We start from the raw sequence: 56,435 nt of genomic DNA on the forward strand, positions 1-56,435 counted from the left end.
GCCATCTGCATCGCGGCAACCGTCATCTTCTGGCTCTGATCAATGAGTCCTGAGCCTAGGTCGGCACGTTCGATTTCGGGAGGTGGCGTGGTGCAGGACCAGCGTTTCGATGAGCCGGTGAGGATTGCGCTCGGCCGGTGGCGAAACTCGATCTTCAACGTGGAGCGTGTCGCTCAGGCCGCCGACATTCTAATGAACCGCTGGCCGGTTGCGACAGGGCAAAGGCACATGGCAGCCCGTAAGGTCTGCCTGGCCGTGCTTGAGGGAAGGAAGGAAGCCTCGGCGGCACGAGCGGCGTTCATTAGCGCCGCAATCGAAGCGGATATCCTCGTTGAACCCCGTGAAGTGTCGATGCCGTCCGGCCAAAATTGAATCAAGACTTGGCTCTATCCTCTTGATTGATTGCGGTGTTTTCGGCGATCGCGATCAGCTTTTCGGGTTCATGCTGCCCGGCCTGCCGACGCTTTGCAGGCACCTCCGCAACATTCGCTGGCCGTTTGGCTTGTCTTCGGCATCCCGTTGACACGGTACCCACGTCCATATATTGAACAGGACTATACAGGTTCACTAGACAGGTACGCATATGAAGCGGCGCGCGGTTCAACTGTCTCCCGGCACAGGCAAGCCTGAGCAGATCGCCACCGTTCTGGAGCATGAAATCCGATCCGGCGTGCTCGGCTTCGGCGACCGCCTGCAAAGCGAGAACGAGCTGGTCCAGCGCTTCTCCGTCAGCCGCAACACGGTTCGTAAGGGCCTCGAGGAACTGTCCAGCCGCGGGCTGATCACCACTAAGGTCGGTATCGGCTCGTTCGTCACCTTTGACGGCATGCCAGTCGACGACGCGGTCGGCTGGTCGCGGGCGCTGGCCAATGCCGGCGCCAATGCCGAGACGCGGACGCTGCGACTGGAGGTGATCGAGGACGCCGACCTGGCTGCCTGGCTTGGCATTGAGAGCCCGTTTTTCATCGCCGTCGACCGGGTTCGCACCAACGCCAGCGACGGCCATGCCATTTCCATCGAACGCAGCCGGCTGCCGCTGTCGCCGGAACTGGAGGACGTGCCGCTGCGCGGCCTGCGCGAGGGTTCGCTTCACAAGACGCTGCGCGACGCCGGGCTCATTCCCGACCATGGTGAGGAATGGGTCGAAATCGAGATGCTCAATGCCGAGGATGCCGCCATCCTCGGCTGCCCGCAAGGCACGCCGTTCCTGCGCGGTCGCCGGTTGACCCGCGCCGCCGACGATCGGCCGATCGAGTATGTCACCAGCCTGCTCAACCCGGCGCATTTCGCGCTGCATATGAGGTTCTGAGCGATGTCGGATGCAACCAGCAAGGCGATCGACCGCGCCATGGGCGCACTTGTCGGCGGGGCGATTGGCGATGCGCTGGGCATGCCGACGCAACTCCTGTCGCCGGTCCGGATCGCCGAGCTTTATGGCCATGTCGATGATTTCGTCGCCCCGGTGGCCGACCACCCGGTGTCGAAAGGGCTGCTGGCCGGCACCATTACAGACGACACCGAACAGGCGCTGCTGCTTGGCCGCATCCTTGTGGAGTCCGGTGACCGTTTCGACCACGCGCGCTGGGTCAACGCACTGCTCGACTGGGAGCGCGAGGTCAAGGCTCGCGGCAGCTACGATCTGCTGGGTCCGTCGACCAAACGCGCCATCGATGCCATCAACAACGGCGTGCCGGCGGAGGACGCTGGGCGCGGCGGCGATACCAATGGTGCGGCGATGCGTATTGCGCCAGTCGGCATCATGATGCCGATTGAGCCGCTCGACGCGCTGGTTGCCAAGGTGGCGGAGACCTGCCGGGCGACGCACAACACTTCGATCGCCATCGCTTCGGCCGCCGCCGTCGCCGCCGCCGTCAGCCGTGGCGTCGCCGGCGGTGGCTGGCGCGCCGCGTCCGACAGCGCGGTTGCGGCAGCGAGGCGCGGGGCCACGCTCGGCCATTGGGTAACCGGCGGCGACATCGCCGCGCGCATCGTCTGGGCGCAGGATATCGTGCGTGGCAAGGTGATGAAGGATGCGATCCGGCTGATCACCGATCTGGTTGGCACCGGCGTCGCCAGCCAGGAATCCGTTCCGGCCGCCTTCGCGGTGCTGGAAGTCGCCGGCGGCGATCCATGGCAGGCGGCCGTCATCAGCGCCAATCTCGGCGGTGACACCGACACGATCGGCGCCATCGCGGCCGGCATGGCGGGATCCTGCGCCGGCTTTTCCCGATTGCCGCAGCAGCATACCGCCAGGCTTGTCGGCATCGACATGTCGGAGGTTCGCGCCCTTGCCTCTGATCTCATGGCGGTAAGGGTGGCGAAAAAGGGTTCCGGCAAGGACGCGGCGGCATGAGCGGGCGTCTCGTTCATATCGGCAGTGCCGTGGTCGACTATGTCTACCGCATCGATGCCTTGCCGGCGCCCGGCACGGAGAAGACCGCATCGAGCTTCGCCCAGGTCGCCGGCGGCGGCTTCAACATGATGGTCGCGGCCAGCCGTACCGGCATGAAGGTGGTGTTCGGCGGCCAGCTCGGCAGTGGACCGAACGGCGACTTCCTGCGGGCCGCTTTCGCCAACGAGGGCATCGAGACGCTGACGCCGCCATCGCCCTTGATGGATAGCGGCAATTGCGTCGCCATGATCTCGAGCGACGCCGAACGCACCTTCGTGTCGTGGCCAGGTGCTGAGAGCGTGCTCAGCCTCGACATGATGGCGCCCGTCTCGGTCACACCGGGAGACTGGGTGTTCACCTCCGGCTACACGCTGAGCTACCCCGCAAGCCGTGACGTGCTCACCGACTGGATCGAAACACTGCCGGCGGACACTCCCTTCGTCTTCGATCCGACGCCGGTGATATCGGACATTCCGCGCCTCATCCTGTCACGGGTGCTGGTCCGCACCACATGGCTGAGCTGCAACACGACCGAAGCGGCCGAGATTGCCGGTCCGGGCGACGTTGAAACGGTTGCCGCGCGGTTGCTGGAAGTCCATTGCCCGAAGGCAGCGGGCGTGGTCATCCGCGCCGGAGCCAAGGGCTGCTACGCACGGCTGGCCGACGGCTCGGTGCAGACCGTTGCCGGCTTCAAAGTTTCCGCCATCGACACCAACGGCGCCGGCGACACCCATATCGGCGCCTTCGTCAGCGCGTTGTCGCGCGGCATCCCGCCTTTCGAGGCAGCGCGCTATGCCAATGCAGCGGCGGCGGTTTCGGTGACCCGCCATGGCGGTTCTTCGGCGCCGGCCGATCACGAGATCCAGACATTCCTGAGCCATGCCGCCGACCCGTCGGGCGCAGGCCGGACACGGAAGGCCAATGCATAGCTGCCAGAAAGCCTGACAAGCCCGGGAAGCGGGCAAACACAGAGAGGAACCAACCATGCGCATGCCTGACTTGACTGCTCTTTTGGCGGCGACCGCCGTCTTTACCTCCGCACTCGCGTTTGCCGCCAAGGCCGACGAGGTGCATGTGCTCAACTGGAAGGGCTACGGCACTGACGAGCCGTGGGCCGTCGCGGCTTTCGAAAAGGCCACCGGCAACAAGGTCATCAACGACTTCTTCAATTCCGAACAGGAAATGCTGACCAAGATCCGGACCAATCCCGGCCTCTATGATGTCGTCATGATCAATGCCGCCTTCAACGACCAGGCGATGGACGGAAAGCTGATCCAGCCGATCGATACGTCCAAGTTGCCGAACTACGCCGACATCAGCACGGACAAGGCGGGATCGCCGATGCTTGTCCATGACGGCAAGGTCTATGGCGTGCCATGGGTGTGGGGACTGACAGCGCTCGCCATCAACGAGAAATCCTTCGACAAGCCGCCGACCAGCATCGCCGCGATGTGGGATGCCGCCCACAAGGGCCGCGTCGTCATTCGTGACGACGCCGTCGAGGCGGTGCAGTTCGGCGCCATCGCCACCGGCCAGAACATCAACGACATCAAGGATATGGATGCGGTCAAGACGAAGCTCACCTCGCTGATGCCGCAGATCAAGACCTTCTGGAGCTCGGAGAACGACTGGAACCAGATGGTCGCCTCCAACCAGATCGACATCGGCACCTACTGGAGCGGTTCCGCCGACCGCGCCAAGACGCATTTCAAGCTCCCGGTCTCGCTGGTCGTGCCGCAGGAAGGCGCCGTCGCCTGGCTCGATGCCTTTTCCATTCCGGTCGGCGCCAAGAACGTCGCCGGCGCCGAGGCCTTCATCAACTACATGATCGACCCGAAATTCTATGTCGAATGGGTCACCAAGGTCGGCGCTCCGGTCTCGGCCAACACGAAGGCGGTGGAAGCGCTGCCCGAGGATGCCTTCAACCGCAAGGTGATGGGGGACCCCGAAGTGGCCAAGCGCATCCAGTTCCAAGCGCCGATAACCGACGCGCAGCGCGAAGCCTATCTGGCGCTGTGGCAGCAGCTCAAGGTCGACGTGAAATAGAGCCGACATCCGGGCCAGCCGGCGGTTCGCGCCGGCTGGTTCTTTCAATCCTGGGAGGAGGGTATCATGGCAGCTGCGACAGCGTCGCGAAGCGGGCTGAGATCGGCATTGCCGCTGCTGGCGCCGGCCTATCTCTGGCTGACGGTGGCGATCTTCCTGCCGCTCTCGGCCATGGTCTTCTTCTCGTTCATGACCGAGCTGCCGCTGTCGGGGAAGCCGTGGGCGTTCACGCTCGGCAACTATGCCGCCTTCTTCTCGCAAAGCCTCTACCTGACGCTGCTGCTCGCCTCGCTGCGGCTTGGCCTTGAAGTGACGCTGTGGTGCATCGTCATCGGCTATCCCGCGGCTTACGTCCTGGCCAAGGTGCTGAAGGGACGCAGCCGCGAGGCGATCTTCCTGCTCGTCATCCTGCCGTTCTGGTCGAACGGCCTGGTGCGCATCTTCTCCTGGGCGATGGTGCTGCGCGAAGGCGGCATCCTCGATACGGCGCTCAACGCAGTGCTGCCGTTCAAGATCAATATCGACCTCATGTATTCCTATCCGGCCGTGATCATCGGGCTGGTGCATTCCTATGTGCCCTACATGGTGTTGACCTGCTACCTGACCCTGCAGGCGATCGACGACTCGCTGATCGAGGCCGGGCGCTCGCTCGGCGCCTCGCGGCTACAGGTGCTGAAGCGCGTGATCATTCCGCTGTCGATGCCCGGATTGGTGGCCGGCGCTGCGCTCATCTTCGTGCCGGTTGTCGGCTCGTTCATGGAACCACGCATCCTCGGCGGCCGCACAGGCACCTTCTACGGCACGGTCATCGAGGACCAGTTCGTCGCCGTGTTCAACTGGCCGCTGGGTGCGGCGCTCTCCTTCATCCTGCTGGCCGTCGTCCTGGTGATCCTGGCGGCTGCCTCGCCAGTGCTCAAGAGGGCCGCGTGATGGCGACAACCCGCATCCTCGAATGGCTCGGCCGCCTTTACATCTGGCTCCTGCTGGCCTTCCTCTATTTGCCGATCATCATCATGGCGCTGATGTCGTTCAACGTCTCGCCCTTCTACCAATTGCCGTTCGAATGGACGACGGAGTGGTACGCATCGCTGTGGCAGAACGATCAACTGATTGCCGCCACCTGGAACAGCGTCGAGATCGCCGTCATCACCACCATCGTCTGCACGGTGCTTGGCTCGGCGGCGTCGCTGGCGCTCTATCGTTATGAATTTCGCGGCAAGAAATTCCTGCAGGCGCTGCTTTTCCCGCCGATCGCCATTCCTTGGCTGATCACCGGCACGGCGATGCTGATCTTCTTCTTCGGCGTCGGCATCGGCCGCGGGTTGCATGCGATCCTGCTTGGCCATGTGGCGCTGGCGCTGCCCTATGTCATCGTCGTCGTTTCGGCCCGGCTGCAGACCTTCGCGCCGGAACTGGAAGAGGCGGCGCGCTCGCTCGGCGCCAACCAGTGGCAAGTGACGTGGCGTGTCACGCTGCCGTGGATCATGCCCGGCGTCATTGCCGGTGGGCTGTTCGCCTTCGCCGTCTCGTTCGACCAGTTCGTGGTGTCCTATTTCCTGGCGACGCCGGGGCAGACGACGCTGCCGGTCGAAATCTACGCCGCGATCCGCAAGGGCTTCACGCCCGAGATCAACGCGGTCTCGACGATCATCATTGTCGTGTCGATGGCACTGATGCTGCTCACGGCGCGCTTCTTCAAATTCGGCGGAGAGAAATAATGGCCGGCGTGCAGGTATCGAATGTCTCGCGCAGCTTCGGCGCGCACAAGGCGCTGGACGATGTCTCCATCGATTTCGCCGATGGCGGCTTCTATGCGCTGCTTGGGCCGTCGGGCAGTGGCAAGACCACGCTGCTGCGCCAGATCGCCGGGTTCGACTTTCCCGATTTCGGCCGCATTGCCATCGGGGGCGAGAGCGTCGAGCGGGTGCCGGTCGAGAAGCGCCGCATCGGCATGGTGTTCCAGAACTATGCGCTGTTTCCCAATATGAGCGTTGCCGACAATGTTGCCTTCGGCCTGTCGGTGCGCGGCGAGGCCAAGGCGGTGATTGCCGCCGAGGTGCAGGCCGCGCTCGATCTTGTGCAACTCGGCAAGCTCGGCGGCCGGCGCCCGCACCAGCTGTCGGGCGGCCAGCGCCAGCGGGTGGCGCTGGCACGGGCCATCGTCACCAAGCCGCGCGTGCTGCTGCTCGATGAGCCGCTCGGCGCGCTCGACAAGGCGCTACGCGTCGACATGCAGATCGAACTGAAGCGCATCCAGCGCGAGATCGGCATCACCACCATCTTCGTTACCCACGACCAGGAAGAGGCGCTGACGATGAGCGACCGCATCGGCATCTTGCGCGACGGCAGGCTGGTGCAGGAAGGGCCGCCGGAAGAGATCTACGACCGGCCAAAGAGCGAGTTCGCCGCCACTTTCCTCGGTGACGCCAATATCTTTCGCGGCGACACGACGGGCAGCGGCATCCGCCTGGCGGACGGCACGGCGATTGCCGCGGGCGCGGGCGCGACCCTTGCTGTCGGCGCCAAGGCGAGCTGCGCCGTGCGGCCTGAACGCATCCGCATTGCCACCGATGCCGGGGTTTCCAATGCCACCGACACGAACGTGCTCAAGGGCCAGGTTTCCAAGCGCATCTTCGCCGGCAACAACAGCACGTACTTCGTCGATCGTGCCGGCCAGACGCTCAAGGTCATTGTGCAGAACACCGGCATCGAGCGGCTGGCGGAAGGGCAGGACGTGGTGCTGCGCTGGTCGCCGGAGAGCACGGTGCTGATCGCTGCGGGCTGAGATCTGCAACGGGTCTTGCCAGACCGTTCGCAATCAGGGACAGCATAGCCGGGCAAGAGTCCGGAGTGGCGATGACCTTGGAACTGAGTGGGCGGGACCAGTCGATGCTCGATGGCGAGCAGGGCCAGTCGGCAGCTGCTGCGATGAAAATCCTGGTCGCGTTTTCCAATGCAGTTGGAGCCGGCAGCCTGCTCGATATTGCCGGCGCCCATATCGATGGCTGCCTTTACCACGGCAAGGCCGGGCTCGATTTCGTCGAACGGCTGGTCGAGGGCGGTGGCCGTGTCCGGGTGCCGACGACGCTCAATGTTGGTTCGTTCGATCTCATCCATCCCGGCATGGTGAAGATGCCGGCGGCGGAGGAAGCGCCGGCGCGGCGTCTGATGAAGGCGCATCTCGAACTCGGCTGCCAGGCGACGTTCACCTGCGCACCCTACCAGACGCGGTTCCGGCCGGGCTTCGGCGAGCAGATCGCCTGGGGTGAATCCAATGCCATCGTCTTTGCCAATTCGGTTATCGGCGCGCGCACCAACCGTTATGGCGATTTCATCGACCTTTGCTGCGCCATGACCGCGCGTGCACCGGCCTGGGGCCTGCATCTGAGCGAGAACCGGCGCGGCCGCATCCTGTTCGACCTGGCCGTCCCTGAGCCGGAGCCGAGCGACAGCCTGTTCGTCGGCGTCGGGCTGTTCATCGGGCAGGCGAGCGGCGATCGGATTCCGGTGATCGCCGGCCTGCCACAACCGCGTGACGAGGACCAACTGAAGGCGCTGGGTGCTGCGGCGGCAACCACCGGCGCGGTGGCGCTGTTCCATGCGGTCGGCATTACGCCAGAAGCGAAGACGCTCGATGAGGCGTTCCAAGGCCATGCGCCAGAGGCTTCGATCCGCATCAGTCGCGCCGACATCGATCACGCGCTGGCCAGGCTATCGACCGTGCCTGATGGTGCGCCGCTGGCGGCCGTGTCACTGGGCACGCCGCACTTTTCCCATGACGAATGGATGCGTCTGTTGCCGATGGTGCGCGAGATCGCGCCGGCCAGGCGTATCCCGATCTATGTCAACACCGGTCGCGCGACGCTGACGCGATTGCAGGAGGAGGGCGCGCTGGCTGGCATGGAGGGGTTCGGCTTGATCCCGGTCGCCGACACCTGCACCTATGTCACCTCGATCCTCGAGCGCCTGGACGGCGTGGTGATGACCAATTCCGGCAAATGGGCGCATTACGCGCCGGGCAATATCGGCGTGTCCGTCGCCTTCGCCGACATGAGGGATTGCATCCGCTCGGCTGCGATCGGGCATGTTGTGCGGAGCGCGTCATGATTTGGTCGACTGACACCGGGGTCGAGCGGTTCGGCACCTTCCAACTGGCCGGTGAGGCCGAGGGCCAGGCGCTGGCTTTTTCGCAGCCGCTCAGCTTCTGGGGCGGCGTCGACGCCGAGACTGGCGACATCATTGACCATTCGCATCCCGGTCTCGGCCAGAATATCGCCGGCAAGATCCTGGTGATGCCGAGCGGGCGTGGCTCGTCCTCCTCATCCTCGGTTCTGGCCGAGGCGATCCGCAAGGGCAAGGCACCTGCCGGCATTCTTCTGGAGCGGCCGGACCCGATCCTGGCGGTGGGCGCCATCGTCGCCGAATTCCTCTACGCCATCCGCATGCCGCTGGTGGTGTGCGACATTGCCGGTGTCGCCTCCGGCGACCGGATCGCGATCAGTCTCGGCGTGGATGGCCGGTCGATCGTCAGCATCGGGAGACGCCCAGACGGAGTGGCTGGAGTGCTGCCTCGCGTCGCCACTTCGAACAGACGGCGCGCGCTTATCAGCGCGGCCTTCGTCATTCCTGGTCTGAATCGTCGGTCGTCACACCCCATGATGGGAAATGATGGTGTCGGCCTTGGCCGAGGCGCAGGCCATCGCGTTATATCCTGTCCTCCACGGGAGGAATGGATGGCAGGCACGGATTTCGAGCCGGATGTGAAGATTCGCACCAGGGAATACCGGATCGGCTGCGTCGGTGCCGGCATGATCATGGCCGAATGCCATCTCGCCGCCTATGCACAAGCCGGCTTCCCAGTGGTCGCGATTGCTTCGCGTACGAAAGCCAGCGCCGAAAAAGTGGCCGGGCGCTGGGGCATCCCGACCGTTCATGAGACGCCGGAACAGCTGATCGAGGACGACCGGGTCGAGATCGTCGATCTTGCCTTTCCGCCCGACCAGCAACCGGCGCTGATCCGCCATGCGCTGAAGCAGAAGCACATCAAGGCGATCCTGGCGCAGAAGCCATTGGCGCTGTCGGTAGAGGAAGCGGTCAGGCTGCGCGACGAAGCGGCCGGGTCCGGTAAGATCCTCTCTATCAACCAGAACATGCGCTACGACCAGTCGATGCGCGTGCTGAAACAAATCATCGATAGTGGCGCGCTGGGCGACATCGTCTTCGCGCAGATCGACATGCATGCGATCCCGCACTGGCAGACTTTTCTTGCCGACTATGACCGGCTGACGCTCGCCAACATGAGCGTGCATCATCTCGACGTGCTGCGTTTCCTTTTCGGCGATCCGCAAGAGATCACGACGCTGACGCGCAAGGATCCGCGCACGAAATTCGACCATTCCGACGGCATCACCGTATCGACGTTGCGCTTCCCGTCGGGCGTGCTCGCCGTGTCGCTGGAAGACGTCTGGTCCGGCCCGCGCCAGGAGGGCTACAAGGACGACCAGCACATCAACTGGCGCGTCGACGGCACCAGGGGAGTCGCCAAGGGCACCATCGGCTGGCCGACGGGCGTGGCTTCGACCCTGACCTATGCCTCGGCCGAGACGACAGGCGGCGAATGGGTCAGTCCCAGATGGGACACGATGTGGTTCCCGCACGCCTTCATCGGCGTGATGGAACAGCTGCAGCAGGCGGTGAAGACGGGCACTCCACCGGCGCTGTCTGTCGCCGATAACGTCAAGACAATGGCGCTGGTCGAAGCCGGATACCGTTCCATGGCGGAGGGCCGCACGGTCAAGCTGTCCGAGATATCGATCGACTGAACATCTGGCCGCCGAATAGCGTGGCGGCTGAATCGCTTACCGGGAGGAGTTCACATCATGATGCAGGCGGGTATCTTCACCGGCTATTTTCCCTATGGCCTCGAAGAGGTGGCCAGGCGCATTCGCGCGCTCGATTTCAACACGGTACAACTCGATCTGCATTTCAGGGATATCGACCTCTCGGCTGGGCAGATCGCCAAGGATAAGGCGAGGACTGTGCGGGATACGTTCCGCGACCACAATCTGCCGGTCTGCTGCATTTCCGGCTACACCAACATCATCCACCCGGACAAGGTCGAGCGCGACAAGCGCGTCGGCTATCTCAAGGAGATCATCCGCAACGCGCGCGAATTCGGCTCGCCTTACGTGATCTCGGAAACAGGCACCTACAACACCGAATCCGATTGGGTGCACCACCCCAGGAACAAGACTGAGGAAGGATTCGAGGAATGCCGTAAGGTGATCTCCGACCTTGCCCAGACGGCCTATGACCATGGCGCGGTCTTCCTGCTCGAAACTTATGTCAACAATGTCGTCGGCTCAGTCGAGGAAACGGTCAAGATGTTCGCGCAGGTCGACCATCCTGGTCTTGGCCTGCTGATGGATCCGACCAATTATTTCGAGGCGCACAACATCGACCGCATGGACCAGGTGCTGAACCAGGTGTTCGACACGCTGACCGACAAGATCAGGATCGCGCATGCCAAGGACGTCAAGCGCTCCGGCAGCGACAAGTCGGAGAAGCACGCCGACATTGGCGATGACAATGCTTCGGAAGGCCTCACCTTTCGCGGCGTCGGCGAGATCGAATTGCCGGCGCCCGGCCTCGGTTCGCTCAATTATGATCTTTATCTCAAACGGCTCAGCGAAAAGCACCCGAACATCCCGGTCATCATCGAGCATCTGACCGAGGACGACGTGCCACGCGCCAAGACATTCCTCGATGGAAAATTCCGCGCCAACGGCCTTTGAGGACCGCACGGGAGGCGACGATGGCGACGGTCAAGACAAAGCGCCACTACAGCCTGGTCGGTGAAAGCACGCGGATCGCGATCGAGACCGGGCTGGCCTCCGCCGAGTGGTATCACACGGACGTGCCGCGCAAGACCATGAAGGAGCTGATGCAACGCTCCGATATGCCGGCGATCCGCGACACCCTCATCTGGATCGCCGCCATATTGGGCTCGGCTGCCGGCGGCATCTGGTTTTGGAGTTCATGGTGGTGCGTGCCGTTCTTCTGCGTCTACGGTGTGCTCTACGGCTCCTCCAGCGACTCGCGCTGGCACGAATGCGGCCACGGCACAGCCTTCCGCACCCGCTGGATGAACGACGTCGTCTACCAGATCGCGAGCTTCATGCTGATGCGCAATCCGGTGACCTGGCGCTGGAGCCATGCCCGACATCACACCGACACGATCATCGTTGGCCGCGACGCCGAGATCGCGGTGATGCGTCCGCCGGATCTGTTGCGCGCCGCACTTGCCTTCACCGGCGTCCTCGATTTCCGCTATTCGCTGCCGACGCTGGTGCGCAATGCGTTCGGCAAACTCTCGCCGGACGAGAAAAGCTTCGTGCCGGAGATGGAGCAGCACAAGGCGGTTATCGCCGCGCGCTGGCAGATCGCTATCTATCTCGCTGCGATCGCGCTGGCGCTCTGCCTCTGGTCGTTCCTGCCGCTGGTGCTGATCGGCCTGCCGCGCCTCTACGGCAGCTGGCACATGGTGCTGACCGGCCTGCTTCAGCATATCGGGCTGGCCGACAATGTCACCGATCATCGGCTGAACACGCGCACCATCTACATGAACCCGATCAGCCGTTTCATCTATTGGAACATGAACTACCACGTCGAACATCACATGTTTCTAATGGTGCCCTATCATGCGCTGCCGAAGCTGCATGAGTTGATCAAGCACGATCTGCCGGAACCGAACCCTTCGATGTGGCATGCTTATCGCGAGGTCTGGCCGGTACTGATCAAACAGCTCCAGTACGAGGACTATTTCCTCGAGCGCGAATTGCCGCCGACGGCACGGCCGTACCGCGACGAATTCCATGCGCTGACCGTCCCGGCGGCAGCGGAATAGGGGAGAACCAGATGGCCGGCTGGGTTGAAGCGTGCGGCGTCGATGATGTCGAGGAAGAAGACGTCATCCGCTTCGACCATGGCGGTCGCACCTTCGCCATCTATCGCAGCCCGGATGACGAATTCTTCGCAACCGACGGCTACTGCACGCATGAGAAGGCGCATCTGGCTGACGGGCTGGTGATGGACGACATCATCGAATGTCCCAAGGACAATGGCCGCTTCAACTACAAGATTGGTGCCGCCAAGGGCGCACCAGTGTGCGTCGATCTCGCGACCTATCCGGTGAAGGTCGAGGCTGGCAAAGTGATGATCCAGATCGGCTGACCTGCCGCAGCACGTAACAGAGGGAATTCTTTCGATGAGCCGAAAAAGACCGACGGTGGCGGACCTGCGCGCCATGAAGGGCAAGCGCCAGCTGACCATGCTGCGCGTGCTGACGATGGACGAGGCCGAGGCCGCCGAGCGGGCAGGGGTCGACATCGTCTCGGTGCCGCCCGAACTGGTTCTCAACCCGCAATACCGCGATGCGGCGCCCAGCCTGTTCACCATGCCGGGGGAGAATTTCTTCGAGATCGGCACGGCGGACGATTTCCTGCGCTGGGCCTTCCGGCTCTACAAGGCCGGCGCCGACGCGGTCTATTGCAGCGCCGGCTACGCCACGATCAAGCGGATGGCCGACGACGCCATCCCGGTCATCGGCCATGTTGGCCTCATTCCATCGCGCGCCACCTGGACGGGCGGCTTCAAGGCTGTCGGCAAGACGGCCGACACCGCCATGGCGGTCTTCGCAGCGGTGAAGCAACTGGAGGCCGCCGGCGCCATCGGAGCGGAGATCGAAGTGGTGCCGGTCGAGGTGGCGAAGGCAATCTCGGAGCGAACGTCGCTGATCATGCTGTCGATGGGGGCGGGGACCGGCTGCGACGCGCAATATCTGTTCGCGGACGACATTCTCGGCCAGAACCGTGGGCACATGCCCCGCCACTCCAAGGTCTATCGCAATTTCGCCGCCGAATATGACCGCCTGCAAGCCGAGCGGATCGCGGCGTTCTCCGAATATGTCGCCGACGTCAACAGCCTGGCCTATCCCGAGGACAGGCACGTCGTGCACATGGATCCCGGTGAGCTACGGCTGTTCCTCGACAAGGTCGACCGGGCGTAAGGTCAGCTGCCAGGGCCCATTGGCGAGCGCGGCGAAGAGCGCTTCGGCGTCGATGCCGAGTGGCCGATCCTCCTTCAGGCTAGGGACCAGCGCGCGTATCGCCGTGTGAATTGCGGCGGTGCGCGGCGCCAGGGTGAGCCCGTCGCGCAGGTCGACCGCCTGTGCCGCCGCCATCAATTCGAAGGCGATCAGCCGCCGCCACAGCGCGACCATCCCAGCGCATTTCGCGACAGCCAGCGGTGTCTGCGTGGCATGGTCCTCGACGCCTTCCGAGACGGCCAAGAAATCCAGCATCACCGGATTGGCTCTGTGGCGGATGGCGGCCAGGATCGATGTCGCCGTCTTCTGCAGCGGCACGAAGCCGGCCGAGGCGCCGCCGACCGGCGACAGATATTTCGGCAGGCCGTTACGGCCGGAGCCAGTAAGCTGGATGAAGCGGGCAGCGCTCGCGGCGGCACACTGGGCGATCGCCAGGCCGAGCGTTTCGAAGGCGAGCGACAGCGAGGCAGTGTGGAAATTGCCGGTCGACAGCACCAGCCCGTCGTCGCTGAGCACCAGCGGGTTGTCGGCGGCGGCATTGAGTTCGATCTCGACGGCATGTCTCGCCTGGCCGATCGCCTCGATCAGCGCGCCATGGATCGAGGGCATGCAGCGGATCGACAGGGGATCTTGCAAGGTGGTTGGCGCCGGTGCCTCGTCGCGGGCGACCAGATATTGCAAGGCCTTGGCCGCTTCCTGCTGGCCGGCCGCCGGCCGCGCCATATGCAGGCGCGGGTCGAGGATGGTGCGATTGGCGCCGATACCTTCCATGGTCAGCGCGCCGGCCTGGTGCTGCTGGGCAAGGGCGGACAGCGCATCCGTCACCACGAGCGCACCGCTGCCCGCTGAAACAGCCGAAGCGTTAATCAGCGACAGCCCGTCCTTGGGCGCCAGGCTGATGGGGACGAGGCGGGCCATCATCAACGCCTTGGCCGCCGGCATGCGCCGGCCCTGATAGTCGGCGTCTCCTTCACCGGTCAGCAGGCGGGCAAGCGCCGTCATCAGCACCAGATCGCCGGCGCCGATCGAGCCGAGCGACGGCATCACCGGGTGGACGCCGGCATTGAGCGCGTCGACCAAAGCGACAAACACGGTGGGCGAAAGTCCGGAGCCTCCCGTTGAAAGCATCGCCGCGCGGGCAAACATAGTTGCCCGCACGGTCTCGACCGGCAGCGCTTCGCCGACCGCGCCGCTGCGTCCTTCCAGCAGCTGGCGCTGGAAGGCGCTGGCGTCGCCCTCGACCGTCGTGCCGAGATTGGCGCCGAGCCCGGTGTTGAGGCCATAGATCTGCTGGCCGGAGGCGGCGGCCTGGTCGAGCACTGTTCGCGCCTTCTGCAGCCTGCCGAGGACATCGGATCGGACCTCCACCTTGCGCGCTTCGCGGGCCACAGCGGCGACATCCGCAGTGCCCACGCCGGCTCCGGTGAGGACGAGCGCACTCATGCGAAGCGCAGCCGCTGGCCGATGCCTTGCGCCTGCGCCTTGGCCAGCATCGCCTTGCCCAACGCAATGTCGGACAGCGACAGGCCGCGGTGCCAGAACAGGATCGTCTCGCTGTCATTCTCTCGCCCGGCATTGAGACCGGCGGCGATCTGGCCAAGCTCGGCATGCAGCGTCTTTTCGCTCAGCCGCCCGGTCTCGACATGGGCGCGCAGCGAGCCGAACTTGCCGCCCTTGCACTGGCCCCAATCGTCGACGACCATCTTCTGCATGATGTCGGTCAGCGACAGCTCCACGGCGCTCATGGTGCCGTAGGGCACGACCAGCGCGCCGGGCTTGATCCATTCGGTCTTCAACAAGGGCTGCGGTTCCGGCAGCCGCGAGGCCTCGACCACGATGTCGGCGCCTTCGACACAGCTCTTCCAGCCGGCCACAGCGGTGACACGCTTGCCGAGATCGGCGGAGAGTTTTGCGGCGAAACCGTCGCGGCTTTCCGGGCGGCGCGAATGGACGCGGATTTCGTCGAAGTCGAAGAGATGGTCGAGCAGGCGCACGTTCCAGTAGGCGGTGCCGCGCGCGCCGATATGGGCCAGCACTTTTGAGCCCTTGCCCGCCAGATGCTTGGCGCCGATGGCGGTGACGGCACCGGTGCGCATGTCGGTGATGACGGTGGCGTCGAGAATGGCGCGCGGCGTGCCGGTGCGCGGATCGAACAGATTGAGGATGCCGAATTCGGAGGGCAGGCCGTGCAGGTAGTTGTCGACATAGTCGCCGACGATCTTGACGCCGGCGGTGTCGAGCGGCGCGACGTAGCCGCGCAGGACATTGAAATGACCGTGGAAGGACGGGTCCGGCTCGAGATGGACGCGCGGCTCGATCACCGTCTGGCCATTGCCTTGCGCCACCAGGCCGGCCTCTACGGCGGCAATGATTTCACCATCGGACATGGCAAGGGCGTCGATATCGAGGGCATTGAGATAGTCGATATAGATGGGTTTCATCTGCTGCGTGCACTTTCCCCGGTCGCCTCTCATCCATAACAGGCCGTGACGCGACACGAAAGTTTGTTACGCCGTCTATGGACGCGGCCGGCTAATTGCTGTTCAAACCGGTTCCGTCATGACTGCCATTCCCGACACTGAAGCCTTACCCGAAACGGCCACCAATGCGCGGCGCGTGGCGCTGATTGTCGCCATCGCCTTCTTCATGCAGTTGCTTGATTCGACGATCATCTCGACATCGCTGCCGCAGATGGGCGCTTCCTTCGGCGTGCCGGCGGTGGCGATGAGCATCGGCATCACCGTCTACATGCTGACCATGGCAGTGTTCGTGCCGCTGTCGGGCTGGCTCGCCGACCGGTTCGGTGCGCGCAATATCTTCCTGCTGGCAATCATCCTTTTCACATTGGCCTCGCTCGCCTGCGGCTTCTCGCAAAACCTGACCCAGTTCGTCGCTGCACGTGTCGTGCAAGGGCTGGGCAGCGCACTGATGACGCCGGTCGGCCGCATTCTCGTCTTGCGCAATGCATCGAAGTCCGAGCTGCTCAACGCCACCGCGCTGATCACCTGGCCGGCACTGTTCGCGCCGGTGGTCGGGCCGGTGCTGGGCGGCTTCATCACCACCTATCTGTCCTGGCACTGGAATTTCTTCATCAACATCCCGCTCGGCGTAATCGGGCTGGCGCTGGTCGCCCGCTTCATTCCCGGCGACCGCGAGGCTAACCCAAAACCGCTAGACTGGCCGGGTTTTTTCCTGACATCGGCGGGACTTGCTTGCCTTCTGTACGGGCTCGAACGCATCGCGCATCCAGAAGACGGTGTCTTGCCGACGGTGGTGCTCATCGCCTTCGGCGTCGCCATCGGCTGGCTGGCGGTGCGCCATCTCAGGCGCGCACCGCATCCGCTGCTCGACCTCTCATCGTTCAAGGTGCTGACCTTCGCCATCTCGACGCTTGCCGCCGGCACCAATTTCCGGGTGGCGATCAACGCCACGCCGTTCCTGTTGCCGCTTCTGTTCCAGGTCGGCTTCGGTCTCAGCCCCGTCGATGCCGGCATGATGATCCTGGCCTATTTCCTCGGCAATCTCGGCATGAAGACGGTGACGACGCCGACGTTGCGGCGCTTCGGCTTTCGATCTGTGCTCGTCGTCAACGGCCTGATCGCCTCGGCGTCGATCATGGCGTGCGCGGCGATCTCACCGCAGACGCCGCAAGCGCTGGTGATCCTACTGATGCTGATCGCCGGCCTGTCGCGCTCGATGCAGTTCACCGCCCTCAACACGCTGGCCTTCGCCGATATCGACGCGGCGCAACGCAGTTCGGCCGCGACACTGTCCAGCATGCTGCAGCAAGTGGCGATGCTGTTCGGCGTCGCGGTGGCGGCGGCGATCCTCAACCTGTCGCAGATCGCCAGGGACCGGCCGGCGCTCGACCTCGTCGATTTTCGAATCGCCTTCCTGGCGATCGGCGCCATCGGGCTGGTGGCGGCGTTGCGTTTCCTCGCGCTGCCGCCAGGTGCGGGTGCCGAGGTTTCCGGCCACGCACGGGGGAACTGAAATCGAATTTTTCCGCCTGATGCGCAGATAAATTCCGCCTTGCCCTTTCGCCTTGGTCGGTGCTTTCGCAAGCGATCGCAATGGCGCAACCAATTGCTAAAAATCCAGACTTTTCTGGGCATTGCGCCAGTTTTGGCAATCGATTCGTCCACTCGATGAATATCGCCGCCGACCGGGCTTCTGAACGCGGATTCATTTGACGAACCGGCGCTAAGCCGATTAGCTTTCCGTGGGATGGCAGCGCTGCCATTGGGGCGTAAGCGGGACATGAACGCGATCGGCTGGCCGAATTTCAGGAGCCTGAATCAGGAAGGCATTGTCTTTGCCATTGCCGTGGTGCTGTTTGTTGCCGCTGCCATCGGCCTGCCGGGCTTCATCGACCCAAACAATCTCGTGGCCATCGTCCGCTCGGTGTCGGTGCTCGGCATGCTGGCGCTCGGCATGGCTGTCGTCATCATCGGCCGAGGCATCGACCTCTCGGCCGTGGCGATCATGGCAATGTCTGTCGCCTGGTATCTGCAGCTCCTGAATTCAGGAACGCCGGACGGGCTGGCCTTCGCCTATGTGCTGGCCGGCGTGCTCGCCATCGGCCTGCTAAACGGCTTCCTCGTCGCCTATGCCGATGTGCCGGCGATCTTCGTGACGCTGGCGACCGGTTCCTTCGTCTTCGGCTACGTCCGCTCGCAACTGATCACGCAGGATGCCGTGCCGGTGCCGCAGGGCCATTGGGTCGAGCTGCTCGGCGGCCTGCGCTTCCTCGATATTCCCGTCGAGGTGTTCGTCTTCGCGGGCCTCGCCTTCTTGTTCTTCCTGTTCCTGCGCTACACCAAATGGGGCCGCTACATCTATTTCGCCGGCGACAATCCGGTCGCGGCGCGCAACATCGGCATTCCGGTGCGGCCGATGCTGGTGCTGCGCTATGTGCTGTCGGCCTTCGTCGCGCTGATTGCCGGCCTGCTGACGGCGGCCAGCCTGCATTCGATCAACACCCGCGTCGTCAATTCGACGCTGCTCTACGACATCGTGCTGGTGGCGGTGATCGGCGGCATCGGCCTGTCCGGCGGGCGGGGCGGGGTGCGCAACGTGCTGGTCGGGGCGGCGCTGATCGGCATCCTGCTCAACGCCATGACCATCATCGATATTCCGCTGCTCTACCAGAACCTGATCAAGGCGGCGATCCTGCTGGGGGCGATCATCGTCGATGGCGTCATCAACCCACGTGACGAACAGACCGCGCAGCAGGGCGATATCTAAGCATGATCCCGAAGAGATCATTCTCGAACCAGAAGACTTGACCAAACTCGGACGGTTGGGCCGTCGGTGAACCACAGTGACCAAAACAGAGGATGTGACATGAAACTGATCAGAACACTATTGGCCGCCGCCACGGCGCTTGCCGTTACCGCTTTCGTAGCGCCTACCTTTGCCGCCGACGACCCGGGCCCGGCCGCCTATGCGCAGGCGCTGAAGGGCAAGCGCGTCATGCTGGTGCCGCTGGCGATGGGCTTCGACCTGGCGCAGGGCTGGGCGCATTATCTGAAGACCGAAGTCGAGGCCTGGGGTGGCGTGTTCGAGACGCGCGATCCGAACTGGGTCGTCGATGCCGGCGCGCAGGCGATCACCGACGCCATTTCGTCGGACACCCGGCCGGACGTGCTGATCATCCATGCGCCGGACCTCAACTCCTATTCCAAGCTGATGAAGAAGGCGCAGGCGGCCGGCACCTACGTGCTCCTGGTCGACAATCCTGCCAACTTCCCGGCCGACGCCTTTGTCGGCAGCGACTGGGACCGTCTAGGCCAGCTCGAGGCCGAAGCTGCGATCAAGGGCTGCGGCGAAAACTCGTCGAAGAAGATCGGCCTGGTGCAGGGCGACCAGGCGAACTCCTCCAGCCTTTATCAGTATGCCGGCATCATGAAGGTTCTGGACAAGCATCCCGACTTCAAGGTGGTGGCCAAGCCCGACTCCAACTGGGATGCGACGACCTCGCGCAACGTGACGACAACGATGCTGCAGCAGAACCCGGACATTTGCTCGATCATCGACTTCTGGGATGGTGACGCCACCGGCGCGTCGGCCGCGATCCGAGACGCCAAGCTCGAGGGCAAGGTGTTCCTGGTCACCACCGGCGGGGGGGAAAAGGCGGCCGACTGCGACAAGCTGCAGGACGGCACCTATGGCGCCGTGGTGATGACCGAGCTTGCCCGCCAGTCGGGCGACATGAACGCTATTATCAAGTTCCTGCTGCAGAGCGGCCAGCCGGCCGGTACCTCGCACACCTACATCTACACGCTCGAGAAGGCGACGACCAAGGCCGACCTCAAGCCCGACAGCTGCTGGGACCTGAAGTCGCTGCAGGCCGAAGCGGCGGCGAAATAGACCGATCCTTGCCAAACATCAATTAACGAGGTGGCCGGATTGCCCGGCCACCTCTTTCTCTAGCAGCCCAGATTTTGCAGCAGTGACCCGATGTCCTTTCGCGAACGCCTCCAGTCCTGGCGCTACAATCTCGTGCCCGACCATCTTGTCGGCGAGATCCTGACCAAGCGCTGGACCGACAACGCCATTCCGTTCCTGGCGCTGGTGGTGACATTGGCGACCTTCGGCTCGGTCATTCCGGGCTTCTTCAAGCTGACCTCGCTGCAGGAATCGACCCGCCAGCTCGGCGAGTTCTCAATGGTCGTCACCGGCATGACGGTGGTGATGCTGGGCGGCGGCATCGACCTGTCGGTCGGCTCGATCTTCGCGCTGTCGTGCTTCTCGGCCGTCTATGTCTTCTTCATCCTCGAACAGTCGATCTGGCTGGCGCTGGCCGCTTCGCTTGCCACCGGCCTCGTCTTCGGCGCCATCAATGGCTATCTCGTCGGCTATCTCCGCCTGCGCGCCTTCCTCACCACGCTGGTCACCTTCATCTTCGGGCGGGCACTGTTCGACATCCTGGTCACCACCTATGCCGCTGATGTGCAGCTCTCGACAGCCACGTCGGATGTGCTCGACTTCATCGGCGACAGCACCTTCTGGGGCCTGTCGGTCTCGGTCTGGCTGGCGATCATCCTCGCCATCGTCACCCATATCGCGCTGACCCGTTCGCGACCGGGCTGGCACGTGCTGGCGGTCGGCGGCTCCAGGCGCTCGGCGCACAATGCCGGCATTCGGGTGCGCCGCACCGTGTTCATGACCTATGTCTTCTCAGGTTTCTGCGCCTCGATCGGTGGCTTCCTCATCGCTTGCCGCCTGAGCGGGGCAGGGCCTGGCACCGGCCTCAATCTCGAGATCATGGCGCTGACGGCGGCGGTGGTCGGCGGCGTCAGCTTGGGCGGTGGGCGCGGCTCGGTGATCAAGGGGCTGATGGGCGCCATCATCGTCTTGACCATGACCAACGGGCTGATCCGGCTGGGCTATGGCACCGGAACCAACCAGATGGTGCTCGGCATCATGCTGGCGGTGGCGGTGACCATCGACATCCGCTGGCTGAAGAACCGCCACAAGGTGCTGAACGAGGTCTATGTCGCGCCGGTCTATCTCAAAATGGGCGCGACCCAGTCGGCGGCACCCGGTTCGGGCACGCCATACGAACTCGATAATCGATTGTCAAAAGCTGACCATATCGGGCTCGGCGAACTTGAGGGGCCGGAGGACGTCATCCTCGACCGCGACGACAATCTCTATTGCGGCACCCGCCATGGCGAGATCGTACGCTTCTTCGCGCCGGACTATGTAAGGTCGGAAGTGTTTGCCCATATTGGCGGCTTTCCGCTCGGCCTGGCCTTCGACAAATCAGGCAACCTGATCAGCTGTGTCGGCGCCATGGGGCTCTATTCCGTGTCCCCGGACCGGGAGGTCAAACGCCTGTCGGCCGAGACCTCGCGCTCCTGGACCTCGATCGTCGACGATGCGCGGCTGCGCGATCCCAATGACTGCGACGTGGCACCCGACGGCCGTATCTATTTCACCGACTCGACCAAGCGCTACGACGCCCATGACTGGGCTCTGGATTCGATCGAAAACCGCGCCACCGGCCGCTTGCTGGTCTGCGACCCGAAGGATGGCTCGACCAAGACACTGCTCGACGGTTACCGCTACACCAACGGTGTGTGCATGGCGCATGACGGCAAGTCGCTGTTTTTCGCCGAAAGCTGGGCTTGTCGCGTGCATCGCTACTGGCTGGAAGGGCCGAAGGCCGGTACGGCCGAATGCGTCATCCGCGACATGCCGGGCTACCCCGACAACATCAACCGCGCCTCCGACGGCAATTACTGGATGGCATGGCTTGGCATGCGCACGCCGAGCTTCGACCTGTCGCTGCGCCATCCCGACATGCGCAAGCGCATGACGCGCCGGCTGCCGCAGGATGAATGGCTGTTCCCCAACATCAACACCGGCGGCGTGGTCAAGTTCAACCAAACCGGCGGCATCGTCGAGGCGATGGGCGACCTGACCGGCGGCGCACACCCGATGGTCACCTCGATGCGCGAGCACAAGGGCTATCTTTTCGTCGGCGGCATCCTGAACAACCGCATCGGCCGCTACAAGATATCAGGCGCCGACCCGAACTGGACCAGCCCCGCTTCCTACTGGGGGGCGAAGTCGTGATCCTCGATCCTGTGCTTGACCTGTTTCGCGGCAAGGCAGTGACCATTCCGCCGCTCGACGGCGCCTTCCGTCCCAACACGCGGCTGGACGACGCGCCGGCGGTCGCCGAACTGACCGAGCCGGATAATCTGCTGATTTCCAGCGACAGGCTGTTGGCCTCCAGCGGCAATGCTGTCCACGCGATCGCCGCCGGAGCCGTGCCAACCGTGGTCGAGACCTTTCCATCTCCGGTTACGGCGTTGGCGCTGTCGCCATCGGGCGAACTGACGATCGGGTTGGAGAGCGGTAGGCTGTTGATTGCCGGCAAGGAGGTTTCGCTGCCGGCCGGGATACGCTGCATCACCGCGCTTGCCTATGCAGATGATGGCACGCTGTGGCTGGCCAATGGTTCGGCTGAACACGCGCCGTCGCAATGGGCCGCCGACCTGATGAAGAAGGGCACGTCCGGTTCGCTGTGGAAGCGGGCCGCGGCGGGCGCAGAATTCCGCAAGGTGGCCGGCGAGATCGCCTTTCCTTATGGGCTCCATCCCATGGGGCGGGATGTGCTGGTCAGCGAAAGTTGGCGCCACCAGCTCGTCCGCTTCGACGGCGCGACCGGCAACCGCTCGACGGTTCTGGCGCATCTGCCCGGCTATCCCGCACGGCTGTCGCCGACCGCCGATGGCGGTGCGTGGCTGACCTTGTTTGCGCCGCGCAACCGGCTGATCGAATTCGTGCTGCAGGAAACGCACTACCGGCAGGACATGGTCGAACAGGTGCCGCCGGCCTACTGGATCGCGCCGGCCCTGGCTTCTAGCCGCAGCTTCCTTGAACCGCTGCAATGCGGTGGCATCCGCACCATGGGCATCCACAAGCCTTGGTCGCCAAGCCGCTCCTACGGGCTGGTGGTAAGGCTCGACCAGAAGCTGCAGCCGCAATTCAGCCTGCACAGTCGCGCCAACGGCACGCGCCACGGCATTTGCAGCGTCGCCGAGAGGGCCGGCCTTCTGTTCATCGCCTCCAGGGGCGGCGACTGCGTGTTGTCCGTCGACCTCGCGTCGGGAGGGCTTTGATGGAACCGATTGTCCGCCTGGAAAATGTCACCAAGACTTATCGCGGCGTGCCCGCGGTGAAAAACGTCAGCTTCGACCTGCGCAAGGGCGAGATCCACGCGCTGCTCGGCGAGAACGGCGCGGGTAAGTCGACGCTGACCAAGATCGTTGCCGGGGTGGTCGACGCCACCTCCGGCAGGATGTTCCATAAGGGCGCCGAAATCGCCTACGCCTCGCCGCATGCGGCGCTCGAAGCCGGCATTGCCATGGTGTTCCAGGAAACCAGTCTGGTGCCGTCGATGACGGTGGCGCAGAACCTCTATCTCGGCAGCGAGAAATTCCTCAACCGGCTACGCGGCACCTACATTTCGGCGCAGCAGTTCCTGCAGTCCCTCAACTTTCCCGTCGACCCGAACGCGATGGTGGCGACGCTGGGTGCCGCCAAGCGGCAGATGGTCGAGATTGCTCGTGCCGTCCACCACAATGCCGAGGTCATCATCTTCGACGAGCCGACGGCGACGCTGACGCCAGAGGAGAAGCGGCATTTCTTCGCGCTGATCCGGCGGCTGAAGGCGAGCGGCGTGTCGATCGTCTTCATCAGCCACGCGCTTGAAGAAGCGCTTGATATCGCCGACCGCATCACCATCTTGCGCGACGGCGAGTTGGTCATCACCGACGACACATCCGCCTTCGACCGCGACCGGATCGTCGCCGCCATGGTCGGGCGAACACTGTCCGGGCAGATCTACAGGCAGCGCGACGAAGCAAAATTGCGCAAGGCCGGCAAGAAGGTGCTGTCGGTGCAGGACATTTCGATGAGCAATGTCGTGCGCAACAATTCCTTCTCGATCTTCGAGGGACAGATTACCGGCGTGTTCGGGCTGATCGGGTCTGGCCGCACCGAGACCTTCAAGATCGTCTCCGGCATCTACAAGCGCGATTTCCTGCGTGGCGGGGCGATCGAACTAGACGACAAGCCGGTGCGCTATCTCGTGCCGAGCGAGGCGGTGGCCGACGGCATCGTCTATGTCACCGAGGACCGCAAGAGCGAGGGCATCTTCGAGACGATGGGCATTGCCGAGAACCTGTTCGGCGGGCTGTTGGCGGCGGGCCGCGAAAAGGCCTGGGTGATCGACCAGCAGGAGATGCGGCAGCTTGCGGCCGAATGGACGAAGACGCTGAACATCAAGGCGATCAACGACAATGCACGCGTCGTCGAGCTATCCGGCGGCAACCAGCAGAAGGTGGTGATCGGCAAGGGGCTAGTGCAGCGACCCCGCATCGTCATCTTCGACGAGCCGACGCGCGGCGTCGATGTCGGCGCGATCGCCGAGATCCATCAGATCATCAACCGGCTGGCCGATGAGGGCCTCGCTGTCGTCGTGATTTCCTCCTACCTGCCGGAGATCATGAACCTGTCGGACCGCATCCTGGTCTGCCGGCAAGGCCGCATCGTCGAAGAGTTTTCGCCGGCGGAGGCAACCGAGGAAAAGATCATGTACGCGGCGGTTCACTAGATTCAGGTCAGGTCGGCCTGCAAATGGCGACTTCTTGGGCTTCCTGACCTGAATCGCCACGCCGTCGCTAAAAAGTGAATCGGGCAATGGATTGGCTGCGATTGCTCAAGACCTGATTTAATTCACACGACGATCCAAACGAAAGGACCAGCCATGGCCACCACAAAACTTCTGACCGATGCCGACGTGGAGAAGATCCCGGCTGTGAAGGCGGTGTTCGACGACATCCGTGCGACGCGCAAATCCGATTTCGTCAACAATTTCTGGCGCGGGCTGGCCAATGATCCACCAGCGCTGAAGCGGATCTGGGAACAGTTGAAGGTGGTGATGGTCGCTGAGAGCGCCATCGATCCGTTGACCAAGGAGATGATCTATATCGCGGTGTCGACCGCCAATGGCTGCTCCTACTGCGTCCACTCGCACACCGCCGCCGCCCGGGCGAAAGGCATGACCGACGCGCAGCACGGCGAACTCGTATCGATCATCGGGCTGGCCGGCCAGACCAACCATATGGTCACTGCGATGCAGATCCCGATCGATCCGCAGTTCGAGGTGAAGTGAGGGCGGCTGCTTTCCAGGGCTGGAATTTTCATGGACAAAAGCACCAGATTTCCAACGTCGCTCTCTGGCTACGAGATTGAAGGCCTGATTGGGATTGACGCTTCACGACTGGTGCCGCTGTATCAGGGCTGCTCTGACTATGTCGTGCTGGAACGAGGCGAGCCGCCCAACGCTGCCACTGCAAAGGAGGAATTTGAGAGCTTTCCACCGAACCGGACGGAAGCCGACAAGTTCATATTCGGGGTGAAGGCAATCGATGGTGAATTTGTAGGCTTACTGGCCTGCGACCGCAATTATCCGCGAGTGGAGTGTTGGTGGATCGCGTTGTTCATGATCGACAAAGCACTTCGCGGAAGAGGGTTGGGGCGTACACTGTGCGACGACTTTTTCAGGTGGCTGAAATCCCAGAACGTCAAGTGGGTGGAACTCGGAGTGATCACAGAAAATGAGCAGGCTCTTCGCTTTTGGCAGCGGCAGGGCTTCAAGCTGGTGCGGACGGCGGGGCCAGTCAGTATTGGGGCGAAACGGCATATGGTCCAGGTTTTAGGCCGGCCGTTGTGAGCAGATCCATCAAAGGCGCTTGGCCACCTTCTTGAAATGAGAAGGGAAGGCGTGTGCTATGCAGGCCGATAAACTCTCTCGGCCGTGTTCCAGAAAATATCCGCCTCAGCTTTCGCGCCATGCTTGGCCACCGCCGCGCGATGCGCCTTGATCAGCTCGGCGTGGCTTGTCCACAGTTTCTCGATCGGGAAGTTCGAGCCGAACATCAGATGGTCCGCGCCCAGGATGTCGATCGCATTGTCGACGATGTAAGCGATCAGAGCCGGGTCGTTGCCGTGGACGAAGGTGCCGAGGCCGGACAGTTTTGCATGGAAATTGGGCGCGGCCGACAGCGTGCGCAGGCCTGCCTTCCAGGCTTCCGTGATTTCGGGCTCCATGCCGGTGAGCATGCCGGCATGGGTGAGGATGAAATTGGTCTCCGGGTTCTCGCCGACCAGCGTCAGCCCGTCCTTCATCTGGGCAGGGAATAGCTGAAGGTCGAAGGACAGGCCGTAGTGCTTCAGCCGGGCGACATTGGCGCGGACCTTGGGATCGATGACCTGGTCGGCCGAAGTGGCGAAGCGGAAGGCCGGCGTCTCGTGCCAGTGCAATTGCATGCGCACGCCGCGCAGCAGCGGATATTTCTTCAGCCGGTCGATCTGGGGCCTGATATCGTCCACGGTCATATCGGTGTAGCCGACGATGGCGTGTGGCCAGCCGGTCTCATCCGCGGTCTTCTGCAGGAAGGCGACCTCCTTCTCGAAATCCTCCTTGGCCCAGTTGGTCTGGACATAGACGGCTTTTTCGACGCCCGACCCCTTCTGGTCGGCCAAGAATTCCTCGATCGGGTAGTCGCGGCGGATCGGCTCATAGGGGCCAAAGATGCGCGGCACCGTCGGTCCGACCAGCCAGGGCTGGTCCTGCTGGCGCCAGATATGGAAATGCGCGTCGATTGCTTTCTGCATCACGAAACCCTCTTCCAGATTGCCACCGCCGCCGGGGCTGGGCAGGCGAGCGACAGGATGAAATCGGTGAGGCCCTTGAGCGACGAGCCGTCGATGAGATCGTCGAGCACCGGCAGGATGGCGCGCAGTGCGGCCGTTGCCGGCCAGAAGCGCGGATCGCCGGCCAGCGGCGTTGCAAGAGACAATCGGAAGGCACGCGCGCTCAGCCGGCGCATCGCTGTCTCCAGTTCGGCATGGTCGCCGCGCTCCAGCGCATCGGAGAGGATGACGACCGCAGCACCGCGTGCGAAAGCGGAGAAGCGTGGCACCGACAGGAAAGCGAGCAGCGTCGGCCCCATGCGGGTGCCGCCGTCCCAGTCGTCGACCTGGGCTGCCGCGCGGGCCAGCGCCTGGTCGCGGTCGCGAATGCGCAGGGCGGCGGTGATGCGGGTGAGCCGGGTGCCGAAGGTGAAGATTTCGGCGCGGTCCGCACCTTGCACGGCGGCATGGGCGAGCTTGAGATAGTCTGACGTGTGCAGTTTCATCGAGCCGGAGACGTCGATCAGGATCAGCAGCTTGCGCGGCAAAGTCTGCCGGCGGCGCAGCAGCGGCGAGGGTACGTCGCCATCGGCGCTGACGATTTCTCTTAGCGACCGGCGCAAGTCGAGCTTGCCGCGCGAGTGGGTGCGCACGGTGCGGAAAGAGCGACGGGCAGGCAAGGCCGACGACAGCTTGCGGCGGAAAGCGGCCAGCCTGTCGTCGTCGCGCTGAAAATCGCGCGTGCTCAGTTGTTCGGCGCCGGAGGACAACTCGCCGCCTTCCTGCCGGCTGATCACCTCGATCTCTTCCTGGCTCGCGCCACCATCGTCCTTGATGCGGGTTTCCTCGTCGGCATCGCCTTCGAGCACGGCGGATGCGTTGCCGTAGAAATGGTTCTGGAAATGCGCCTCGAATTCGTCGCGGCGGTCGGGCGGCGGTGCCAGCGTGGCAAGGGCCGCTTCGCGGATGTCGGCCATCGAACGCGGCCCGAGCAATGTCACGGCCTGCATGAAGCCCGACACCTGCTCCGGCGCGACGGCAAAGCCGTAACGGCGCAGCAGCCGGCCGAAGCCGAGGAACGGCGTGGCCGCGCGGGGCAGGGCTGGTAGGCGCTCCGCGCTCACGCCATGGCCTCCTCGACAATCCGGCCAAGCTCCGGCGCGATGTAGGTCAGGTCTTCTTCGTCCTTGATCAGCACGCCGATCGATCGGCGGAAGGCTTCGGGCCACGGGCTGCCGCCCTTTTCCAGAATGGTCGCGGCGTTGGCCCATTCGACCGCCTCGGCAATTCCGGGCGGCTTGGCCAGCGGGCGGGCACGGATGCTCTGCACGGCTGCCGCCACCGCGCGTGCGGTGTCTTGCGCCACATCGCCGGCGCGCAGCATGATGATAGCGGCCTCGCGCTCGGCGTCGGGATAGCCGATCCAGTGGTAGACGCAGCGTCGGCGCAGCGCCTCGGCGAGTTCGCGGGTGCGGTTCGAGGTGAGGATGACGATCGGCTGAGCTGTGGCGCGGATGGTGCCGCGCTCGGGAATGCTGATCTGGAAATCGGAGAGGAATTCCAGAAGCAGCGCCTCGAATTCATGGTCCGATCGGTCGATCTCGTCGACCAGCAGCACGCGCTGGTCCGGCGCTTTCAGCACCTGCAGCAGCGGCCGGGCGATCAGGAAACGGTCGTCATAGATGTCGATCTCGTGCTCGTCGGCATGGCGGATGGCGAGCAACTGGCGCTGGTAGTTCCATTCGTAGAGCGCGTGCGCGGCGTCGATGCCTTCGTAGCATTGCAGCCGTACGAGATCGCGGCCGAGCAACTGTGCGATCGCCTTGGCCGCTTCCGTCTTGCCGACGCCCGGCGCGCCTTCGAGCAGCAGCGGCTTGCCCAGCCGGATAGCCAGGAAGATGGCGGTCGCCAGGCTGTCATCGGCCAGATAGCGCGAGGCGGCCAGGTGCTGCGTCACAGCCTCCGGCGAGGTCGCTGATGTCTCGGCGTTCACCTCTGGCATTTCGACCACTCAGTTCGCCGCTTGCGCCTTGAGCGCGCGCAGGATGCGCTCCGGCGTGATCGGCAAAGTGTCGATGCGCACGCCGACAGCGTCGAAGACGGCATTGGCGAGCGCCGGGATTTGCGGATTGGCGCACATTTCGCCCGGCCCCTTGGCGCCATAAGGCCCGTCGGCCGAAGGCCGCTCCAGCACGATGATCTCGGTTTCGGCAAGGTCGCCTGGTCCCGGCATCAGATACTGATTGAAATCGGTGCCGCCATGGTCGCGGTTGGGATAGTATGGCTCGGTCGTCTCATAGAGCGCATGGCTGATGCCCATCCACGAGCCGCCGACCAGCTGCTGCTCGACCATCTTCGGGTTCAACGCGCGGCCGATCTCAAAGATGTTCTTTACCGTCAGCACGGTGACTTCGCCGGTCTCGTCATCGACCTCGACCTCGGCGACGGTGCAAGCATGCGCGTAGCAGGTCGACGGTTTCATCGCGCCGGTTTCCTTCTCCGGATAGGAGCGCGGGATCAGGAACATGCCGCGGCCGGAAATCGAGCGGCCGCGCTTGAAATGCGCCGACAGCGCGACGTCGAAGATGGAGATCGACTTTTGCGGCGCGCCCTTGACCTGGATGTTGCCCTGTCCGTCGGTCTCAAGGTCGGAGGCGTTCACTTCCAGTTCGTCGGCGGCCACTTCCAGCATCACCTGGCGGGCTTCCCTGGCGGCCTGGATGACGGCATTGCCGGCGCGGTGAGTGCCGCGCGAGGCGAAGGTGCCCATGCAGTGCGGGCCCGTATCGGTGTCGGCGGTGTCGACGACGACGCGGTCGGTTGGCACGCCGATCGTCTCGGCGCAGATCTGCGCCATGATCTGCTTCATGCCCTGGCCGAGATCGACTGATGACAGCGTCACCATGAAATTGCCTGTCGGCGTCGAATGCACGAGCGCCTGCGTCGGGTCGCCGCCGAGATTCATGCCGGTCGGATAGTTGATCGCGGCGACGCCGCGCCCGCGCCTGATCGCCATTTCAAGCTCCCTTCACGTAGGACGACATCGCCATGAATTTTTCCGCCACCGGCCAGTTGGCGGCGCGCGAGGCTTCCTGCATGCACTCGATCAGCGCGGCACCCTCGGTCGGCTGGCGATGCGCCTTCATGTCGCCGTCGCGATAGGCGTTGATGAAGCGGAATTCGAGCGGGTCCATGCCGATCAGCCGCGCCAGCTTGTCCATCTGCACCTCCAGCGCGAAGTCGCCGATGGTGACGCCGAAGCCGCGCATGGCGGACGAGGGCGTGCGATTGGTGTAGACGCAGTAGGTGTCGATCCAGACATTGGGAATGGTGTAGGGGCCGGGATAGTGGCCAGCGCCTTTCTGCGCGCCATAGGGCGAGTGGCGCGAATAGGCGCCGGCATCGGTGTAGCCGGTGACTTTTCGCGCGACGATGCGGCCGTCCTTCATGACGCCGTCCTTGATGACGACCTTTTCGGCGGCGCGCGGCGAGGAGATCTGCATCTCCTCCTCGCGGCTGTAGATGAAGGAGACTGGGCGGCCGGTGAGCTTGGCGCCGAGAATGGCGATCGGCTCGACGATGACGTCGACCTTGCCGCCGAAGCCGCCGCCGACGGTGCCGCCGACGAAATGCAATTTGTTGCCCGGCATTTGCAGGATGATCGAGGCATTGTCGAGGGTGAAGAACATCGCCTGAGTGTTGGTGTAGCAAGTGAAGCGGCCATTGCCTTCGGGCGCCACCACGCAGCCGGTGGTTTCGGTCGGCGCATGCTCGATCGGCGAGGACTGGTAGCTCTGCTCCAGGATGTGATCTGCACCGGCGAAGCCCGCCTCGACATCGCCAAACCGCACCTTGCGGCACTCGCCGCTGTCGTAGAGATAATAATTCTGACCGTGATACTCGTTGACCAGCGGCGCGCCGGGCTTCAGCGCTTCCTCCATGTCGAAGACGGCCGGCAGCACTTCATAGTCGACCTTGACCTTGGCGGCGGCTTCTTGGGCGGCGCGCTCGGTTTCGGCCAGAACGGCGACCACGGCCTCGCCCTTCCAGCGCACTTTGCCGTCGGCCAGCACCGTCTCGTCCTCCGGTCCAATCTGGATCAGGATCAGGATGGAGTAGACATTGTGCGGCACGTCCTTGGCGGTAAGGATTTTCACCACGCCCGGATGCTTTTCCGCCTCCGAGGTGTCGATTGAGCGGATGCGGGCGTGATGATGCGGGCTGCGCACCATCTTCAGGTGCAGCATGCCGGGGAAACTGCGGTCGGCGAAAAAAGCGGTCTTGCCGGTGACATGACCGGGTGAATCCGAGCGCGGCCGGGGCTGGCCGATCTCGTGCAGATCATCCTTGCGGACATCGGCGAAGTAGCTCTTGCGCAGTTCCATGTTTGCTTCCCTCAGGCCGCGTTCTGCGAATTGGCGCGGGCTGCACGCAGCACCGCCTGGATGATCGGCTCGTAGCCGGTACAACGGCAGATGTTGCCCGACAGCGCCTCGACCACGTCGTCGCGGTTGGGATTGGGTGTATGGTCGAGCAGCACCTTGGCGGCCATGATCATGCCCGGCGTGCAGAAGCCGCATTGCGTGGCGAAGGTGTCGAGGAAAGCGTGCTGCAGCGGGTGCAGGACGCCACCCTCCGAAAGCCCCGATGTCGTCGTGATGGCAGCACCATTGCAGGTCTCGGCCAGCGTCAGGCAGGGCAGCCGGAGCTCGCCGTCGATGATGACCGAACAGGCGCCGCAGGTGCCTTGATGGCAACCGCCTTTCGGCGAGGTGTCGCCGATCTTGTCGCGCAGTGCGTGGAGCAGCGTCGTGCCGCTGTCGATGAATTCGGCCTTTTCAGAACCGTTGAGCGTGAACTGGACCGGGACCTTTGCCATGTTTCCTCCTTGCGCGCCTGCCCGATTGATCGGACAGACGCGCGCCCCCCAACGGGTGTTTTCAGGTCAGCAGCAGCCGGCCGAGATGGACCGGCAGCACTTCGTTGCGATACCAGGCGCTGGCGATCGGATCGGTGGCGGGCGAGGTGCCTTTGTTGCCCGCAGCGAGCGCCGGGGCGATGCCGTCCTTGGTCAGGCTTTGGCCGATCAGTGCTTTCTCCGCGGCCTTGGCGCGCATCGGCCGGTTTGCCATGCAGCCGAGCGCGATCCGCGCCGAGGACACGGCACCGTTGCCGGCCAGATCAAGCACGGCGGCGATGCTGAGCACCGAGACGCCCTTCGGCTTGACGCGCGACACTTTCAGGAAGCGAAAGCCGTCTGCCTTCGGAAGCGCGAAAGCGACCGAAGTGACGATGGCGCGGTTGCTGTCCCGCCCTGCCAGGAAGGCTTCGATCGGCGTTTCGCCGTCATCGGCGCCAATCGTGGCATCGAGCGCCAGCAGGGCAACGGCGAAGTCGCCATAAGGCGCCGGTGCGAACAGATTGCCGCCAACGGTCGCCATGTTGCGGACCGCCGGACCGCCGACGGCGCGCGCGGCCTTGGCAAGGAAGCTGAGGTCCGGATGACGGGCGATCGCCGCCATGGTCACCGAAGCGCCGATGCGGGCCTTGCCGTCGGTGACGGTAATCGCTGAAAGCGACGGCTCGGTGGAACGGATCAGGCTGGAGACCGAAACATCGCCTTCATTGGCGGCGCGCACGACCAGCGTGCCGCCTCCGAGATAGCGGCTGCCCTGGGATTTCAGCGCCGCGTTGGCCTCCTTCACCGTCGCAAAAGTCTGCAGTGCTAGCGCCATAGCCAGGTTCCCTCAGCTCTGGCCGGCGAAATGGCTCTTCAGGGCATTGAAGCCGCCCTGGAAGACGTTGGCGCCCATGCCCTCGGCCAGCTTGCCGGCTTCCTCGGGCGCCGCGTCGAAGCTGGCGGTCCATTCGGCATAGGTTCGGTCGCCATCCGTCACGCGCCGGAGCTGCAGCGTCGCCTTATGGTTGGTGAGCGGCTGCGGCGTCTCCAGGATCGAGTAGCTGACGAGGAAATTGTTGTCGGAGAAGTCGAGCAACTTTTCGCGAATGCGGGCGCCACTGGCGAGCTGGAAATTGCGCACGCAGCCGATCGTCGACGCGTCCTTGCCGTCCTCGATATGGCTCTCCACCATGCGCGGGTGCCAGCCTGGCAGGCCGTTAAAGTCGTGAATGCGCGCCCAGACCTGTTCGACCGGCGCGTCGATGACGCTTGAGATGGTGACGTTCGCCATATGGATGTTCCCTTGCAGATGCGGCAGTTGGGCAAGGGTAGGGCGGCCAAGTCAAAGACGCTTATCAATGCGTCTTGAGCCCGTATCAAGGAGTCTGAAAAAGGGTGGGAGTCTGAAAAAGCGGCCGGTTGGCTCAGGCGATCATCCGCGCCGCTTCACGGTAGAGCGTCGGCGGCACGCCGACATGGTCGCGAAAGAAGCGCGAGAAATTGCCCTGCGTGGTGAAGCCGAGATTGCAGGCGACCGAAATCAGCGGCTCCTGCGACCACTGCAATTGCCGCACCGCTTCCTCCATGCGCAGCGTGTTCCAGTAGACATTGGGTGTCAGATTGGTCTGTTCCTTGAACAGGGCGAAGAAGTGCGGCCGTGACAGGCCGACCGCGCGCGCCACGTCGTCGAAGCAGATGCGCTCGCAGACATTGGCCTTCATCAGCTGGATTGCCTTGCGGACGCGGAAATCCTGCATGGTGTTTATGCGGACGCGCGCTTCCTGCGGCGCCGAAGCGTCCGCGGCATCGAGGACGCTGTCGATGAAACGCTCGATCTCGTAATTGGCGACATCGTCGACGCTTTCATTGTCGATGAGGTGATCGAGCAGACTGGCGGCGGCCTGATGCAGCCAGGGCTCCAGCGTGATTGCGGCCTGCGAGAACAGCGGTGCGGACGAAGGCAGGTCGCGGCGCCGCCGCGCCCAGTCGGGATCGATGTAGAAGGCGAGGAACAGGCCCGGCGTGCCGTTCCGCGACAGGACATGGCTGTGCGGCTGAAAGGAGTTGATGCCGGCGGCGGTGCACGGGCCAAGCCGCACCGTCTCGCGGCCGATGGTCATCTCGCCGGCCGTGCCTTCAAGCCAGATGATCAAATGTGCTTCGACGTGGGCATGGGTGACGAAGTCGCTTGCGACATTCAGGACAGAAACATGTCCGAACCGGCCCCAGTAGAGCCTGATCGCTTCCGTCATGGGTATACCTCCCGCAGACGACTGGCCTCCCTTCGCCTGCAGGGGGGATTGTGCGGCGGAGTTCGGGGCCGCGTCAAGACGTGGGCCTTTGGCGAGGTCGGGTGACGGCCGATGCCGGTGGATTTTCAGACTGAGCGATAGGCAGTGAACCGAATAGCGGCTGGATGGCCTCGCCGGAGTTGGTGCCTCAAACCGAAGCCGTCATGCCGCCATCGACATAGAGCGTATGGCCGTTGACGAAGGACGATGCATCGGAGGCGAGGAACAGGGCGGCGCCGATCAGTTCGTCGACATCGCCCCAGCGCCCGGCAGGCGTGCGCTTCTCCAGCCAGGCGGAAAATTCGGGATTGTCGACCAGCGCCTGGTTCATTTCCGTGCGGAAGTAGCCGGGCGCGATCGCGTTGATCTGCAGGCCGTTTTTCGCCCAGTCGGCGCACATACCCTTGGTCAGGTTCCTGATCGCGCCCTTGGTTGCGGTGTACGGCGCGATGTTCGGCCGGGCCAGTTCGCTCTGCACCGAGCCGATGTTGATGATCTTGCCCATGCCGCGCGCGATCATGTGGCGGGCGACCGCCTTGCTGGCATGGAAGGCGCCTGACACATTGGTCTTGAACAGGCGCTCCCATTGCTCCTCGGGAAAGTCTTCGAGCGGGGCGCGGAACTGCACGCCGGCATTGTTGATAAGGATATCGATGGCGCCGATCTCGGCTTCGATGCGGGCGATGTCCGCGTTCACCGCTTGAAAATCGGTGACATCGAAGGTCGAGGCGTGCGCCTTGAAGCCGACAGCGCGCAGCTTTTCGACGGCGCCGCCGATCCTGGCCGCATCGCGGCCGTTCAGCACCACGCTCGCGCCATGTTCGGCCAGGCCACCCGCCAGGGCAAAACCTATGCCCTGCCCGGAGCCGGTTACCAGCGCCAGCCGGCCCTCAAGGCTGAACAGCGAGTTTGCCATCACTCTGTCTTGTGTTCGACCATGATCTCTGGACAAACGGTTTCCGTTTGTCCGAAAAGCCGGTTTCCACTTTTCGGGATCATGGTCCTAGTCGTTGCGGCGGAAATTGCGGATGCGGTCGAATAGAACCGCCAGCAGGATGGCGCCGCCGATGAACACGCCTTGCCAGAACGCGTTGATGCCGAGCAGGCCGAGACTGTTGCGGATCACCTCGATGAGCGCTGCGCCGACGATGGCGCCAAAGGCGGTGCCAACGCCGCCGGCAAGGTTGGCGCCGCCGATGACGGTGGCGGCAATGACCTGAAGCTCCATGCCGGTGCCAATGTTGGTGGTGACGGCGCCAAGCCAACCGGTCTCGATGATGCCGGCAATGCCGGCGGAGAGCGCCGAAATCATATAGACGGCGACCTTGATCTGGCGCACCGGAACGCCGGTCAGCGTCGCCGCATGCTCATTGCCGCCAATGGCGAAAATGTGCCGGCCGAATTTGGTCCAGCGCAGGATGAAGCCGGTGATCAGTGCCAGCACGATGGTGTAGAGCACCGGATTGGCGATGCCGAACACCCAGGCGCCGCCGCCCAGCGACAGAAGCTTGGCGTGGTCGGGTCCGAACTGGAAGACGACGGTGTTGTTGGAGGCGACCATGGCCAGGCTGCGGGCGATCGACAACATGCCGAGCGTCACCACGAACGGCGGAAAGCCGAGATAGGCGATCAGAATGCCGTTGAAGGCGCCGATGGCAAGCGCGGTGGCGATTGAGGCCAGGATGCCGATCTCAATCGAGTAGCCGGCATGCATGGTGACGGCTAGCACCATCGACGACAGGCACAGCACCGAACCGACCGAGAGGTCGATGCCGCCGGTGATGATGACGAAGGTCATGCCGAGCGCGATGATGGCGACGAAGGTGATGTTGCGGGTGATGTTGTAGAGGTTCTTCTGCGTGGCGAAGGCGTCGGTGGCAAACGAAAGGAACAGGCAGGCGAGGATGACCGCGATCACCACCCAGAAGGTCTGGCTGGCAAACAGCTTCGACAGCAAGGTGTGCTGTTTCTGTGCGATCGTCTGGTCAAGGGTGACTGCCATTATCGACCTTTATCTGCCGGTGAAACGCGCTGAAATCAAACCTGTTCGATAGCACCAGTGATCAGCCCGGTGACTTCCTCGGGCGAGCTGGACGCGATCGTCTTGTCGGCGACCTTGCGGCCACGCCGCATGACGATGACGCGGTCGGCGACGGTGAAGACGTCGGGCATGCGGTGGCTGATCAGCACGACGGCGATGCCCTGGTCTCGCAAATGGCGGATCAGGTTGAGCACCTCGGCGACCTGCCGCACCGAGATCGCCGCCGTCGGCTCGTCCATCAGCACGATCTTGGCTTGCGCCAGCATGGTGCGGGCGATCGCCACCGCCTGGCGCTGGCCACCCGACATCTGCTTGACGAGGTCGCGCGGGCGAGTCTCGGATTTGAGCTCGGCGAAGATCTGGCCGGCGCGCTTGTACATAGAAGCGTAGTCGAGAATGCGGAAGGGGCCGACGCCGCGGCGTAATTCACGGCCGAGATAGACATTCGCCGCTGCCGTCAGGTTGTTGCAGAGCGCCAGATCCTGGTGGACGATCTCGATGCCGTGCTGGCGGGCCTCGACCGGCTTGTGCAGGATCAAATCCTTGCCGTCCATCTGCATGGTGCCGTGGCTCGGGCGGAAATTGCCGGCGATCATCTTGACCAGCGTCGACTTGCCGGCACCATTGTCGCCCATCAGGCCGACCACCTGGCCGGGCTCGATCGATAACGACACGTCGTTGACCGCCTGGATGGCGCCGAAATGCTTCGATATGTTGGTGAGTTCGAGAACCGCCACCAGCCTTCTTGCCTCCCCGTGCTTTGCGACCCGCTGCTGTTCTCGGCGTGACTGCCGACGCTGCTTTGGCCCCGCCCTCCCCAGCTCCTCCTGGAAACAGCGTTAGCGTTCTTTTACGCAAAAGCCGGCGCGCGTCAATCAATTGTCGGACGAATTAAGGTGGGATTATTCTAAAAATCCGTTTTGTAGGACAAATAGCATTGACGTTGGCGGCGAGCCGATATTAGCTAAGCGTCGGAGGAGATTATACCGATTTCCGCCTGCGGTTCGCCAGGTGGAATCGGTGGAGGTTTGTCGGTTGAGGTCCCGGCGGCACCCTGTGTGTTGAGCCGGTCCAAAGCCGCATCTGGAAATGCTTATCGATCTGTCTTGGCGACACGAGTGCTCGCGAAACGAACCTCGGTCATCATGCGTCCGGTCGATCTGTGTGGCGGGCACGCCGTGTCCGTCTGTTTCAAGGGAGGACTGACATGAGGAAATCACTTTTGCTTGCCGCGGCCGCCATGATGGCGCTTGGCGCTGGGCCGGCTTTGGCCAAGAAACAGCTCGTCATTGTCGTGAAAGGTCTCGACAATCCGTTCTTCGAAGCAATCCACCAGGGTTGCGAGAAATGGAACAAGGAAAACGCCAGCTCGGAATATGAATGCTTCTACACCGGCCCGGCTTCGACCTCGGACGAGGCCGGCGAGGCGCAGATCGTCCAAGACATGCTGAGCAAGGCCGACACCGTGGCGATGGCGATTTCGCCGTCCAACGCGCCGCTGATCGCGCAGACGATCAAGACCGCCAATCCGACGATCCCGATCATGACGGTCGATGCCGACCTCAGCAAGGAAGATGCGGCGCTGCGCAAGACCTATCTCGGCACCGACAACTACCTGATGGGCAAGAAAATCGGCGAGTATATCAAGAAGGGAAAGCCGAACGGCGGCACGATCTGCACAATCGAGGGCAATCCTGCGGCCGACAACATCTTGCGTCGTGCGCAAGGCATGCGTGACGCACTGTCGGGCAAGGAAGGCCTCGCGGCGCTCGCCGGGGAAGGCGGCTGGACCGAAGTCGCCGGCTGCCCGGTGTTCACCAATGACGAGGGCGCCAAGGGCGTTCAGGCGATGACCGATATCCTCGCCGCCAACCCCAAGCTCGACGCGTTCGGCATCATGGGCGGCTGGCCGCTGTTCGGTGCGCCGCAGCCCTATCGCGATCTGTTCGGGCCGCTTAAGGACCGCATCGCCAGCAATGACTTCGTCATCGGCGCCGCCGACACCATCGGCGACGAGGTGGCGATTGCCAAGGATGGTCTCGTGACCGCCCTGGTCGGTCAGCGGCCATTCGAAATGGGCTACAAGGCGCCGGCGGTGATGATCGACCTGATCGAAGGCAAGCCTGTCGCCGATCCGGTGTTCACCGGCCTCGACGAATGCACCAAGGACACGGTCGATACCTGCATCCAGAAGTAGGTTCTTGATTTGGGGCGCTCGGCAACGGGCGCCCCCCGTCGATTCCTGAACGGGACGCTGTAGTTGGGGCGACACGCTCCGGCTTTGCCGCGTCCATGGTCTGGATTTTTCGGCAACGAGATCGGCGCGCCGTGCAGATTCGGACCAGTCCGGACAACAGACGGCCGACTCATTGGAACGTGGATGCCGGACAAAAAGTCAAAGAAGCGAGCCGACCGGGCCAAGGCACATGACAGCCTCCGTCCGGTTGTCATGCGCAGGGCTGGCGCTGCACACTTTTCGGGAGCGAGCGTTCATGTCTCGCTGGCCAGCGAGATTGGTCTCAGGATCGTGCGCGGCGATTATCTGCCCGGCACCATCCTGCCCAACGAGGCCAAATGGGCCGAAATCTTCGACGTTAGCCGTTCGGCGGTGCGCGAAGCGATCAAGATGCTGATGGCCAAGAGCCTTCTGGCCTCGCGCCCCAAGATCGGCAGCTGGGTCGAGCCGAAAGAGCGCTGGAACCTGCTCGACCGCGACGTGCTGGCCTGGTACGCGACAGCGCCCGATCGCGAGGCATTCCTGCGCACCGTGCAGGAGTTTCGCCATATCATCGAGCCGGAAGCGTCGGCCTTTGCCGCCATGCGGCGCAGCGACGAGCAGATGGCCGAGATCAGCCAGGCCTGCCGCGAGATGGGCGATGCCTTAAGCCTGCAGGAGCGTACCCGCGCCGACACGCGTTTTCATCTCGCCATCCTGCGCGCCTCCGGCAACGATCTGCTGGTGCCGCTCGGCGTGCTGATCGAATCGGCCCTCGACCATCTCTTCGACTTCACGACGCAGAGGGTTGGTGATCAACGGCAGGCGCAGAAGCTGCATGAGGCGATCGAGAAGAACATCCGGCTGCGGCGTCCGACAGCCGCGCGCAACGCCGTGCACAAACTGCTTGAGAACACCGATGAAGGGATCGGACGGTCAAGGCGATGGTAGTGCGGCAGTGACAGCCGGCCCTTCGGGCTTTCCCTTTAAAATGTCCACTGGCCCTTTTTCCGCCCGGAAGCGGACCCGGCCTTCACCGTTCGAAACTCGAAAAGCCAAGCAATTGGCTTTTGGTCAGTTGCGCGGACCGCTTCTCACCTCAAATCGTCTGTTTCTTGCCATCCTTGGTCGGCATCAGGTCGACGCCGTTGAACTTGCCGATATGGGTTGCCAGCATCGGCACGAATTGCTCGGCCGGGCCGGTGGCGAAGGCGCCGGCGAAAGAGTTCTTGGTGGCGTTGCCGAGCGGGTTGGCGATGCCGGCCGCACCGGCCATCGATTCCAGATAGGTCAGGTCCTTGAAGGCGTTGGCGATGGAGAATTTGTGGGCGTCGCGGTCGGCCTCCAGCGTCCAGCGCATGAAGGTCTGATAGAAGCCGCAATCCATGCGGCCGTTGCGGATGACGCTGTCGAAGCGCGGCGGCGAGATGCCGACCTTCTGCGCCAGCGCCAGCGCCTCCGAATAGATCGCGGCATAGCCGAGCGAGATGAAGTTGTTGAGCAGCTTCATGCGGTGGCCGTCGCCGGTGCCGCCGATATGAACGATGCGGCCGGCCCAGGTTTCCAGCACCGGCTTCAGCCGGGCGAAGACGGCGTCCGGCGCGCCGACCATGGCGTCGAGCGTGCCTTCCCAGGCTTCCTTAGGCGTGCGGCTTAGCGGCGCATCGACATAGTCGATGCCGAGCGCCTTGAGTTCAGCCGCCAGTGCAATGGTCGAGACCGGATCGGAGGTCGAGCAGTCGACGACGACCGCGCCCTTTTTCAAGCCCTCCTTGAGGCCGCCGGGGCCGCGAATGATGGCCTCGACTTCGCGCGAACCGGTCACGCAGATGAAGACGATGTCCGATGCCGCCGCGACGTCGCGTGAGGTCGATGTTTCAGTGGCGCCCCGGCCAAGCAGGTCTTCCGCCGGCTTGCGGTTCTTGCGGCCGAGAAAGGTTAGGCTGTAGCCCTTGTCGACAATATTCTTGGCGATCCCATGCCCCATCAGGCCAAGCCCGATGAAGCCGATCTTTTCGCTCGCGGCAGTCGTGTTCATGTCTTCAAGTCCTGTTGCAATGATTGATGATCAGCGCTGCCGTTTTGCAGGCGAGGGTGGTTGCGGATTGCGATTTTGTCTGACAATACACATAAATCCCAGCGTATGTGGAGAGTAAAATGACGAAGCGGATCATGTTCACCGGCGGCAGCGGCAAGGCCGGACGCCACGTCGTGCAGTATCTGGTGGAGCAGGGCTGCCAGGTGCTCAACATCGACACCAAGCCGCTCGACAATCCCAAGGTGCGCACGCTGATCACCGACATCACCGACAGCGGACAGGTGTTCAACGCGCTGTCGAGTTATATGGGATTGCACGAATTCGACCCGTCGCTGCGCGCCCAACCGGTCGATGCGGTGGTGCATTTCGCCGCCATCCCGCGGATCATGATCACCACCGACAACGAGGTGTTCCGCATCAATGCGCTCGGCACCTACAATGTCATAGAGGCGGCGGTGAAGCTCGGCATCCGCAAGGTGGTGATTGCCTCCAGCGAAACGACCTATGGGCTGGTGTTCGCCAACGAGCCGCGTGATCCCCAGTATTTCCCGCTCGACGAGGATTATGACGTCGATCCGATGGACAGCTACGCGCTGTCCAAGGTCGTTAACGAGAAGACGGCGCGCGCCTTTGCGCTGCGCAGCGGCATCGACATCTATGCGCTGCGCATAGGCAACGTCATCGAGCCACATGAATATTCGCTCTTTCCGAAATGGTTCGCCGACCCGGGGTTCCGCAAGCGCATCGCCTGGAGCTATGTTGACGCGCGCGACCTTGGCCAGATCACCCTGCGTGCCATCGAGAAGGACGGGCTCGGCTATCAGGTGTTCAACGCCGCCAATGACGATACCTCATCCGACCTGCCGACCGCCGAACTCCTGAAGCGGTTCTATCCCAGCGTACCGGTCAAAGCCGAACTCGGCGAATACGAGACGCTGCTGTCGAACCGCAAGGCGCGGGATATTCTCGGCTTCCGCCCGGAGCACAGCTGGCGCAAATACGTCAAGCAGGCCTGATCCGTCGGAGCAATCGGGCTGATCTGTGCACAGCGGCCGGCTTTGCCGCCTGAGCCGCTTGCCGCGCTTGACAGCCCTTGCAATCCGGCCTTTCTGGAGCCTATGCGGGACGCGAAGCCGAACAAGGAAAAATCGCCAGCGAAAGCGGCCTCCGGCGAGCGCCCGGCGGGCGTTCGCCGACCAGACGCGGCGCGCATCCCCGGCTCGAGCGTCCATGCTTCGCTGGCCAGCGAGATTGGCCTCAGGATCGTGCGCGGCGACTACCCGCCCGGCACCATCCTGCCCAATGAAGCGAAATGGTCGGAGACCTTCAGCGTCAGCCGCTCGGCGGTGCGCGAAGCGATCAAGATGCTGATGGCCAAGAGCCTGTTGGCGTCGCGCCCCAAGATCGGCAGCTGGGTCGAGCCGAAGGAACGCTGGAACCTGCTCGATCGCGACGTGCTCGCCTGGTACGCGACATCCCCGGATCGCGAGGTGTTCCTGAAGACCGTCCAGGAGTTCCGCCATATCATCGAGCCGGAAGCGACCGCCTTTGCCGCCATGCGGCGGACCGACGAGCAGATGGCCGAGATCAGCCAGGCCTGCCGCGAGATGGGCGAGGCGACGAGCCTGCAGGAGCGCACGCGTGCCGACACGCGTTTCCACCTGGCGATCCTGCGGGCATCCGGCAACGACCTTTTGGTGCCACTCGGCGTGCTCATCGAATCCGCGTTCGACCACCTGTTCGCCTATACGACGCGGGAGCTGGATGATTTGCAGCACGCACAGAAGCTGCACGAGGCGATCGAGAAGAACATCCGCCTGCAGCGGCCGGATGCGGCGCGCAACGCGGTGCGCAAGTTGTTGGCCAACACCGACGGCGTCATCCGTTCGCGCTAGGCGCCTAAAGGGTCGCGGCTAATCCTCCTTCTCCCGCCCGAAGGCGGCGCGCAACTTGTCTTTGGCGTCCTCGAGCACTTGCCTGCGCGAAGCGGGCAGGTTCTTGCCGGCGCGGTTGATGTAGAAGTTCAGCATCGACATGGCGGACTGGAAGGGCTCGGCCTTGCGCCGGTGGCTGTGTTCGGCGGATCGCTTGAGGGAGGCGGCGATCTTTCTGGCGTCGTCGGATTCGAAGACGTGGTCCTCGAGATCCATCGCGTCGCTGTGCTCGGTCACCTCGGCCGACCATTTCTTCTTCGCGGTCATGATAGGACTCCTTTGCAGGGTGGCTTGCCGGGAAACTCCATACCTTGGCATCGGTTCCGCATTCGTATGGGGTCTGGTGCGACGGATTTGCCCGCCGTGGCGCTGCTGCGCGTTGCGAATGTGCCGATAGTGGCGCAAACGGCAGCCGATTTTCGAGACCGCCGACAGGAAACGCCTTGACCCGAACCGATTTGAGCCGGCTGAGCCCCGGTATCGATAGCAGCTATGCCTGGATGCGGCTCGCCATTTCGATGCTGCTGGCGACGATCGGCGGCGTCGGCATGTGGGCTGTCGTCGTCGTGCTGCCCACGGTACAGGCCGAGTTCGGCGTTGATCGCGCCGCAGCGTCCATGCCTTACACCGCGACCATGATCGGTTTCGCCGCCGGCAACGTGCTGGTCGGCCGCGCCATCGACCGCATGGGCTACTGGATTCCGGCGCTGCTCTCCTCGATGGCGCTCGCCGCCGGCCTCCTGCTGGCGGCGCTGTCGACCTCGATCCTGCAATTCACCCTTGCTCAAGGGCTATTGATCGGTGTCGGCACATCGGTGATCTTCGGGCCGCTGATCGCCGATATCTCGCATTGGTTCAATCGCCGGCGCGGTGTCGCTGTGACCGCGGCGGCTGCCGGCAACTACCTTGCCGGAGCGATCTGGCCAACCATCATGCCGACGCTGATGAAGGCGGAAGGCTGGCGCTTCACCTATGCCGCGATCGGCGTCTTCTGCCTTGTGACCATGGTGCCGCTGGTGCTGATGCTGCGGCGCGGTGCCCCGACGGCGGCCGCAACTGGTTCGCCGGGAAGCCGGCCGGTGCAGCCGATCTCGCTGTCGCCGGCGGCCTTGCAGGTGCTTCTGGTCGTCGCCGGCCTCGGCTGCTGCGTGGCGATGTCGATGCCGCAGGTGCATATCGTCGCCTATTGCATGGATCTGGGCTATGGCATGGCGCACGGCGCCGACATGCTGTCGATCATGATGGCGGCGGGCGTCGCCAGCCGGCTGGCCTCCGGTTTTCTCGCCGACCGCATCGGTGGCGTGAAGACGCTGCTCATCGGCTCGGTGCTGCAATGCCTGTCACTGCTGTTCTACATTCCCTTCGACGGACTTGCCTCGCTTTACGTCGTGTCGCTGGTGTTCGGCCTGTCGCAAGGCGGTATCGTGCCCTGCTACGCGATCATCGTGCGCGAATACATGCCGGCCAAGGAGGCCGGCCAGCGTATCGGCATCGTCATGATGGCGACGATCTTCGGCATGGCGATCGGCGGCTGGATGTCGGGCTGGATCTACGACCTGACCGGCTCCTACGCCGCGGCATTCCTCAACGGTATCGCCTGGAATCTGCTGAACATACTGGCGATCGGGCTGTTGTTCTGGAAGGCAAGACAGCGTGCCGTAGCGATGGCTTGAACGGGCAGGGCTGTTCGCATTGCTTGACAAGGGCGAAAGGCTGCGCGACGCCAGAAGACGAGTGGGCGGCAAAGCAAGCCGGGTGAGATGACGACAGCAAGGACGATCGTATCGCGACCGCGATTTGGTGGGTGCTCCTGCCAGCGAGCGGGTCCTTGATCAAGCCGCGCTCGCGCCGGGGCGGCGGCCGCCCAACCATTGCCGATGTCGCGCGCAAGGCCGGTGTCGGCGCCATCACCGTGTCGCGCGCCCTGCGCGAGCCGGGGCGCGTCTCGGAAGAGCTGCGCAGCCAGATCCAGGCCGCAGTCGACGAACTTGGTTACGTGCCGGACCCGAATGCGCGGGCACTGGCTTCGGCGCGCGCCGAGGTGTTCGGCGTGCTGGTGCCGTCGCTCACCAACAACGTCTTTGCCGAGGTGGTGCGCGGCATCTATGACAGCCTGTCGGCCAGCCCGTTCCGCATCCAGCTTGGCAACACCCATTATTCCGGCCTCGAAGAAGAGCGGCTGCTGCAGGTCTTCGGTTCGCAGCGGCCGGCAGCGCTGATCGTCGCCGGCATCGACCAGACACCGACCTCGCGAAGACTGCTGGAGAGCGCCGGCTGCCCGGTGGTGCAGGTCATGGAAACCGGGCACGATCCTGTCGACATGATGGTCGGCTTCTCGCATTTCGACGGCGGCAGGACGGCGACCGAGCATCTGATCGAGACAGGCTACCGCCGCATCGGCTTCATCGGCGCGCGCATGGACCCGCGCTCGCAGCGGCGCCTTGCCGGCTATCGCGCGGCGATGGAGGCCGCCGGGCTGTTCGACCCACGCCTCGTCACCACCACGCCGGTGCTGTCGAGCGTGCCGCTCGGGCGCGAAATGCTCCGCGACGCGCTAGCCAAGGTACCGACGCTCGACGGTGTGTTCTGCAACAATGACGACATCGCGCTCGGCGTGTTGTTCGAGTGCCATCGCGCCTCGATCGCGGTGCCGAAGACGATAGGCATCGTCGGCTTCAACGACCTCGACATGATGCAGGTGGCGTTTCCTTCGATCACCAGCATCCGCACCCACCGCTATGAGATCGGCCGACGCGCGGTCGCCATGGCGCTGGCGGCGATCGCCGGCAACAGGCCGGAACAACGGATCGTCGATCTCGGCTTCGAACTCAAGCGCCGCGAGAGCACCGCCCGTTGAAACACACAGAAGCGACTGTGTGAATGCCGGTTTACACAACGTCATGGTAGCGCTACCAATTGCCCAAAATGGAAACTTACGGCAAAGGCCAAGTCCTGTTTATTATATATAAGCGACAGCTGATGCTTGTTTATTATGTATAATATGATAGTTTTTGTTTCCGATTTGGAGGTGGCAAAGGAGGGAATCGGGTCGACATTGGCGACTTAAGAAAGCGCGAGAGGCAAGACGGGAGGTGTCTGGCCGGACGCGTGAAGTGCATGGCAGCCAACAACAATCAAAACTGCAACTGGGAGGAATATCGATGATCAAGTCACTCGTGGGTGGCATCGTTGCCGCCACTGCATTTGTCATGCTCAACTCGGCCGCAATGGCCGCCGGCCCCGAAGTCGTGAAGGGACCAGCCGCCGAACCGGATTGCTTCGCGCCTTGGGCCGCAGATACGCAGTTCTTCAAGTTTCCCAAAAAAGATGGCCCATACCGGATTGCGCTCGCCAATGGCTATATCGCCAACACCTGGCGCATCCAGATGATCCAGACCGCCAAAGCTTACGCAGCGCAGAAGGACGTCGCCGCCAAGCTGAAGGAATTCAAGGTGGTGTCGACCGGCGAGGACGTGCCGGCGCAGATTTCGGCGATCAACAACTTCATCGATTCCGGCTATGACGCCATTGTTGTCAACGCGCAGAACCCGACCGCTTTCGCGCCGGTCATCAAGCGCGCCAAGGAAGCCGGCGTCGTGCTGGTCGCCTTCGACAACATTCTCGATACCAAGGATGCCATCAACGTCAATGTCGATCAGAAGGGCCTTGGCGAACTTTGGGGCAAATGGCTGACCGGCCATATACCCGAAGGCGGCAAGATTCTTGAAGTCCGTGGCGTTGCCGGCACGTCGGTCGACACCGATCGCCACAATGGCATCCATGAGGTTCTCGACGCTTCGGGCAAGAAATGGGACGTCACCGAAGTCGCCGGCAAGTGGGACGATCCGACGGCGCAGAAAGTCACGGCTGACGCGATCGCCACCAATGGTCCGTTCGTCGGCATCACCGGCCAGGGTGGCGATACCGGCATCGTGCAGGCGATGATCGACGCCAAGCATCCGTTCGTGCCGTTCGGCGGCGAAACAGAGAACGGCTTCCGCAAATTCTGCGCGGCCCATGCGGCGGACGGATTGAAATGCTCGTCGGCCGGTACCGGCCCCGCCCAGGTGGCGGTTGCCATCAAGACGGCGATCGCAGCCCTTGAAGGCAATGTCGTCCCGCAGTCGGTCAAGCTGCCGCTTGCGATCGTCGAGGATCCGAACTTCAAGGCAGGTCAGGATTTCTTCCCTGATCAGTCCGACAATTTCTTCGTCGGCAATTCCTTCCCGACCTGCGGTATCAATTTCACCGCGCAGGAAATCATGGGCCAGACCAAGGCCGACCAGTAGCTGCACCCAGGCGCCGCGGGATATTCCGCGGCGCCGACCACTCGATATCCCTAGTCGTCAAAGAGCCTCGGGAGGCCCGATGGACGGTGCGATTCCGCTCTTCCGGATGGAAGGCATATCCAAGCGCTATGGTGGTGTGCGGGCGCTGGAAAAGGCCGAGCTTTCGGTCTCATTCGGCAGCATTCACGGCATCCTCGGCGAAAACGGTGCCGGCAAATCGACGCTGATCAAGGTGATGGCCGGTGTCGTTGCGCCCGACGAAGGGCGCATGACGCTAGATGGCCGCGAGGTGACGTTCGCTTCGCCGGCTGCCGCCAACCAGGCCGGCATCGTCTGCATCTTCCAGGAACTGTCGCTGGTTCCCGAACTCAGCGTTGCCGACAACATTGTTATCTCAGACCCGCCGACGCGGTTCGGAATGATCGACCGCAAGGCACAACGCCGGATTGCGGAAGAAGCGTTGGCGCGCGCGGGCGCCGCAGACATCCACCCGCTGGCGCTGGTCAAGGACCTGCCGCTGTCGCGCCGCCAGATGGTCGAGATCGCCAAGGCGCTGGCACGCAAGCCGCGCATCCTGATCCTCGACGAGGCTACCTCGGCACTGACCGCGACGGATGTCGCCAAGATTTTCGGCGTGCTGAAGCGACTGCGCTCGGAAGGGCTGGCGCTGCTCTATATCTCACACCGCATGAACGAGATCGCCGAACTGGCCGACCAATGCACGGTGTTTCGCAACGGTCGCAATGTCGCCAGTTACGCGGCGGGCACAAAGAGCGACAATGAAGTCGTCGAACTGATGATCGGGCGAGAATACAGCCACATCTTTCCGCCGAAGCCGCCACGCGCTTCGGCTGCCGCCGTTCCGGTGCTGGAGGCACGCAAGCTTTCATGGACCGACCGGTTGGACAATGTCTCGCTGACAGTTGGGGCAGGTGAGGTCGTCGGTCTTGGCGGCCTCGACGGTCAGGGCCAACGCGAATTGCTGCTTGCCTTTTTCGGTGTGTTGCGTGGTCTGTCGGGCCAGATCCTCATCGACGGCAAGCCCGTTGCCATCGCCAGCCCGGCGGGCGCGCGTGAAGACGGTATCGGCATGGCGCTCATTCCCGAAGACCGAAAGACCGAAGGGCTGATGCTGCCGATGACGGTGCGTGAGAACCTGTCCTTCGCCGCGCTCGACCGGCTGTCCAAAGCCGGCATCATCGACCGGGTCGCCGAGCAGCGGCTGATCGACGACATGGTCGGCCTGCTGGCTATCAAGACCGCGGGGCTCGACATTCCGGTCGGCGCGCTGTCGGGCGGCAACCAGCAGAAGGTGGTGATCGCCAAATGGCTGATGCGCCAGCCGCGCATCATCCTGCTCAACGATCCGACGCGCGGCATCGATGTCGGCACCAAGCAGGAGCTCTACCAGTTGATGCGCAAGCTCGCCGATGCCGGTGCTGCGATCCTGTTCTATTCGACCGACTATGACGAGCTGATCGGCTGCTGCGATCGCGTGCTGGTGCTCTATGACGGGGCGGTCAAGCGCGAGTTGGACGGCGCCGAGATCACCGAGCGGGCGCTGATCGCCAGCGCGCTCAACATCCATGGCGAGGAGAACCCCGTGAGCCTGGGAGCAAACGCGTGAAGGATTGGCGCTACTGGCTGGCGGAGCAGCGCGGGACGCTGCTGGCGCTCGGCATCTTCATCGTCATGTTCGTCATCTACACCTCGAACCACCCGGCCGGCTTCACCGCCAATGTCGTGCAGACGGCAGCGAACAAGGGCGTGCTGCTCGCCTTCGTCGCCATGGCCCAGACGCTGGTGGTGATCACCGCCGGCATCGACCTGTCCGTCGGCATGATCTTCACCCTGACCAATTGCCTGGCGTCCTGGCTGGTCATCGGCACTAGCCTCGAAACCGCCTTCGGCGTCCTCGCGGTGCTCGGCGCCGGGCTGCTGTGCGGGGCGATCAACGGCGCCATCGTCATCTATGGAAGGCTGCAGCCGATTGTCGCCACCATCGCTACCGGCGCCGTCTACTTCGGCATTGCCCTGCTGCTGCGACCTTTTCCAGGCGGCTCGGTCAATGAGGACCTCGCCGACGCTTTGACCGGACGACTGTTCGGCGTGGTGCCGGCAAGCTTGGTCGTGCTGCTGGCCGTGGTGTTGTTCGTCTGGGTGCCGTTCAGCCGCTCGGTGCTCGGTCGTGCGGCTTACGCAGCCGGCTCGTCGGAGACGGCAGCCTACATGTCCGGCGTGCCGATCCGCCGTGGCAAATTCGCCGCCTACGCACTGGCCGGGCTGCTTGCCGCAGTCGGCGGGCTGTTCCTGACCTTCTTCACCTATACCGGCGAGGCAGCCTATGCCAGCGGCAACGCCTATACGCTGTTCTCGATTGCCGCCGTCGTGCTCGGTGGTGTCTCGCTGTTCGGCGGCAAGGGCAGCGCCATCGGCGCGATCTTCGGCGCGCTGGCGTTCCGCACCATCGGTGACCTGCTCTTCGTCTTCGATTTCGATCCGCTCTGGCAACCGCTGTTCCAGGGCGTTATCCTGCTGATCGCGGTCAGCCTCGGCGCCTTCGCCCTGTTTCGGGTCCGCAACCGGCTGGAGTGGTTCCTGTGAGCGAAACGACGCTTGGCGGCATTGCCGGCCGCATGCCCAGATTCATCCGGCGCGCCGATCCGGCGGTGCTGACGGCCTTTGCCTGCATCGTGCTGCTGCTGTTCCTCGGCAGCCTCTATTCCAGAAGCTTCCTGTCTCCTGAATACCTTCTGCAGCAGCTCAAGGTGGCGTCGTTCCTCGGCGTCATCGCGACCGGCATGATGCTGGTCATCCTGCTTGGCCAGATCGACCTGTCGGTGCCGTGGTCGGTCGCAATGGGCGCCATGATGGCCAGCGCGGCGGCCGCCTATGGTCCCGTCGGCGTGGCGCTGGCCATTCCGTTCGGCATCGTCTGCGGCATGCTGATCGGCGTCGTCAACGGCATCGGCGTCGCCTATCTGCGCATCCCCTCGATGATCATCACGCTGGCCACCAACGCCGTCGCGCAAGGGCTGATGGTGGTCTATACCGGTGGCTTCTCGCCACAGGATTCGGCAACGGGCGCGATGCGTTACCTGGCGACCGGTTTTGCCGTTCCGGGCGTGCCCAACGCGGTCATCATCTGGGCGCTGATCGGCGCGGCGATGGTGTTCGTACTGACCCGCACCAGCTTCGGGCGCGCCGTCTACGGTATCGGCAATCGCGAGCGCGCCGCCTATCTCTCGGGCATCGACACACGGCGCGTGGTGATGATTGCCTTCGCTGTCTCCGGCGGGCTCTCGGCCTTCGGCGGCGTGCTTCTGGCCGGCTATGCTTCCAAGGCGGCGCAATCGATGGGCGACGCCTATCTGTTGCCGTCGATCGCCGCGGTGGTACTTGGCGGTACCTCGATCCTGGGCGGGCGCGGCTCCTATCTCGGCACAGTCGCCGGCGTCATCCTGATCACGCTGCTGCAATCCATCCTTTCCGTCATGCAGATGCCGGAGGCGGGGCGGCAGATCATCTATGGCGTCGTCATCGTTGCTATGCTGTTGCTCTACGGCCGCGCGCCGGCAAGCCGCTGACAGTGGACGAAAAGGCAGCACAGGCGCCAACGGGCGCTCCCGGTTCGGTGCCGCCGGCCATTGTGGTGATGGGTGTCGCCGGCTGCGGCAAGTCGGCCGTCGGCACCGCGCTGGCCGCCGTGCTGGGCGCCATCTTCATCGAGGGCGACCAGTTGCATCCGCCCGAAAACGTCGCGCGCATGGCAAGCGGCGAGCCGCTCACCGATCAACTCCGTGAAGGCTGGCTCGACGCGATTGGCGAGCGCATCTTGATGTCGGTAGGGCAGGGCGAAGGCGTGGTTGCCGCCTGCTCGGCGCTGAAGCGCAGCTATCGCGAGCGGCTGAGCAGCTTCTGCCCGGAGATCGTCTTCCTCTACCTGAAGATCGACGCTGCCACGGCCAGGCGACGCGTCGCCAGCCGCAAGGGTCATTTCATGCCGGCGAGCCTGGTCGACAGCCAGTTCGCCATCCTCGAGCCACCGGCGGCGGATGAGCGGGCATTGACGCTCGACGCGAGGCGCCCGGTCGACGAACTTGTCGCCGCCACGGTTGGTCAGATGCGCTAAATCTGCGACGTCAGTTCGACCGGAAAATCATCATTGTCGGCGTCGCGCATGGCGGCGAGACTGCGATTGTCCAGCACTTCGGCAATCGCCTGGCGTACTTCCAACATCATGTGCCGGACCTGGCAGGTCGCCTCGTCGCAGTCCTCGCAGCGCTGATATTGCGTGCGGCTGGCACAGGGGATTGGCGCCAGCGGTCCGTCAAGCACGCGCACGACATGGCCGATCTTGATTTCGGAGGCCGGCCGGGCGAGGCGGTAGCCACCTTCCTTGCCCTTGCGGCTCTGGACGAAGCCGGCGTTGCGCAACTCGCCCAGGATGGCATCGAGGAACTTCTTCGGAATGTTGTTGGCAACTGCGATGTCGTTGACAAAGGCCAGTTGGCCAGCCGGCAGGCCGGACAGATGCACGAGGGCCTTGAGGCCGTATTTGCCTTTTTTTGTCAGCATGCCCTGATCAACCCATTGAAGCCCCAGCCACTCGCATCTGGCGACTGTTTGTGTGCAAATAATGACGTTTTCGCCGTGCGATGACGTTTCGCGAAAACAAGCCGCCAGATGGCACGGCACAAACGCGTTGATTCTTTGTAATGTTTTGCATGATGAAGCCGATAGAGCCTGCTCCACCCGATAGAATCGGGATGGAACTCTGCTTCTCGGCTTGAACATGATTCTGGCGAAAACCGGATTCCGCTGTTCGGGATCATGCTTTGGTCCGCTGAATACCGGATTGCCGGCGCACGAAACGAAAAAAGCCGGCACAGCGCCGGCTTTCGCGTTCACCTCGGATGCTGCCCCGTCAGCGGCTGCCGTAGGTCTGGTCGAGCAGGCTGCCGGCGGCGAAATGCTCGTTCTGGACCCTGTCCCAGCCGCCGAAGACGTCGTCCACCGTCAGCAGGCGGACATCGGGGAAGTCGGCCTTGTATTTGGCGGCGACGGCCGCGTCGCGGACCCGGTTGCCGTTCTGCGCGAGGATGTCCTGGCCTTCCGGCGTGTAGAGGAAGTCGAGATAGGTCTTGGCCAGATCGCGGGTGCCATGCTCGTCGGCCACCTTGTCGACGATCGCTACCGGGAATTCGGCCAGCAGGCTAACCGAGGGCGTGACCTGCTCGAACTTGTCGTCGCCATATTCCTTGCGGATGCCGCGCGTCTCGGACTCGAAGGTGATCAGTACGTCGCCGATCTCGCGCTGCACGAAGGTGGTGGTCGCGGCGCGGCCGCCTGTGTCGAAGATCGGCACGTTGTTGAACAGCTTGGTGATGAATTCCTTCACCTTGGCGTCGTCGCCCTTGAAGGCTTCCTTGGCGTAGGCGGTGGCCGCCAGATAGGTGTAGCGCGCATTGCCCGAGGTTTTCGGGTTGGGGAAGATCACCTGGACGTCGTCGCGCACGAGATCGTTCCAGTCCTTGATGTGCTTGGGGTTGCCGGCGCGCACGAGGAAGGACGGCAGCGAATAGAAGGGCGAGGCGTTGTCGGGAAAATCCTTCTGCCAGTCGGCCGAAACGAGGCCCTTCTTGACCAGGAAATCGATGTCGGTGACCTGGTTGAAGGTGACGACATCGGCGCCGAGCCCGTCGGCGATGGCGCGCGCCTGCGCCGAGGTGCCGGCATGCGACTGGTCGACGGTGACGCCGGGATGCCCGGCGATGAAGGCCTTGTTGACCTGGACGAACAGTTCACGGCCGACATCATAGGATGCGTTGAGCAGTTTGTCGGCCGACCAGGCTTGGGAGGATGCGAGGAGCAGGCCGGCGACGGCGGCGACGCCAAGGAAAAATCGCTTCATGAAAACAGACCTCCGATGCAATTCGTTTATGGTCGGACCATAGCCGTGGCGCATGATGCGCGACGAGGCACGCACAGCGGCCCGTGCCCTAGCCACGAGAAAAGATATCGCCAAAACGGCCGGCTGTTAGGATCTCTTTTCTGGCATTTTTCGATGCCCCAGCCGGCACAACGACGCCGCGTGCGCGCACAATCCTTCCCGAACGATGGGCAGGCGGATTGGATCAAGCGGCCGGGAAGAGCTTCCAGCGACCGGGGCGGAAGGCCACCCGGCTTTTCTGCGCTGCGGGGTGATCGACCGGCAGTTCGATTTCGACCCGCTGGCGCTCGCCGCCGATCTCAAGCTCCACCCGCCGTGTGCCGGCGACGCGGCGACTGGCGGCGACAGTGCCGGCGATGCAGCCGCTGCAGCCGTCGAGCAATTCGACATCGTGCGGGCGGAAGAACAGCGTCGCGTCGCCCGTGGCCTCGTGGGGCGCGGCAAGTCCAATCGGACGGTCAGCAAGCCAGATCTCGCCATTCTCGACCTTGACGGGAAGCGAGCTCGATTCACCGATAAAGCCATAGACGAAGGGTGAGTTCGGCGTGTCGTAGATGTCGTCGGCGGTGCCAACCTGCTCGATGCGGCCCTGGCTCATCACCACGACGCGGTCGGCAAGCTCCAGCGCCTCTTCCTGGTCATGGGTGACGAAGACGGTGGTGTGGCCGGTGGCGTCATGGATTTCGCGCAGCCAGCGGCGCAACTCCCGGCGCACCTGTGCGTCGAGCGCGCCGAACGGCTCGTCGAGCAGCAGCACCTTGGGTTCGATCGCCATGGCACGCGCCAGCGCCACGCGCTGGCGCTGGCCACCGGAGAGCTGTGCCGGATAGCGCTTTTCCAGCCCTGAAAGCTGGACGAGGTCGAGCAGTTCGGAAGCGCGGCGGCGGATCTCCTGCGCCGACGGGCGCGACGGCCCGTGCCGGACCTTGAGGCCGAAGCCGATATTGTCGGCCACTGTCATGTGCCGGAACAGCGCATAATGTTGGAAGACGAAGCCGACATTGCGCTCCTGAATCGACCTCTGCGAGGCGTCCTCGTCGCCGAAGAAGATTTTTCCTCGCGTCGGCCGCTCCAGCCCGGCAATCAGCCTGAGCAGCGTCGTCTTACCGGAACCGGACGGCCCCAGAAGCGCGATCAGCTCGCCCGACTTGATGTCGAGCGACACGTCGTGAAGCGCCGGAAACCGCTCAAACTCCTTGCGCACGTTGGCAACGCAAACTTCCATGCAAACCCCTCTATCAGTGTCCGCGCGTCGCGGCGATCTCGGCGCCGTAGCGCATCTCGAGAAGTGTTTTCAAGACCAGCGTGACGAGCGCCAGGCCCGCAAGCAATGAAGCGACGGCAAAGGCGCCGACGGCGTTGTACTCGTTATAGAGGATTTCGACATGCAGCGGCATGGTGTTGGTCAGGCCGCGTATGTGGCCCGACACCACCGACACCGCGCCGAACTCGCCCATGGCACGTGCATTGCACAGAAGTACGCCATAGAGCAGCCCCCATTTGACGTTGGGCAAGGTCACGTACCAGAAGGTCTGCCAGCCATTGGCGCCGAGCGATAGGGCTGCCTCCTCGTCGCCATTGCCCTGTTCCTGCATCAGCGGGATCAGTTCGCGGGCGACGAAGGGAAAGGTGACGAAGACGGTGGCCAGCACGATGCCCGGCACCGCAAACAGGATGACGATGCCATGCGCCTTCAGCCAACCGCCGAGCAGCCCCTGGGCGCCGAACAAAAGCACATAGACCAGACCCGATATGACCGGCGAGACCGAGAAGGGCAGGTCGATCAGCGTGGTCAGGAAGGCCTTGCCCTTGAACTCGAACTTGGCGATCGCCCAGGCGGCGGAGATGCCGAAGACGATGTTGAGCGGCACCGAGATCGCTGCGACAAGTAGCGTCAGCCGGATCGCCGAGCGCGCGTCAGGATCGCTCAGCGATTGCGTATAGGCGCCGACGCCTTTCGCCAGTGCCTGGTTGAAGACGATGATCAGCGGCAACAGCAGGAAGATGCCGAGGAAGGTGAAGGCAACGGACATCAGCGCCACGCGCGCCGGGCGGCTTTCCGTGACGGCCGCCGACTGGCTCTCGTGATGCGGCTCGTAGGATTTGATCTCGGGATCAGCCATAGCGCTTGCGGCTCCATGTCTGCGCGAGATTGACGACCAGCAGCATGACGAACGACAAAGCGAGCATGATCGCCGCGATCGCGGTCGCGGCCGGATAATTGTATTCCTCCAGCCGGATGACGATCAGCAGCGGCGCGATCTCGGATTTGTAAGGCAGGTTGCCTGCGATGAAGATGACCGAGCCGTATTCGCCGACGCCGCGGGCGAAGGCCAGCGAAAAGCCGGTGACGATGGCCGGCGCCAGCCCTGGAAACAGGATGCGGGTGATGATCTGGAAGCGGCTGGCGCCAAGCGTGGCAGCGGCTTCCTCAACCTCCTTGTCGATCTCCTCCATGATCGGCTGCACGGTGCGCACGACGAAGGGCAGGCCGATGAAGACCAGCGCGATGACGATGCCGAGTGGCGTATAGGCAACCTTGATGCCGAGCGGCATCAGCAATTTGCCGATCCAGCCGTTCGGCGCGTAAAGCGTGGTCAGCGCGATGCCGGCCACCGCCGTCGGCAGCGCGAAGGGCAGGTCGACCATGGCATCGACGATGCGGCGGCCGGGAAAGCGGTAGCGCACCAGCACCCAGGCGACCAGCGTGCCGAAGACGACGTTGACGGCGGCCGCGATGAAGGCGGTGCCGAAGCTGATTTCCAGCGCCTTGATGGTGCGGCGATCGGTGGCGATGGCCCAGAATTCAGGCCAGCCAAGGGCGGCCGAGCGCCAGAGCAGCCCGGATAGCGGGATGAGGATGATGAGGGTGAGGTAGGCAAGCGAGAAGCCGAGCGTCAGTCCGAAACCCGGAATGACACTCGGCTGTCTGAACCGCCACCCCGCCTGCGCGGGTGCTGTGGTCATATCGTCCTGATCTAGATCTAGCTCACTGGGCCGGCTTGTAGATCTGGTCGAATATACCACCGTCGCCGAAATGATAAGGCTGTGCTTTCTTCCAGCCGCCAAAAAGCGGATCGTCGATGGAGATCAGCTTGATGTCGGGTGTCTTGGGAAGATCAGCCGGAGCCACAAGTTCGGGCTTGGCCGGACGATAGTGGTTCTTGGCGATGATTGTCTGGCCTTCTTTGGAATAGAGCCAGCCCAGATAGGCTTCGGCGACCTTGCGCGTGCCCTTGGCGTCGACATTGGCGTCGACAACCGCCACCGGCGGCTCGGCCAGGATCGAAGTCGGAGGATAGACGATGTCGAAATTGTCGGCGCCGAATTCGTCGAGCGCCAGATAGGCATCGTTTTCCCAGCCAATCAGCACGTCGCCGATGCCCTTTTGCGCGAAGGTCACGGTCGAGCCACGGGCGCCGGTGTCGAGCACCGGGGCATTGGCGTAGAGCTTGCCGACGAATTCCTTGGTCTTGGCCTCGTCGCCACCATCATTGGCGTTGGCGTAGGCCCAGGCGGCGAGATAGTTCCAGCGCGCGCCGCCGGAGGTCTTCGGATTTGGCGTGATCACCTGGGTGCCGTCCTTGACCAAGTCGTTCCAGTCGTGAATGCCCTTGGGATTGCCCTTGCGAACCAGGAAGATAATGGTCGAGGTGTAAGGCGCTGAATTATTTTCGAATTTTGTTCGCCAGTCGGGATTGATCTTCTTCGATTTCGAGACGATGGCATTGATATCGCCTTCGAGCGCCAGCGTTACCACATCGGCGTCGAGGCCGTCGATCACGGCGCGGGCCTGGGCACCCGATCCGCCATGCGATTGCTGGATGGTGACCGTCTCGCCGGTCTCGGCCTTCCAATGCGCCGCGAAGGCTTCGTCATAGGCCTTGTAGAGCTCGCGCGTCGGATCGTAGGACACGTTGAGGATGGTGGTGTCGGCAAAAGCGAAACCGAGCGTGCCGAACTGGACAGATGTGGCGACCAGTGCGCCGAGCAGTTTCCTGAAATGAGGTTT

At 63.5% G+C, this 56,435-nt stretch carries 55 protein-coding genes and 1 pseudogene (1 of these 56 running past the window's edge); 34 read left to right on the forward strand and 22 right to left on the reverse strand.

Features of this window, described 5'->3' with window-relative positions; translation table 11 throughout:
• The first annotated feature begins 87 nt into the window (after positions 1-87).
• The 15 genes and pseudogenes from AC07FD_RS12165 (at position 88) to AC07FD_RS12235 (ending at position 13,505) form a co-directional block, all read left to right on the forward strand.
• Positions 88-372, forward strand: a complete 285-nt coding sequence (locus AC07FD_RS12165; protein ID WP_478350054.1) for a DUF982 domain-containing protein — start codon at positions 88-90, stop codon at positions 370-372.
• Between the two features lie 211 nt (positions 373-583).
• Positions 584-1,309 (forward strand): GntR family transcriptional regulator, encoded by a 726-nt coding sequence (locus tag AC07FD_RS12170; RefSeq protein ID WP_478350055.1) that lies wholly within the window; start codon positions 584-586, stop codon positions 1,307-1,309.
• A gap of 3 nt (positions 1,310-1,312) precedes the next feature.
• A complete protein-coding gene (locus AC07FD_RS12175; protein WP_478350056.1) occupies positions 1,313-2,353 on the forward strand; it encodes an ADP-ribosylglycohydrolase family protein in 1,041 nt (346 codons plus the stop codon).
• Positions 2,350-3,321, forward strand: coding sequence for a PfkB family carbohydrate kinase (locus AC07FD_RS12180; protein WP_478350057.1), 972 nt, complete (start codon positions 2,350-2,352; stop codon positions 3,319-3,321). Before AC07FD_RS12175 ends, AC07FD_RS12180 begins: the two co-directional genes overlap by 4 nt.
• A 55-nt stretch (positions 3,322-3,376) precedes the next feature.
• On the forward strand, positions 3,377-4,438 hold the full coding sequence (locus AC07FD_RS12185) for an ABC transporter substrate-binding protein (RefSeq protein ID WP_478350058.1): 1,062 nt from the start codon (positions 3,377-3,379) through the stop codon (positions 4,436-4,438).
• A 66-nt stretch (positions 4,439-4,504) separates the two neighbouring features.
• Positions 4,505-5,368, forward strand: coding sequence for an ABC transporter permease (locus AC07FD_RS12190; protein WP_095091419.1), 864 nt, complete (start codon positions 4,505-4,507; stop codon positions 5,366-5,368).
• Positions 5,368-6,156 carry an ABC transporter permease gene (locus AC07FD_RS12195; RefSeq protein ID WP_477227088.1) on the forward strand — a complete coding sequence of 263 codons (789 nt, stop codon included), beginning with the start codon at positions 5,368-5,370 and terminating at the stop codon, positions 6,154-6,156. Before AC07FD_RS12190 ends, AC07FD_RS12195 begins: the two co-directional genes overlap by 1 nt.
• Positions 6,156-7,223, forward strand: a complete 1,068-nt coding sequence (locus AC07FD_RS12200; RefSeq protein ID WP_478350059.1) for an ABC transporter ATP-binding protein — start codon at positions 6,156-6,158, stop codon at positions 7,221-7,223. The genes AC07FD_RS12195 and AC07FD_RS12200 overlap by 1 nt, the downstream gene beginning before the upstream one ends.
• 71 nt (positions 7,224-7,294) lie before the next feature.
• The gene (locus AC07FD_RS12205) at positions 7,295-8,545 is read left to right on the forward strand and encodes an aconitase X (RefSeq protein ID WP_478350060.1); all 1,251 of its coding nucleotides are present in this window, start codon (positions 7,295-7,297) and stop codon (positions 8,543-8,545) included.
• Positions 8,542-8,970: pseudogene (locus tag AC07FD_RS12210) on the forward strand (aconitase X swivel domain-containing protein); the annotation flags it as partial. The gene AC07FD_RS12205 and the pseudogene AC07FD_RS12210, both read left to right, overlap by 4 nt.
• A gap of 201 nt (positions 8,971-9,171) precedes the next feature.
• Positions 9,172-10,260: a Gfo/Idh/MocA family protein gene (locus tag AC07FD_RS12215; RefSeq protein WP_478350188.1), complete on the forward strand. Its 1,089-nt coding sequence runs from the start codon at positions 9,172-9,174 to the stop codon at positions 10,258-10,260.
• Between the two features lie 57 nt (positions 10,261-10,317).
• Complete coding sequence (locus AC07FD_RS12220) at positions 10,318-11,232, forward strand: sugar phosphate isomerase/epimerase family protein (RefSeq protein ID WP_478350061.1); 915 nt, start codon at positions 10,318-10,320, stop codon at positions 11,230-11,232.
• A gap of 20 nt (positions 11,233-11,252) precedes the next feature.
• Positions 11,253-12,344 (forward strand): fatty acid desaturase family protein, encoded by a 1,092-nt coding sequence (locus AC07FD_RS12225; RefSeq protein ID WP_478350062.1) that lies wholly within the window; start codon positions 11,253-11,255, stop codon positions 12,342-12,344.
• A gap of 11 nt (positions 12,345-12,355) precedes the next feature.
• Positions 12,356-12,670, forward strand: a complete 315-nt coding sequence (locus AC07FD_RS12230; protein ID WP_478350063.1) for a MocE family 2Fe-2S type ferredoxin — start codon at positions 12,356-12,358, stop codon at positions 12,668-12,670.
• 34 nt (positions 12,671-12,704) lie between these two features.
• On the forward strand, positions 12,705-13,505 hold the full coding sequence (locus tag AC07FD_RS12235) for a 3-methyl-2-oxobutanoate hydroxymethyltransferase (RefSeq protein WP_478350064.1): 801 nt from the start codon (positions 12,705-12,707) through the stop codon (positions 13,503-13,505).
• Here AC07FD_RS12235 and AC07FD_RS12240 read toward each other — a convergent pair.
• Both AC07FD_RS12240 and AC07FD_RS12245 read right to left on the reverse strand, forming a co-directional pair.
• Positions 13,470-14,987, reverse strand: coding sequence for an HAL/PAL/TAL family ammonia-lyase (locus tag AC07FD_RS12240; RefSeq protein WP_478350065.1), 1,518 nt, complete (start codon positions 14,985-14,987; stop codon positions 13,470-13,472). The two genes, AC07FD_RS12235 and AC07FD_RS12240, sit on opposite strands and share 36 nt — an antisense overlap.
• A complete protein-coding gene (locus AC07FD_RS12245) occupies positions 14,984-15,985 on the reverse strand; it encodes an ornithine cyclodeaminase family protein (RefSeq protein ID WP_478350066.1) in 1,002 nt (333 codons plus the stop codon). The genes AC07FD_RS12240 and AC07FD_RS12245 overlap by 4 nt, the downstream gene beginning before the upstream one ends.
• A 118-nt stretch (positions 15,986-16,103) precedes the next feature.
• On the opposite strand from AC07FD_RS12245, the gene AC07FD_RS12250 reads away from it, so the two are divergent.
• From AC07FD_RS12250 to AC07FD_RS12285, 8 genes are all read left to right on the forward strand, one after another.
• Positions 16,104-17,537: a DHA2 family efflux MFS transporter permease subunit gene (locus tag AC07FD_RS12250; RefSeq protein WP_478350067.1), complete on the forward strand. Its 1,434-nt coding sequence runs from the start codon at positions 16,104-16,106 to the stop codon at positions 17,535-17,537.
• A gap of 267 nt (positions 17,538-17,804) precedes the next feature.
• The gene (locus AC07FD_RS12255; protein WP_478350068.1) at positions 17,805-18,791 is read left to right on the forward strand and encodes an ABC transporter permease; all 987 of its coding nucleotides are present in this window, start codon (positions 17,805-17,807) and stop codon (positions 18,789-18,791) included.
• Positions 18,792-18,890: 99 nt separating this feature from the next.
• Positions 18,891-19,916, forward strand: a complete 1,026-nt coding sequence (locus tag AC07FD_RS12260; protein WP_478350069.1) for a sugar ABC transporter substrate-binding protein — start codon at positions 18,891-18,893, stop codon at positions 19,914-19,916.
• A 90-nt stretch (positions 19,917-20,006) separates the two neighbouring features.
• The gene (locus AC07FD_RS12265; protein ID WP_478350070.1) at positions 20,007-22,130 is read left to right on the forward strand and encodes an ABC transporter permease; all 2,124 of its coding nucleotides are present in this window, start codon (positions 20,007-20,009) and stop codon (positions 22,128-22,130) included.
• Positions 22,127-23,182, forward strand: a complete 1,056-nt coding sequence (locus AC07FD_RS12270; RefSeq protein ID WP_478350071.1) for an SMP-30/gluconolactonase/LRE family protein — start codon at positions 22,127-22,129, stop codon at positions 23,180-23,182. The genes AC07FD_RS12265 and AC07FD_RS12270 overlap by 4 nt, the downstream gene beginning before the upstream one ends.
• Positions 23,182-24,678, forward strand: a complete 1,497-nt coding sequence (locus tag AC07FD_RS12275; RefSeq protein ID WP_478350072.1) for a sugar ABC transporter ATP-binding protein — start codon at positions 23,182-23,184, stop codon at positions 24,676-24,678. The genes AC07FD_RS12270 and AC07FD_RS12275 overlap by 1 nt, the downstream gene beginning before the upstream one ends.
• A gap of 153 nt (positions 24,679-24,831) precedes the next feature.
• Positions 24,832-25,239: a carboxymuconolactone decarboxylase family protein gene (locus AC07FD_RS12280; RefSeq protein WP_478350073.1), complete on the forward strand. Its 408-nt coding sequence runs from the start codon at positions 24,832-24,834 to the stop codon at positions 25,237-25,239.
• A gap of 30 nt (positions 25,240-25,269) precedes the next feature.
• On the forward strand, positions 25,270-25,800 hold the full coding sequence (locus AC07FD_RS12285) for an N-acetyltransferase family protein (RefSeq protein ID WP_478350074.1): 531 nt from the start codon (positions 25,270-25,272) through the stop codon (positions 25,798-25,800).
• 56 nt (positions 25,801-25,856) lie between these two features.
• Here AC07FD_RS12285 and AC07FD_RS12290 read toward each other — a convergent pair whose 3' ends face one another.
• The 12 genes from AC07FD_RS12290 to AC07FD_RS12345 all read right to left on the reverse strand — a co-directional run bounded on the left by AC07FD_RS12290 (position 25,857) and on the right by AC07FD_RS12345 (position 36,731).
• Entirely contained in the window at positions 25,857-26,744 is an 888-nt protein-coding gene (locus AC07FD_RS12290) for an amidohydrolase family protein (RefSeq protein ID WP_478350189.1), read from the reverse strand.
• Positions 26,744-27,820: a vWA domain-containing protein gene (locus AC07FD_RS12295; protein WP_478350190.1), complete on the reverse strand. Its 1,077-nt coding sequence runs from the start codon at positions 27,818-27,820 to the stop codon at positions 26,744-26,746. The genes AC07FD_RS12290 and AC07FD_RS12295 overlap by 1 nt, the downstream gene beginning before the upstream one ends.
• Before the next feature lie 62 nt (positions 27,821-27,882).
• Positions 27,883-28,764 (reverse strand): AAA family ATPase, encoded by an 882-nt coding sequence (locus AC07FD_RS12300; protein ID WP_478350075.1) that lies wholly within the window; start codon positions 28,762-28,764, stop codon positions 27,883-27,885.
• Positions 28,765-28,773: 9 nt separating this feature from the next.
• On the reverse strand, positions 28,774-29,778 hold the full coding sequence (locus AC07FD_RS12305) for a xanthine dehydrogenase family protein molybdopterin-binding subunit (protein WP_478350076.1): 1,005 nt from the start codon (positions 29,776-29,778) through the stop codon (positions 28,774-28,776).
• 1 nt (position 29,779) lies between these two features.
• Positions 29,780-31,147, reverse strand: coding sequence for a xanthine dehydrogenase family protein molybdopterin-binding subunit (locus AC07FD_RS12310; RefSeq protein ID WP_478350077.1), 1,368 nt, complete (start codon positions 31,145-31,147; stop codon positions 29,780-29,782).
• Between the two features lie 11 nt (positions 31,148-31,158).
• Positions 31,159-31,641, reverse strand: a complete 483-nt coding sequence (locus tag AC07FD_RS12315; RefSeq protein ID WP_478350078.1) for a (2Fe-2S)-binding protein — start codon at positions 31,639-31,641, stop codon at positions 31,159-31,161.
• 61 nt (positions 31,642-31,702) lie between these two features.
• The gene (locus AC07FD_RS12320; protein ID WP_478350079.1) at positions 31,703-32,497 is read right to left on the reverse strand and encodes an FAD binding domain-containing protein; all 795 of its coding nucleotides are present in this window, start codon (positions 32,495-32,497) and stop codon (positions 31,703-31,705) included.
• Between the two features lie 12 nt (positions 32,498-32,509).
• Entirely contained in the window at positions 32,510-32,953 is a 444-nt protein-coding gene (locus AC07FD_RS12325; RefSeq protein ID WP_478350080.1) for an SRPBCC family protein, read from the reverse strand.
• 133 nt (positions 32,954-33,086) lie between these two features.
• Positions 33,087-33,914, reverse strand: a complete 828-nt coding sequence (locus AC07FD_RS12330; RefSeq protein WP_478350081.1) for a helix-turn-helix domain-containing protein — start codon at positions 33,912-33,914, stop codon at positions 33,087-33,089.
• A gap of 187 nt (positions 33,915-34,101) precedes the next feature.
• Entirely contained in the window at positions 34,102-34,869 is a 768-nt protein-coding gene (locus AC07FD_RS12335) for an SDR family oxidoreductase (protein ID WP_478350082.1), read from the reverse strand.
• 87 nt (positions 34,870-34,956) lie between these two features.
• Positions 34,957-35,955 carry an ABC transporter permease gene (locus AC07FD_RS12340; RefSeq protein WP_478350083.1) on the reverse strand — a complete coding sequence of 333 codons (999 nt, stop codon included), beginning with the start codon at positions 35,953-35,955 and terminating at the stop codon, positions 34,957-34,959.
• 35 nt (positions 35,956-35,990) lie between these two features.
• Positions 35,991-36,731, reverse strand: a complete 741-nt coding sequence (locus tag AC07FD_RS12345; protein WP_478350084.1) for an ATP-binding cassette domain-containing protein — start codon at positions 36,729-36,731, stop codon at positions 35,991-35,993.
• Between the two features lie 470 nt (positions 36,732-37,201).
• Between AC07FD_RS12345 and AC07FD_RS12350 the strand changes: the two genes are divergently transcribed.
• A complete protein-coding gene (locus AC07FD_RS12350; RefSeq protein WP_478350085.1) occupies positions 37,202-38,191 on the forward strand; it encodes a sugar-binding protein in 990 nt (329 codons plus the stop codon).
• Between the two features lie 183 nt (positions 38,192-38,374).
• Positions 38,375-39,160 (forward strand): FadR/GntR family transcriptional regulator, encoded by a 786-nt coding sequence (locus tag AC07FD_RS12355; RefSeq protein ID WP_478350086.1) that lies wholly within the window; start codon positions 38,375-38,377, stop codon positions 39,158-39,160.
• Between the two features lie 148 nt (positions 39,161-39,308).
• Here AC07FD_RS12355 and AC07FD_RS12360 read toward each other — a convergent pair whose 3' ends face one another.
• Positions 39,309-40,247, reverse strand: coding sequence for an NAD(P)-dependent oxidoreductase (locus AC07FD_RS12360; protein WP_478350087.1), 939 nt, complete (start codon positions 40,245-40,247; stop codon positions 39,309-39,311).
• Positions 40,248-40,366: 119 nt separating this feature from the next.
• Here AC07FD_RS12360 and AC07FD_RS12365 point away from each other — a divergent pair, with 119 nt between their 5' ends.
• Positions 40,367-41,263 carry an NAD-dependent epimerase/dehydratase family protein gene (locus AC07FD_RS12365; RefSeq protein WP_478350088.1) on the forward strand — a complete coding sequence of 299 codons (897 nt, stop codon included), beginning with the start codon at positions 40,367-40,369 and terminating at the stop codon, positions 41,261-41,263.
• Between the two features lie 102 nt (positions 41,264-41,365).
• Positions 41,366-42,142 carry a FadR/GntR family transcriptional regulator gene (locus AC07FD_RS12370; protein ID WP_477286699.1) on the forward strand — a complete coding sequence of 259 codons (777 nt, stop codon included), beginning with the start codon at positions 41,366-41,368 and terminating at the stop codon, positions 42,140-42,142.
• Positions 42,143-42,160: 18 nt separating this feature from the next.
• Here the strand turns inward: AC07FD_RS12370 and AC07FD_RS12375 are convergent, their stop codons facing one another.
• Entirely contained in the window at positions 42,161-42,448 is a 288-nt protein-coding gene (locus AC07FD_RS12375) for a DUF3175 domain-containing protein (RefSeq protein WP_478350089.1), read from the reverse strand.
• 176 nt (positions 42,449-42,624) lie between these two features.
• Between AC07FD_RS12375 and AC07FD_RS12380 the strand changes: the two genes are divergently transcribed.
• The 7 genes from AC07FD_RS12380 to AC07FD_RS12410 all read left to right on the forward strand — a co-directional run bounded on the left by AC07FD_RS12380 (position 42,625) and on the right by AC07FD_RS12410 (position 50,602).
• Positions 42,625-43,854, forward strand: coding sequence for an MFS transporter (locus tag AC07FD_RS12380; RefSeq protein WP_478350090.1), 1,230 nt, complete (start codon positions 42,625-42,627; stop codon positions 43,852-43,854).
• 155 nt (positions 43,855-44,009) lie between these two features.
• Entirely contained in the window at positions 44,010-45,038 is a 1,029-nt protein-coding gene (gntR, locus tag AC07FD_RS12385) for an HTH-type transcriptional regulator GntR (protein WP_478350091.1), read from the forward strand.
• Between the two features lie 304 nt (positions 45,039-45,342).
• Positions 45,343-46,470 (forward strand): sugar ABC transporter substrate-binding protein, encoded by a 1,128-nt coding sequence (locus tag AC07FD_RS12390; RefSeq protein WP_095091454.1) that lies wholly within the window; start codon positions 45,343-45,345, stop codon positions 46,468-46,470.
• Positions 46,471-46,549: 79 nt separating this feature from the next.
• Entirely contained in the window at positions 46,550-48,097 is a 1,548-nt protein-coding gene (locus AC07FD_RS12395; RefSeq protein ID WP_478350092.1) for a sugar ABC transporter ATP-binding protein, read from the forward strand.
• Entirely contained in the window at positions 48,094-49,074 is a 981-nt protein-coding gene (locus AC07FD_RS12400) for an ABC transporter permease (RefSeq protein ID WP_478350093.1), read from the forward strand. Before AC07FD_RS12395 ends, AC07FD_RS12400 begins: the two co-directional genes overlap by 4 nt.
• Entirely contained in the window at positions 49,071-50,057 is a 987-nt protein-coding gene (locus AC07FD_RS12405) for an ABC transporter permease (protein ID WP_478350094.1), read from the forward strand. The genes AC07FD_RS12400 and AC07FD_RS12405 overlap by 4 nt, the downstream gene beginning before the upstream one ends.
• Before the next feature lie 2 nt (positions 50,058-50,059).
• On the forward strand, positions 50,060-50,602 hold the full coding sequence (locus tag AC07FD_RS12410; protein WP_478350095.1) for a gluconokinase: 543 nt from the start codon (positions 50,060-50,062) through the stop codon (positions 50,600-50,602).
• Here the strand turns inward: AC07FD_RS12410 and AC07FD_RS12415 are convergent.
• The 6 genes from AC07FD_RS12415 to AC07FD_RS12440 form a co-directional block, all read right to left on the reverse strand.
• Positions 50,599-51,048 (reverse strand): RrF2 family transcriptional regulator, encoded by a 450-nt coding sequence (locus tag AC07FD_RS12415; protein WP_013530871.1) that lies wholly within the window; start codon positions 51,046-51,048, stop codon positions 50,599-50,601. The two genes, AC07FD_RS12410 and AC07FD_RS12415, sit on opposite strands and share 4 nt — an antisense overlap.
• Before the next feature lie 349 nt (positions 51,049-51,397).
• The gene (locus AC07FD_RS12420; RefSeq protein ID WP_478350096.1) at positions 51,398-52,384 is read right to left on the reverse strand and encodes a sulfate ABC transporter substrate-binding protein; all 987 of its coding nucleotides are present in this window, start codon (positions 52,382-52,384) and stop codon (positions 51,398-51,400) included.
• Positions 52,385-52,607: 223 nt separating this feature from the next.
• Positions 52,608-53,648: a sulfate/molybdate ABC transporter ATP-binding protein gene (locus AC07FD_RS12425; protein ID WP_478350097.1), complete on the reverse strand. Its 1,041-nt coding sequence runs from the start codon at positions 53,646-53,648 to the stop codon at positions 52,608-52,610.
• Positions 53,649-53,661: 13 nt separating this feature from the next.
• Positions 53,662-54,546: a sulfate ABC transporter permease subunit CysW gene (gene cysW / locus AC07FD_RS12430; RefSeq protein WP_478350098.1), complete on the reverse strand. Its 885-nt coding sequence runs from the start codon at positions 54,544-54,546 to the stop codon at positions 53,662-53,664.
• Complete coding sequence (gene cysT / locus AC07FD_RS12435; RefSeq protein WP_095091462.1) at positions 54,539-55,390, reverse strand: sulfate ABC transporter permease subunit CysT; 852 nt, start codon at positions 55,388-55,390, stop codon at positions 54,539-54,541. The genes cysW and cysT overlap by 8 nt, the downstream gene beginning before the upstream one ends.
• 22 nt (positions 55,391-55,412) lie before the next feature.
• Positions 55,413-56,435 carry the 3' portion of a sulfate ABC transporter substrate-binding protein gene (locus AC07FD_RS12440; protein WP_477226931.1) on the reverse strand. The gene runs 6 nt beyond the window's last position, so only the last 1,023 of its 1,029 coding nucleotides appear in the window; its start codon lies beyond the right edge, outside the window — the gene reads right to left on this strand; the stop codon is at positions 55,413-55,415.

The sequence above is a fragment of the Mesorhizobium waitakense genome (assembly GCF_056431085.1).

Bases quoted from the DNA above. Each gene is read 5' to 3' on its own strand.
- AC07FD_RS12335 (WP_478350082.1), bottom strand. From the start codon at position 34,869: ATGGCAAACTCGCTGTTCAGCCTTGAGGGCCGGCTGGCGCTGGTAACC.
- AC07FD_RS12420 (WP_478350096.1), bottom strand. From the start codon at position 52,384: ATGAAGCGATTTTTCCTTGGCGTCGCCGCCGTCGCCGGCCTGCTCCTC.
- AC07FD_RS12195 (WP_477227088.1), top strand. From the start codon at position 5,368: ATGGCGACAACCCGCATCCTCGAATGGCTCGGCCGCCTTTACATCTGG.
- AC07FD_RS12225 (WP_478350062.1), top strand. From the start codon at position 11,253: ATGGCGACGGTCAAGACAAAGCGCCACTACAGCCTGGTCGGTGAAAGC.
- AC07FD_RS12275 (WP_478350072.1), top strand. From the start codon at position 23,182: ATGGAACCGATTGTCCGCCTGGAAAATGTCACCAAGACTTATCGCGGC.
- AC07FD_RS12185 (WP_478350058.1), top strand. From the start codon at position 3,377: ATGCGCATGCCTGACTTGACTGCTCTTTTGGCGGCGACCGCCGTCTTT.
- AC07FD_RS12235 (WP_478350064.1), top strand. From the start codon at position 12,705: ATGAGCCGAAAAAGACCGACGGTGGCGGACCTGCGCGCCATGAAGGGC.
- AC07FD_RS12170 (WP_478350055.1), top strand. From the start codon at position 584: ATGAAGCGGCGCGCGGTTCAACTGTCTCCCGGCACAGGCAAGCCTGAG.
- AC07FD_RS12220 (WP_478350061.1), top strand. From the start codon at position 10,318: ATGATGCAGGCGGGTATCTTCACCGGCTATTTTCCCTATGGCCTCGAA.
- AC07FD_RS12330 (WP_478350081.1), bottom strand. From the start codon at position 33,914: ATGACGGAAGCGATCAGGCTCTACTGGGGCCGGTTCGGACATGTTTCT.
- AC07FD_RS12415 (WP_013530871.1), bottom strand. From the start codon at position 51,048: ATGCTGACAAAAAAAGGCAAATACGGCCTCAAGGCCCTCGTGCATCTG.
- AC07FD_RS12390 (WP_095091454.1), top strand. From the start codon at position 45,343: ATGATCAAGTCACTCGTGGGTGGCATCGTTGCCGCCACTGCATTTGTC.
- AC07FD_RS12290 (WP_478350189.1), bottom strand. From the start codon at position 26,744: ATGCAGAAAGCAATCGACGCGCATTTCCATATCTGGCGCCAGCAGGAC.
- AC07FD_RS12250 (WP_478350067.1), top strand. From the start codon at position 16,104: ATGACTGCCATTCCCGACACTGAAGCCTTACCCGAAACGGCCACCAAT.
- AC07FD_RS12340 (WP_478350083.1), bottom strand. From the start codon at position 35,955: ATGGCAGTCACCCTTGACCAGACGATCGCACAGAAACAGCACACCTTG.
- AC07FD_RS12245 (WP_478350066.1), bottom strand. From the start codon at position 15,985: ATGAAACCCATCTATATCGACTATCTCAATGCCCTCGATATCGACGCC.
- AC07FD_RS12365 (WP_478350088.1), top strand. From the start codon at position 40,367: ATGACGAAGCGGATCATGTTCACCGGCGGCAGCGGCAAGGCCGGACGC.
- AC07FD_RS12285 (WP_478350074.1), top strand. From the start codon at position 25,270: ATGGACAAAAGCACCAGATTTCCAACGTCGCTCTCTGGCTACGAGATT.
- AC07FD_RS12280 (WP_478350073.1), top strand. From the start codon at position 24,832: ATGGCCACCACAAAACTTCTGACCGATGCCGACGTGGAGAAGATCCCG.
- AC07FD_RS12325 (WP_478350080.1), bottom strand. From the start codon at position 32,953: ATGGCGAACGTCACCATCTCAAGCGTCATCGACGCGCCGGTCGAACAG.
- AC07FD_RS12180 (WP_478350057.1), top strand. From the start codon at position 2,350: ATGAGCGGGCGTCTCGTTCATATCGGCAGTGCCGTGGTCGACTATGTC.
- AC07FD_RS12310 (WP_478350077.1), bottom strand. From the start codon at position 31,147: ATGGAACTGCGCAAGAGCTACTTCGCCGATGTCCGCAAGGATGATCTG.
- AC07FD_RS12300 (WP_478350075.1), bottom strand. From the start codon at position 28,764: ATGCCAGAGGTGAACGCCGAGACATCAGCGACCTCGCCGGAGGCTGTG.
- cysW (WP_478350098.1), bottom strand. From the start codon at position 54,546: ATGGCTGATCCCGAGATCAAATCCTACGAGCCGCATCACGAGAGCCAG.
- AC07FD_RS12355 (WP_478350086.1), top strand. From the start codon at position 38,375: ATGCCGGACAAAAAGTCAAAGAAGCGAGCCGACCGGGCCAAGGCACAT.
- AC07FD_RS12230 (WP_478350063.1), top strand. From the start codon at position 12,356: ATGGCCGGCTGGGTTGAAGCGTGCGGCGTCGATGATGTCGAGGAAGAA.
- AC07FD_RS12175 (WP_478350056.1), top strand. From the start codon at position 1,313: ATGTCGGATGCAACCAGCAAGGCGATCGACCGCGCCATGGGCGCACTT.
- AC07FD_RS12190 (WP_095091419.1), top strand. From the start codon at position 4,505: ATGGCAGCTGCGACAGCGTCGCGAAGCGGGCTGAGATCGGCATTGCCG.
- AC07FD_RS12320 (WP_478350079.1), bottom strand. From the start codon at position 32,497: ATGGCGCTAGCACTGCAGACTTTTGCGACGGTGAAGGAGGCCAACGCG.
- AC07FD_RS12260 (WP_478350069.1), top strand. From the start codon at position 18,891: ATGAAACTGATCAGAACACTATTGGCCGCCGCCACGGCGCTTGCCGTT.
- AC07FD_RS12360 (WP_478350087.1), bottom strand. From the start codon at position 40,247: ATGAACACGACTGCCGCGAGCGAAAAGATCGGCTTCATCGGGCTTGGC.
- AC07FD_RS12315 (WP_478350078.1), bottom strand. From the start codon at position 31,641: ATGGCAAAGGTCCCGGTCCAGTTCACGCTCAACGGTTCTGAAAAGGCC.
- AC07FD_RS12255 (WP_478350068.1), top strand. From the start codon at position 17,805: ATGAACGCGATCGGCTGGCCGAATTTCAGGAGCCTGAATCAGGAAGGC.
- AC07FD_RS12200 (WP_478350059.1), top strand. From the start codon at position 6,156: ATGGCCGGCGTGCAGGTATCGAATGTCTCGCGCAGCTTCGGCGCGCAC.
- AC07FD_RS12305 (WP_478350076.1), bottom strand. From the start codon at position 29,778: ATGGCGATCAGGCGCGGGCGCGGCGTCGCCGCGATCAACTATCCGACC.
- AC07FD_RS12375 (WP_478350089.1), bottom strand. From the start codon at position 42,448: ATGACCGCGAAGAAGAAATGGTCGGCCGAGGTGACCGAGCACAGCGAC.
- AC07FD_RS12240 (WP_478350065.1), bottom strand. From the start codon at position 14,987: ATGAGTGCGCTCGTCCTCACCGGAGCCGGCGTGGGCACTGCGGATGTC.
- AC07FD_RS12395 (WP_478350092.1), top strand. From the start codon at position 46,550: ATGGACGGTGCGATTCCGCTCTTCCGGATGGAAGGCATATCCAAGCGC.
- AC07FD_RS12370 (WP_477286699.1), top strand. From the start codon at position 41,366: ATGCGGGACGCGAAGCCGAACAAGGAAAAATCGCCAGCGAAAGCGGCC.
- AC07FD_RS12425 (WP_478350097.1), bottom strand. From the start codon at position 53,648: ATGGAAGTTTGCGTTGCCAACGTGCGCAAGGAGTTTGAGCGGTTTCCG.
- AC07FD_RS12205 (WP_478350060.1), top strand. From the start codon at position 7,295: ATGACCTTGGAACTGAGTGGGCGGGACCAGTCGATGCTCGATGGCGAG.
- AC07FD_RS12215 (WP_478350188.1), top strand. From the start codon at position 9,172: ATGGCAGGCACGGATTTCGAGCCGGATGTGAAGATTCGCACCAGGGAA.
- AC07FD_RS12265 (WP_478350070.1), top strand. From the start codon at position 20,007: ATGTCCTTTCGCGAACGCCTCCAGTCCTGGCGCTACAATCTCGTGCCC.
- cysT (WP_095091462.1), bottom strand. From the start codon at position 55,390: ATGACCACAGCACCCGCGCAGGCGGGGTGGCGGTTCAGACAGCCGAGT.
- AC07FD_RS12350 (WP_478350085.1), top strand. From the start codon at position 37,202: ATGAGGAAATCACTTTTGCTTGCCGCGGCCGCCATGATGGCGCTTGGC.